The 57671-nt window shown below is 55.3% G+C and carries 41 protein-coding genes and 1 pseudogene (1 of these 42 running past the window's edge); 21 read left to right on the forward strand and 21 right to left on the reverse strand.

Annotated elements, in window-relative coordinates:
- The first annotated feature begins 298 nt into the window (after window positions 1-298).
- Window positions 299-1249, forward strand: a complete 951-nt coding sequence (locus BBB56_RS20395) for a glycoside hydrolase family 43 protein (RefSeq protein WP_123802754.1) — start codon at window positions 299-301, stop codon at window positions 1247-1249.
- Window positions 1250-1537: 288 nt separating this feature from the next.
- Window positions 1538-2119: a DJ-1/PfpI family protein gene (locus BBB56_RS20400; protein ID WP_123802755.1), complete on the forward strand. Its 582-nt coding sequence runs from the start codon at window positions 1538-1540 to the stop codon at window positions 2117-2119.
- A gap of 37 nt (window positions 2120-2156) precedes the next feature.
- On the opposite strand, the gene BBB56_RS20405 is transcribed toward BBB56_RS20400, so the two are convergent.
- Entirely contained in the window at window positions 2157-4184 is a 2028-nt protein-coding gene (locus BBB56_RS20405) for a choline transporter (protein ID WP_123802756.1), read from the reverse strand.
- Between the two features lie 234 nt (window positions 4185-4418).
- On the opposite strand from BBB56_RS20405, the gene betI reads away from it, so the two are divergent.
- From betI to betA, 3 genes are read left to right on the forward strand one after another with little or no spacing between them, the layout of a single operon-like run.
- Window positions 4419-5015: a transcriptional regulator BetI gene (gene betI / locus BBB56_RS20410; RefSeq protein ID WP_123802757.1), complete on the forward strand. Its 597-nt coding sequence runs from the start codon at window positions 4419-4421 to the stop codon at window positions 5013-5015.
- A gap of 13 nt (window positions 5016-5028) precedes the next feature.
- Window positions 5029-6501, forward strand: a complete 1473-nt coding sequence (gene betB / locus BBB56_RS20415) for a betaine-aldehyde dehydrogenase (RefSeq protein ID WP_123802758.1) — start codon at window positions 5029-5031, stop codon at window positions 6499-6501.
- Between the two features lie 27 nt (window positions 6502-6528).
- Window positions 6529-8208: a choline dehydrogenase gene (gene betA / locus BBB56_RS20420; RefSeq protein ID WP_123802759.1), complete on the forward strand. Its 1680-nt coding sequence runs from the start codon at window positions 6529-6531 to the stop codon at window positions 8206-8208.
- 32 nt (window positions 8209-8240) lie between these two features.
- Here the strand turns inward: betA and BBB56_RS20425 are convergent, their stop codons facing one another.
- From BBB56_RS20425 to BBB56_RS20435, 3 genes are read right to left on the reverse strand one after another with little or no spacing between them, the layout of a single operon-like run.
- Window positions 8241-9569 carry an NAD(P)/FAD-dependent oxidoreductase gene (locus BBB56_RS20425; RefSeq protein WP_123802760.1) on the reverse strand — a complete coding sequence of 443 codons (1329 nt, stop codon included), beginning with the start codon at window positions 9567-9569 and terminating at the stop codon, window positions 8241-8243.
- 27 nt (window positions 9570-9596) lie between these two features.
- Window positions 9597-10202: a cupin domain-containing protein gene (locus tag BBB56_RS20430; RefSeq protein WP_123802761.1), complete on the reverse strand. Its 606-nt coding sequence runs from the start codon at window positions 10200-10202 to the stop codon at window positions 9597-9599.
- 46 nt (window positions 10203-10248) lie between these two features.
- Window positions 10249-10968: an ABC transporter substrate-binding protein gene (locus tag BBB56_RS20435; RefSeq protein ID WP_370661871.1), complete on the reverse strand. Its 720-nt coding sequence runs from the start codon at window positions 10966-10968 to the stop codon at window positions 10249-10251.
- A gap of 335 nt (window positions 10969-11303) precedes the next feature.
- Between BBB56_RS20435 and BBB56_RS20440 the strand changes: the two genes are divergently transcribed.
- From BBB56_RS20440 to BBB56_RS20450, 3 genes are all read left to right on the forward strand, one after another.
- Window positions 11304-11954, forward strand: coding sequence for an amino acid ABC transporter permease (locus BBB56_RS20440; RefSeq protein WP_123802763.1), 651 nt, complete (start codon window positions 11304-11306; stop codon window positions 11952-11954).
- On the forward strand, window positions 11955-12722 hold the full coding sequence (locus BBB56_RS20445) for an amino acid ABC transporter ATP-binding protein (RefSeq protein ID WP_123802764.1): 768 nt from the start codon (window positions 11955-11957) through the stop codon (window positions 12720-12722).
- A gap of 419 nt (window positions 12723-13141) precedes the next feature.
- A complete protein-coding gene (locus tag BBB56_RS20450; RefSeq protein ID WP_123802765.1) occupies window positions 13142-16897 on the forward strand; it encodes an NAD(P)-binding protein in 3756 nt (1251 codons plus the stop codon).
- Window positions 16898-17436: 539 nt separating this feature from the next.
- On the opposite strand, the gene BBB56_RS20460 is transcribed toward BBB56_RS20450, so the two are convergent.
- Genes BBB56_RS20460 through BBB56_RS20485 form a run of 6 tightly spaced genes read right to left on the reverse strand, consistent with a single transcriptional unit; the run spans window position 17437 to window position 24953 of the window.
- A complete protein-coding gene (locus BBB56_RS20460) occupies window positions 17437-18870 on the reverse strand; it encodes an amino acid permease (protein WP_123802766.1) in 1434 nt (477 codons plus the stop codon).
- Between the two features lie 16 nt (window positions 18871-18886).
- Window positions 18887-19894: a succinylglutamate desuccinylase gene (gene astE, locus BBB56_RS20465; RefSeq protein WP_123802767.1), complete on the reverse strand. Its 1008-nt coding sequence runs from the start codon at window positions 19892-19894 to the stop codon at window positions 18887-18889.
- Window positions 19878-21221, reverse strand: a complete 1344-nt coding sequence (gene astB, locus BBB56_RS20470) for an N-succinylarginine dihydrolase (RefSeq protein WP_123802768.1) — start codon at window positions 21219-21221, stop codon at window positions 19878-19880. The genes astE and astB overlap by 17 nt, the downstream gene beginning before the upstream one ends.
- Window positions 21222-21234: 13 nt before the next feature.
- A complete protein-coding gene (astD, locus tag BBB56_RS20475) occupies window positions 21235-22701 on the reverse strand; it encodes a succinylglutamate-semialdehyde dehydrogenase (protein WP_123802769.1) in 1467 nt (488 codons plus the stop codon).
- On the reverse strand, window positions 22701-23732 hold the full coding sequence (gene astA, locus BBB56_RS20480; RefSeq protein ID WP_123802770.1) for an arginine N-succinyltransferase: 1032 nt from the start codon (window positions 23730-23732) through the stop codon (window positions 22701-22703). Before astA ends, astD begins: the two co-directional genes overlap by 1 nt.
- Before the next feature lie 15 nt (window positions 23733-23747).
- Window positions 23748-24953, reverse strand: coding sequence for a bifunctional succinylornithine transaminase/acetylornithine transaminase (locus tag BBB56_RS20485; protein ID WP_123802771.1), 1206 nt, complete (start codon window positions 24951-24953; stop codon window positions 23748-23750).
- Window positions 24954-25455: 502 nt separating this feature from the next.
- Here BBB56_RS20485 and BBB56_RS20490 point away from each other — a divergent pair.
- The 3 genes and pseudogenes from BBB56_RS20490 to BBB56_RS20500 all read left to right on the forward strand — a co-directional run bounded on the left by BBB56_RS20490 (window position 25456) and on the right by BBB56_RS20500 (window position 29809).
- Entirely contained in the window at window positions 25456-26730 is a 1275-nt protein-coding gene (locus tag BBB56_RS20490) for a Glu/Leu/Phe/Val family dehydrogenase (protein ID WP_123802772.1), read from the forward strand.
- Between the two features lie 132 nt (window positions 26731-26862).
- A pseudogene (locus BBB56_RS23845) lies at window positions 26863-27395 on the forward strand (DUF2913 family protein).
- 1166 nt (window positions 27396-28561) lie between these two features.
- Window positions 28562-29809, forward strand: coding sequence for an O-antigen ligase family protein (locus BBB56_RS20500; RefSeq protein WP_123802773.1), 1248 nt, complete (start codon window positions 28562-28564; stop codon window positions 29807-29809).
- Window positions 29810-29828: 19 nt separating this feature from the next.
- Here the strand turns inward: BBB56_RS20500 and BBB56_RS20505 are convergent, their stop codons facing one another.
- Window positions 29829-30761 carry a glycosyltransferase family 2 protein gene (locus BBB56_RS20505; RefSeq protein WP_123802774.1) on the reverse strand — a complete coding sequence of 311 codons (933 nt, stop codon included), beginning with the start codon at window positions 30759-30761 and terminating at the stop codon, window positions 29829-29831.
- 463 nt (window positions 30762-31224) lie between these two features.
- Here BBB56_RS20505 and BBB56_RS20510 point away from each other — a divergent pair, with 463 nt between their 5' ends.
- The gene (locus BBB56_RS20510) at window positions 31225-32325 is read left to right on the forward strand and encodes an NADH:flavin oxidoreductase/NADH oxidase (RefSeq protein ID WP_123802775.1); all 1101 of its coding nucleotides are present in this window, start codon (window positions 31225-31227) and stop codon (window positions 32323-32325) included.
- Between the two features lie 209 nt (window positions 32326-32534).
- Here the strand turns inward: BBB56_RS20510 and licT are convergent, their stop codons facing one another.
- The 3 genes from licT to BBB56_RS20525 all read right to left on the reverse strand — a co-directional run bounded on the left by licT (window position 32535) and on the right by BBB56_RS20525 (window position 35584).
- Window positions 32535-33407, reverse strand: coding sequence for a BglG family transcription antiterminator LicT (gene licT / locus BBB56_RS20515; RefSeq protein WP_123802801.1), 873 nt, complete (start codon window positions 33405-33407; stop codon window positions 32535-32537).
- A 49-nt stretch (window positions 33408-33456) separates the two neighbouring features.
- Complete coding sequence (locus tag BBB56_RS20520) at window positions 33457-34704, reverse strand: OprD family outer membrane porin (RefSeq protein WP_233593073.1); 1248 nt, start codon at window positions 34702-34704, stop codon at window positions 33457-33459.
- Window positions 34705-34849: 145 nt separating this feature from the next.
- The gene (locus BBB56_RS20525; protein ID WP_199756281.1) at window positions 34850-35584 is read right to left on the reverse strand and encodes a histidine phosphatase family protein; all 735 of its coding nucleotides are present in this window, start codon (window positions 35582-35584) and stop codon (window positions 34850-34852) included.
- 565 nt (window positions 35585-36149) lie between these two features.
- On the opposite strand from BBB56_RS20525, the gene BBB56_RS20530 reads away from it, so the two are divergent.
- Both BBB56_RS20530 and BBB56_RS20535 read left to right on the forward strand, forming a co-directional pair.
- Complete coding sequence (locus BBB56_RS20530; RefSeq protein ID WP_123802778.1) at window positions 36150-37991, forward strand: beta-glucoside-specific PTS transporter subunit IIABC; 1842 nt, start codon at window positions 36150-36152, stop codon at window positions 37989-37991.
- Between the two features lie 15 nt (window positions 37992-38006).
- Window positions 38007-39404 (forward strand): glycoside hydrolase family 1 protein, encoded by a 1398-nt coding sequence (locus tag BBB56_RS20535; RefSeq protein WP_123802779.1) that lies wholly within the window; start codon window positions 38007-38009, stop codon window positions 39402-39404.
- Between the two features lie 30 nt (window positions 39405-39434).
- Here the strand turns inward: BBB56_RS20535 and eptA are convergent, their stop codons facing one another.
- Together eptA and BBB56_RS20545 are read right to left on the reverse strand one after the other, a co-directional pair.
- A complete protein-coding gene (eptA, locus tag BBB56_RS20540) occupies window positions 39435-41069 on the reverse strand; it encodes a phosphoethanolamine transferase EptA (RefSeq protein ID WP_123802780.1) in 1635 nt (544 codons plus the stop codon).
- Window positions 41070-42367: 1298 nt separating this feature from the next.
- Entirely contained in the window at window positions 42368-43384 is a 1017-nt protein-coding gene (locus BBB56_RS20545) for a LacI family DNA-binding transcriptional regulator (RefSeq protein ID WP_123802781.1), read from the reverse strand.
- Window positions 43385-43640: 256 nt separating this feature from the next.
- Here BBB56_RS20545 and ascF point away from each other — a divergent pair, with 256 nt between their 5' ends.
- The 3 genes from ascF (at window position 43641) to BBB56_RS20560 (ending at window position 47806) form a co-directional block, all read left to right on the forward strand.
- Window positions 43641-45095 carry a PTS cellobiose/arbutin/salicin transporter subunit IIBC gene (ascF, locus tag BBB56_RS20550; protein ID WP_123802782.1) on the forward strand — a complete coding sequence of 485 codons (1455 nt, stop codon included), beginning with the start codon at window positions 43641-43643 and terminating at the stop codon, window positions 45093-45095.
- An 8-nt stretch (window positions 45096-45103) separates the two neighbouring features.
- Window positions 45104-46534 carry a 6-phospho-beta-glucosidase gene (locus tag BBB56_RS20555; RefSeq protein WP_123802783.1) on the forward strand — a complete coding sequence of 477 codons (1431 nt, stop codon included), beginning with the start codon at window positions 45104-45106 and terminating at the stop codon, window positions 46532-46534.
- A gap of 96 nt (window positions 46535-46630) precedes the next feature.
- Window positions 46631-47806 carry an esterase gene (locus tag BBB56_RS20560; RefSeq protein ID WP_123802784.1) on the forward strand — a complete coding sequence of 392 codons (1176 nt, stop codon included), beginning with the start codon at window positions 46631-46633 and terminating at the stop codon, window positions 47804-47806.
- On the opposite strand, the gene BBB56_RS20565 is transcribed toward BBB56_RS20560, so the two are convergent.
- The 5 genes from BBB56_RS20565 to opgC form a co-directional block, all read right to left on the reverse strand.
- On the reverse strand, window positions 47803-48240 hold the full coding sequence (locus BBB56_RS20565) for an ATP-binding protein (RefSeq protein WP_123802785.1): 438 nt from the start codon (window positions 48238-48240) through the stop codon (window positions 47803-47805). The genes BBB56_RS20560 and BBB56_RS20565 overlap by 4 nt on opposite strands.
- A 3-nt stretch (window positions 48241-48243) precedes the next feature.
- Window positions 48244-48588, reverse strand: a complete 345-nt coding sequence (locus BBB56_RS20570; protein ID WP_123802786.1) for an STAS domain-containing protein — start codon at window positions 48586-48588, stop codon at window positions 48244-48246.
- Window positions 48578-49804, reverse strand: coding sequence for a PP2C family protein-serine/threonine phosphatase (locus tag BBB56_RS20575; protein WP_123802787.1), 1227 nt, complete (start codon window positions 49802-49804; stop codon window positions 48578-48580). The genes BBB56_RS20570 and BBB56_RS20575 overlap by 11 nt, the downstream gene beginning before the upstream one ends.
- 7 nt (window positions 49805-49811) lie before the next feature.
- Window positions 49812-50660 carry a hypothetical protein gene (locus BBB56_RS20580; RefSeq protein ID WP_233593074.1) on the reverse strand — a complete coding sequence of 283 codons (849 nt, stop codon included), beginning with the start codon at window positions 50658-50660 and terminating at the stop codon, window positions 49812-49814.
- 83 nt (window positions 50661-50743) lie between these two features.
- Entirely contained in the window at window positions 50744-51958 is a 1215-nt protein-coding gene (opgC, locus tag BBB56_RS20585; protein WP_123802788.1) for an OpgC domain-containing protein, read from the reverse strand.
- A gap of 322 nt (window positions 51959-52280) precedes the next feature.
- Here opgC and BBB56_RS20590 point away from each other — a divergent pair, with 322 nt between their 5' ends.
- The 4 genes in view from BBB56_RS20590 to BBB56_RS20605 are tightly spaced (each overlapping or abutting the next) and all read left to right on the forward strand, a layout consistent with a single transcriptional unit that may run on beyond the window.
- Window positions 52281-54095: a glycosyltransferase gene (locus tag BBB56_RS20590; protein ID WP_123802789.1), complete on the forward strand. Its 1815-nt coding sequence runs from the start codon at window positions 52281-52283 to the stop codon at window positions 54093-54095.
- The gene (locus tag BBB56_RS20595; protein ID WP_123802790.1) at window positions 54092-55450 is read left to right on the forward strand and encodes a DUF3131 domain-containing protein; all 1359 of its coding nucleotides are present in this window, start codon (window positions 54092-54094) and stop codon (window positions 55448-55450) included. Before BBB56_RS20590 ends, BBB56_RS20595 begins: the two co-directional genes overlap by 4 nt.
- Complete coding sequence (locus tag BBB56_RS20600; RefSeq protein WP_123802791.1) at window positions 55447-56997, forward strand: DUF3131 domain-containing protein; 1551 nt, start codon at window positions 55447-55449, stop codon at window positions 56995-56997. Before BBB56_RS20595 ends, BBB56_RS20600 begins: the two co-directional genes overlap by 4 nt.
- Window positions 56982-57671: the start of a DUF3131 domain-containing protein gene (locus BBB56_RS20605; RefSeq protein ID WP_123802792.1), read on the forward strand. The gene runs 714 nt beyond the window's last position; 690 of the gene's 1404 nt are visible here — the first part of the coding sequence; it begins with the start codon at window positions 56982-56984; its stop codon lies beyond the right edge, outside the window. Before BBB56_RS20600 ends, BBB56_RS20605 begins: the two co-directional genes overlap by 16 nt.

A 57671-nucleotide genomic window follows, 5' to 3' on the forward strand; every position in this document is an offset into this window, starting at 1 on the left:
GGGGAAAGAGGAAGCAGGGAACAAGTCGGGGCGTCTCGCAAATACGCGGCAGATCTTTCATTTAACATAATCATGATTATGCGCACTTCAGTCAGCCATCCAGTAAGATGGGTCTTTGCCTGCCAGTATGCCATCCGTCACTCAGTAAGGCTATCGCGCCGGCCGCGCCGGTTGTGAGGCGTCCGTTCCTGCTCAATACTTTTTGCATATCAGGCAATCATTGCTGATGTCGTGCGGAGTCACGTTTCCTGTTCGCTCCAGCACGTCAGATAAAGCCGTCAACGGCTTTGGAGGGAACATGAAAAACTGGCCTAATCCTTTTATTAAAGAACGCGCCGACCCTTTTATTTTGCTGCATGAGCAGCGCTACTATTTTATGGGTTCGGTGCCTGACTATGACTGTCTGGAATTGCGCAGCGCCAGCACCTTACTGGGATTGCGTAAAGCGACGCCCATTGTCGTCTGGCGCAAGCCCGACAGCGGACCCTGTAGCGAGTTAATCTGGGCGCCTGAAATGCACCGCGTTGGCGATCGCTGGGTCATCTACTTTTCCGCTGCGCCGTCGCGCGAAATGGTCAATGACCTGTTTCAGCATCGTATGTTCGCTCTGATCTGTGATGGCGATAATCCGCTCACCGATCCCTGGCGCGAATGCCATCAAATCGCCACCCCACTGGACACCTTCTCTCTTGACGGCACCTACTGCTTTCACCAGGGCAGGCATTTTTACCTGTGGGCGCAGCAAATACCCGACATTGAGGGCAATACCTGTCTCCTGATGGCCGAGTTGAGCGAGCCCTGGACCCTTAAAGGCGAGCCATTGCTGCTCAGTCGGCCAGAATTAGCATGGGAAAAAGGCGGCGGCACCGGCGTCAATGAAGCGCCGACGACGCTGTTTCACGATGATCGCTTTTTTGTCGCCTATTCGGCTGCCGTAACGGATGAACACTACGCGATGGGACTGCTGTGGGCGGATAAAGATGCCGATCCGCTTAAAGCTGAGAACTGGATGAAAGTCGATCATGCGGTGCTGAGCACCAACGTTGAAAATCAGCAGTTTGGTCCTGGCCACAGCTGTTTTACCGCAGACGGTCAGGGGCGTGACGTGCTGATTTACCATACGCGCAATCATGCCGGAATGGCGGGCGATGCTAAATACGATCCCAGTCGTCATACCCGACTTAAATACTTCTCGTGGAGAGAGGACGGGATGCCTGATTTTGGGCAGCCGAAAGCGGAAAATCACTAATCAGCTCCTTCGCCTGACTAAGCGCCCGACCGTTTCGCCACTGTCAATCTGTCACCTGACAACCTTACTTCTGCATCAGGACAGGCATTCACAAAGGCTGCGGGCATTTTTCCGCGCCGGGTTCTGATTCAACCCGACGCGCCCTTTTCTGCTTCTCTTCTCGCAGTGAAAAACAGAGCACTGTTCAGTGCCGCATTGTCAACGGGCTGCCTGTGAGTGTATAAATGAAACGCTGTTTTAATTTCACAGAAAAGCCTGAGTCCCTACTGACAGATGCAAGGAGAGAACATGTCAAAGAAAGCCGCGCTGTTGCTGGCGCCTGGTTTCGAAGAAGCTGAAGCCTTTATTACGCTGGATATTCTCAGCCGTCTGGGCGTGGTGGTTACCACCATTGCCTGCCATCCTCAGAATCAGGTGATTAGCTATCACGGCGTGGTGACGCTGGCGGATGCGCTGCTTGAGGAGCACTCCTCCGCACTGTTTGACGCGGTGATTATTCCCGGCGGACCGGAGGGCACCATGAATCTGGCTGCCAGCCCGGCGGTCAGCGCGTTTATCCGCCGCCACGACGAAGCGGGCAAAATTATTGCTCCCGTCTGTTCTGCCGCCGCGCGCGTGCTGGCGGGAAATCAGCTGCTGAAAGGTCGCCGCTACACCTGCTCTGGCGAGTTGTGGATGCATTACAGCGACGGTGAGTATGTGATGGCGGATGTGGTCGAAGATGGCAATCTGCTTAGCGGCAGAGGACTGGGCGTCGCCTTCGATTTTGCCTTTCAGCTCGCGCTGCGGCTGACCGGTAACGCGGGGGCGGCGGATTTTCAGGCGGAACACATCTATTATGACCGCTGGCGCAGCGCTCGCCCGCAGTGAAAAAAGTAAGGCCAGCATGGCTGGCCTTACGGAGAGGTTAAACGCTGGGGAAAGTAATATTACTCCCCGGCGCTTCGCGATGCAGATGGATAAAGTTCAGGTGACGCTCATACTGATCGAGAATATCGATAATGACCTGCTCTTTGCTGTAATCCATTAAGTCATTACCCTGGCTGCCCTCCAGCAGGAAGGTCTCCAGGCGGTAATAGGTGGACTTCCCGCTGCGAGCGCGATAGGTAAAGCCAGGCACCGAATACTGCTGCGGCCAGACCTGATAGACAAAGTCCTGCTCCTCGCCCAGATGCACGCGCAGATCGATATAGCCTAGCGCGCTTTCCTCGGTTTCCAGGCGCTCCAGCGTAACGCCGCCCCCGCGTAGCTCCAGCTCTTTCGCGACCTCCTGCATAGCCGGAAAGATCACCGTATCCATCATCTGTTGGGTATAGCGCGTGCCCGGATAGTTCATCAGGCGTGACAGACGTTTTTTCCAGCTCAGACGATCGTTGCTGGCTGCCAGATAGGGCGCGGTATCGCGGCTGGCGCTGGCGCGACGGTAGTCTTCAACCTTCAGGGACTTATACAGCCCCGCCATAATAAAGAAGATCACGAAGCTGAACGGCAGCCCCATAATCACCGTCGCGTTCTGCAACGCGGAAATCCCGTTGGTCATCAGCATACCCAGCGTCAGCACCCCAATGGCCACAGACCAGAAGATACGCAGCCAGTTAGGCGCATCGCTGTTAATGTCTTTCAGTTTTGACGTGAAGTTGCCAAGCACCAGCGAGCCGGAGTCCGCCGAGGTGACGTAGAACAGCATACCGGTAATGGTGGCCACTGAAGCGCTCAGCTTAAAGGCGGGATACTGTTCCAGCAGCAGATAAAAGCCGCGTTCCGCATGGGCCATAACCTCATGGGCGAAACCGGCATTGCCGTGCAGGATCTCATAGAGCGCGGCGTTGCCGAACACCGACAGCCACAGCAGCGTGAAGGTAAAGGGAATAATCAGCGTGCCCAGCACGAACTCGCGGATGGTGCGGCCACGGGAGATACGCGCCAGGAACAGGCCAACAAATGGCGACCAGGCGACCCACCAGGCCCAGAAGAACAGGGTCCAGCTGTTCATCCACTGCGTCGGGCGGTCAAAGGCGAAGGTATTAAGCGTCATACCCATAAAGCGATTGATGTAATCGCCGACGTTAAGCACCAGCGCGTTAAGCAGAAAATCGGTTTTGCCAAAAAAGAGCACAAACAAAATCAGACCCAGCGCCAGCGCGACATTCAGCTCAGACAGAATACGAATGCCTTTGTCGACGCCGGAGGTGACCGAGATGGTGGCGATCACCACCGACAGCACGATCAGCGCGGTCTGCGCGCCCAGTCCTTCCGGAATATCGAACAGAACCTTCAGCCCGTAGTTAAGCTGCACCACGCCGATGCCCAGCGTGGTGGCGATACCAAAAATGGTGCCGACCACCGCGGCAATATCTACGGTATGACCGATCGGACCGTTGATGCGCTTGCCAAAAATGGGATAAAGCGCGGAGCGAATGGTCAGCGGCAAGTTATAGCGGTAGCTGAAGTAGCCCAGCGCAATGCCCATCAGCGCATACATCGACCAGCCGGTCAGACCGTAGTGGAACAGCGTCCAGACCATCGCCTGTCGCGCCGCTTCTAAGGTCTGTCCTGCGCCTTCCGGCGGCTGCATATACTGCGTTACCGGCTCGGCCACCGAGAAGAACATCAGGTCGATGCCGATGCCGGCAGCGAACAGCATGGCGGACCAGCTAAGCAAACTAAACTCCGGCTTCGACTGCTCCGGGCCGAGCTTGATAGCGCCAAAGCGCGAGCAGGCCATAAAGAGTACGAAGACGATATAGAGCGTGGCGGCAAGCATGTAATACCAGCCAAATGTTGACGAAACCCAGTTCACCGCCGTCTGAATCCAGGCGGCAGCCAGCTCGCTATAGAGAATCGTCACCAGTGAAAACGTCAGAATCAGTCCAGCTGAGGTGTAAAACACCACAGGATTGATTCTGTCTTTTTCACTTGCAGGTGGATTAGTCATCAATTACCTCTGGTTTTAATAAAATAATTCAAAGACTTATATTAAATTTCACGTGCGATGGTCGAATGTTTGCTCTCCTCCTCCTGAGGGTAAAGCGTAGCGGCCCACGGGTATCCTGCACGCTGCGCTCTGCAACAATCAAGGCACAACATCCTAACAAGTTTCTTTTTTATATTGAACGTTCAATCAATAAAAGTTCTAATAGTGGCATTGTTTATGGGCGGAGCGCTTGTTATGCCAAAGGTGGGAATGCAGCCGATACGACGTCGGCAGCTGATTGATGCGACCCTGAGCACCATTAACGACGTGGGCATTAACGATGCCACTATCGCGCAGATTGCGCGGCGCGCCGGGGTCTCGACCGGCATTATCAGCCATTACTTCAAAGACAAAAATGGATTACTTGAAGCCACCATGCGCGACGTTACGCGGCAGCTACGCGAAGCGGTCGCCGTCAGGCTGAAGCCGCTGGCGTCTGCCAGCACCGAGGCGCGACTCTGCGCCATCGTCGAAGGCAACTTTGACGAAACTCAGGTCCATAAGGCGGCCATGAAGGCCTGGCTTGATTTCTGGTCCAGCAGCATGCACCAGCCTCAGCTTAACCGGCTGGAGCGCGTCAGCAGTAGTCGGCTGTTCTCCTCGCTGGCTGCGGAGTTTCGCCGCGAACTGCCGCGCGAGGCGGCGCGAATGGCCGCCTACGGGCTGGCGGCGCTGATAGATGGCCTCTGGCTGCGCGCCGCGCTGGGCGGCAAGCCTTTCGACCTGCACATCGCCCGCACGCTTACCACGCAATACATCCGCCAGCAGTTAGCTGGCAACACGAATCCCTGATAAAGGAGGAACCATGTCCCGATTCGCAGAGCAACACCTCTACATTGATGGCGCTTATCTCCCTTCGGCCGCTGGCGACACCTTTGAAACCGTGAACCCGGCCAACGGCGAGGTGCTGGCAAAAGTGCATGAGGCCGGGCGTGAAGACGTTGATCGCGCCGTTGCCGCCGCGCGTAAAGGTCAGAAGATCTGGGCAGCGATGACTGCCATGCAGCGCTCGCGCATCCTGCGTCGCGCCGTCGATATCCTGCGTGAGCGTAATGATGAACTGGCCGCGCTGGAAACCCTGGATACCGGCAAGCCGCTGAGCGAGACCGCCAGCGTAGACATCGTTACTGGCGCAGACGTGCTGGAATACTATGCAGGCTTAATCCCCTCGCTGGAAGGCCAGCAGATCCCGCTGCGCGACACCTCATTTGTGTATACGCGCCGCGAACCGCTTGGCGTGGTCGCAGGCATCGGGGCATGGAACTACCCGATTCAGATTGCGCTGTGGAAATCCGCGCCGGCGCTGGCGGCAGGCAACGCCATGATCTTTAAGCCGAGCGAAGTCACCCCGCTCTCCGCGCTCAGGCTGGCGGAAATTTACAGCGAAGCCGGAGTGCCGGACGGCGTCTTTAACGTTCTGCCGGGCAGCGGCGCGGTTACCGGCCAGCTGCTTACCGAACATCCGGGCATCGATAAAGTCTCCTTCACCGGCGGCGTCGCCAGCGGCAAGAAAGTGATGGCCAACGCGGCGGGTTCGACGCTGAAAGAGGTGACGATGGAGCTGGGCGGTAAGTCGCCGCTGATCATCTTTGACGACGCCGATCTCGATCTGGCCGCTGACATCGCCATGATGGCGAATTTCTACAGCTCCGGTCAGGTCTGTACTAACGGCACGCGCGTGTTTATCCCGGCGACCCATAAAGCGGCGTTTGAGGAAAAAATCCTGGCGCGCGTCGGCCGCATCCGCGCAGGCGACCTGAACGATCCGCAGACCAACTTCGGACCGCTGGTGAGCTTTAGTCACCGCGATAACGTGATGCGCTATATCGATACCGGCGTAGCGGAAGGCGCGCGCCTGCTGTGCGGCGGCAAACGGATGCAGGGCGCGGGATTCGACAAAGGCGCCTGGGTTGAACCTACAGTATTTACCGACTGCCGGGATGAGATGACCATCGTGCGCGAGGAGATTTTTGGCCCGGTGATGTCGATCCTGACCTACGAAAGCGAAGACGAGGTCGTGCGCCGCGCTAACGCGACGGAGTATGGACTGGCGGCAGGCGTGGTGACGCAGGATCTGAATCGCGCGCACCGCGTGATCCATCAGATTGAAGCCGGGATTTGCTGGATTAATACCTGGGGCGAGTCGGCGGCGGAAATGCCGGTCGGCGGCTACAAGCACTCCGGCATCGGTCGCGAAAACGGCCTGATGACGCTGCAAAACTACACCCAGGTGAAATCGGTGCAGGTCGAGCTGGACCGTTTTCAGTCGGTATTTTAATTAATGAATAAACCTGAGGAGCGACTAATGGAATTTGATTACATCATTATCGGAGCCGGATCCGCAGGGAACGTTTTGGCCACCCGTCTTACCGAAGACAGCGACGTCAATGTTCTGCTGCTGGAAGCGGGCGGTCCTGATTACCGTATGGATTTTCGCACGCAGATGCCTGCGGCGCTGGCCTATCCTTTGCAGGGAAAACGTTATAACTGGGCGTATGAAACCGAGCCGGAACCCCATATGAATAACCGCCGCATGGAGTGTGGCCGCGGCAAGGGGCTGGGCGGATCATCGCTGATCAACGGCATGTGCTACATCCGCGCCAACGCGATGGATCTGGACGGCTGGGCCGAGGCTCCGGGGCTGGAATCCTGGCGCTATCTCAACTGCCTGCCCTACTATCGCAAAGCCGAAACGCGCGACATCGGACCCAACGACTACCACGGCGGTGAAGGCCCGGTCTGCGTCGCAACGCCTAAGGCTGATAATAATCCGCTGTTCGCCGCCATGATTGAAGCCGGCGTGCAGGCAGGCTATCCGCGCACTGACGATCTCAACGGCTATCAGCAAGAGGGCTTCGGCCCCATGGACCGTACCGTGACGCCGCAGGGACGCCGCTCCAGTACCGCGCGCGGCTACCTAGACCAGGCGAAAAACCGCCCTAACCTGAAAATCGTGACGCATGCCACCACCGATCGCATTCTGTTCGACGGTAAACGCGCCGTTGGCGTACAGTACCTGCTCGGCTCCAGCAACACGCAGCACAAAGTGCATGCGCGTCGCGAAGTGCTGCTGTGCGCGGGCGCTATCGCCTCGCCGCAGATTCTGCAACGATCCGGCGTGGGCGCGGCCAGTCTGCTGAAATCCTTCGACATCCCCGTGGTGCACGATCTGCCCGGCGTCGGCGAGAATTTGCAGGACCATCTGGAAATGTACCTGCAATATGAATGTAAAGAGCCGGTTTCGCTCTACCCTGCCCTGAAATGGTGGAATCAGCCGAAAATCGGCGCGGAGTGGATGTTTAACGGCACCGGCATCGGCGCCAGCAACCACTTTGAAGCGGGCGGCTTTATCCGCAGCCGTGAAGAGTTTGCCTGGCCTAACATTCAGTATCACTTTCTGCCGGTGGCGATTAACTACAACGGTTCGAACGCGGTTAACGCGCACGGTTTCCAGTGTCACGTCGGCTCCATGCGCTCGCCGAGCCGCGGCCATGTGCGCATCAAGTCGCGCGATCCGCGCCGTCATCCGGCCATTCTGTTCAACTATATGGCCAGCGAGCAGGACTGGCATGAGTTCCGCGACGCTATCCGGATCACACGCGATATTATCAACCAGCCGGCGCTGGATAAGTATCGCGGCCGTGAGATCAGCCCTGGCGTAGAGTGTGAAACCGACGAACAGCTGGACGAGTTTGTGCGTAACCATGCGGAAACCGCTTACCATCCGTGCGGCACCTGTAAAATGGGCAGCGATGAGATGGCGGTCGTGGATGCGGAAGGCCGCGTTCACGGCATGCAGGGACTGCGCGTGGTAGACGCGTCGATCATGCCGCTGATTATTACGGGCAACCTGAACGCGACCACCATTATGATCGGCGAGAAAATCGCCGACAATATCCGTGGCCGTCAGCCGCTGCCGGCGTCAACCGCGCCCTACTTTGTGGCGGGCGATACCCCGGTGCGCGGCAAAGCGCAACGCGCCTGATAAGTAAAAAGCCCGCTCAGGCGGGCTTTTTATTACATCATCTGCGGCTCACGAATCGCATTGCCTTTAGCGAAGCGGTCCAGCCGGTAAGGCGTAATATCGGTAAACGGCTGCTGGCGGGTGATTAACTGCGCGCACAGCAGCCCTGCACCGGGACCAATACCGAAACCGTGGCCGCTAAAGCCAGACGCGATAAACAGACCCGGCACGCTTTGCATCTCATCGATGACCGGCACCAGATCGGGCGTCGTATCAATCCAGCCGCCCCAGGCGTGATCGATTTTAATCCCCTCAAGCGCCGGGAACGCCTTCACCAGCGTGCGCAGCGCCTCATCCAGAATCTGCCGATCCGGTTTGGGATCGAGCACGCGAATTTTCTCAAAGGGCGAAACCGCATGGTTTGACCAGCCGCCTGCGGCCTCTGGTCCGTTAAAGAATGAGCCGTTGAGGCGAAGCTTGAGCTTTTTGGCGATTTTGCTGCGGTACATCGGATAAAACTTTGCTGCATAGCGGATATTCTGGGGAGCCAGATCGAGCTGGCCTCGTCCGGGAACGGCAACCGTGTAACTTCCGTCCAGGCGGCGACGGATGCAAAGCTCCGGCATACTCAGGCAGCCCTGAATCACCTCCGGCGCGACCGTGGTTTTAAACGCGGTGCCGAGAATATTGGCGCTGGGCAGCTCAATGCCATACTGCTTACAAAAACGCGAACTCCACGCGCCGCCGCAGCAGATCACCTGGCTGGCGCGCACGCGACCGCGCTCAGTCCAGACGCCAGAAACCCGACCGGCGCTGACATCCAGCCCGCGCACTGCGCAGCGCTGATGAATGGATGCGCCGAGCTTTTGCGCGCCAGCGGCGATCGCGGGCGCAGCCAGCGACGGCTCCGCTCGTCCGTCGGTCGGCGACCAGATACCGCCTACCCACTGCGCGCTATCGCCCAGCCGTTTATGCACTTCTTGCGCCGACAGCAGGTGGCTGACGAAACCGATCTGTTTCGCCTGCTTACCCCAGGTTTCCCAGCGCGCCACGTCCGCCTCGCTGTGCGTGCCGTAGAGAATGCCGCTGCGGCGAAAGCCGAGATCGCTGCCAATTTCACTACTCAGCTCTTCCCAGCGTTGCAGGCTGCGCATCGCCAGCGGCAGCTCATAGATGTCGCGGTTCTGCTGTCTGACCCAGCCCCAGTTACGCCCCGACTGCTCGCCGCCAATGACGCCTTTCTCGAACAGCGCCACCGAAACGCCCTGCTTCGCCAGCTCATAGGTGACGGAGGTGCCGATAATGCCGCCGCCAATCACAATCACATCAACCTGCTCAGGAAACGCCGGGCTGTCAGGGACAGCATTGATTTTTATGCGCATATAATAACCTTTTTTGCTTCAGCGCGTTCAGAGATGCTGTTCCGGCGGAACATGCATGATCCACAATACTCTGGCGTCGCTATCCGTATGGTTGAAAATGTTGTGCGGCAGATGGCTCCTGAACTGAAAGCTGTCGCCGGTCATCAGACGCGCGGTGTCGCCATTGATCTCCAGCGTCAGCTCGCCTGACAGAACAAGTCCCGCTTTCTCGCCCTTGCCGAGCAGCATCTCGTCAGAACGCACGCCCGGCGGAATATGGATCACCATAAACTGCATGTCATGATCGCCTGAAGGCGACAGCATCTCTTTGGCGATGCCGCGCTTGCCGACATTGAAGTGCGGCCTTGCTTCGCAGCGGCGCACATAGTGTTCCGCGCCGCCTGGCGTCATCTCGCGCTCTTCCAGAAACGCGGACAGCGGCACCTTCAGCACCAGACGCAACTGCTCCAGCACCCGTACGGTGGGATTGGTCAGGTTGCGTTCTATCTGGCTGATAGCGCCCGCTGAGACGTTCGCCAGCAGCGCCAGTTCGTTGATAGTGAGATGACGCGCCTTACGCAGCGTTTTCAGTCGCGACCCGATGTCCGTTTCGGCGGCACCCTCTTCCGCCCTGTTTTGCGATGCATTTTTCATCTTGTGCTTTTCCTTTGCCGTCGCGCCTGTTTACCGTGGCGATCAATCAGGGCATACCCCATTTATCTTTAATGGCTTGCAACGAGCCGTCCTGCTTCATGGCGGTCAGGGCGCTGTCAATTTCCGCCAGCAGCTTGTCATTGCCTTTTTTCACGCCAAACGCCATAGGAGAGACATGTTCCGGCTTATAGCCTTCCACCACGTGCATCCCTTTCAGCCCGCCCGCTTTTGCCTGGGCTTTCAGAATGGGGTAATCGTTCATGCCGGCCGCAATGCGGCCCAGCGAGAGATCCCGAGTCATATCCGCCGGGCTGTCATATACCTTTACCTCTTTAGCGATACCGCTTTGCATCAGGCTTTGCGTGTAATCCGTCCCGGCCATGGTGCCGACGATTTCGCCTTTAAGATCCTGCCAGGAATCATATTTTTTGCTGTTATCGTCACGCACCACCAGCCCTGCGCCAAAGGCCGTGACCGGCTGCGAGAAACCGATACGTTTCGCTCGTTCAGGGGTAGGCGTCATACCGGCGACGATCATATCGATCTTGCCGGCGATAACCGACTGAATCAGCGTGGAAAAAGGCACGGCGGTGAAATCCACGTCAAGATGCTGGCGTTTCGCCACCTCGGCCGCGACTTCGGGCATAAAGCCCTCGATTTTACCGCTCTGGGTATTCAGAAAGGTGGTGGGCGCGCTGGAAGGCGGTGAACCCGCCGTCAGCGCAGCGGCCTGCGCATCCATGCTAACCGTGGCGGCAATACTCATTGCTACACATAAACTAAGAAAAAGCTTGCGGCGGACAGCAGACATAACTCACTCCTGGTTCATCGGAAAAGGGCGGACGTCTTATTCACTATAATGAAATTAATGCTGCCGCTGTCAACGTTTTATTTTATGAAAATGTCGCACCTCACAGAATGCTGGAAAAGGCGTTGCTTTAACCACGACGCCCATCTATAGCTGATGCTTATGCGGGTAATAAGTAATTGCTATCTCGCTTGCAGGGGTATTTATTGACAGCGCTTAGCGAACAAAGATATTCATTATAATGAAACACGATAGCCCCGACATGCGTTGTGCTGAACGATCAGGAGCTTAAGATGGACTGGAGCAGCATTCATACCTACCTGCCCTTTTTACTTAAAGGGGCCGAAATGACGATCGCCATCACGCTAATATCGCTGGTGATCAGTACGCCGCTGGGACTGATATTTGCGGCGGCAAAGATGTGTCCGTGGAAAATTATTTCCTGGCCGGTGGCGGCAATTATTAATATTACGCGCGGCCTGCCCATGATAGTGGTGCTGTTTTATATCTACTTTGTCTTCCCGGATATTGGAATTACCCTGACCTCTTTTCAGGCCAGCGTCATTGGCATTGCCTTTTGTTTTTCTACCTATATCGCGGAAATATTTCGTGCAGGCATTGAATCCGTCGATCGCGGCCAGCTTGAAGCGGCGCGCTCGATGGGCATGGGGCTGGGCAAAGCGATGCGCCGCGTGATTCTGCCTCAGGCGTTTCACGTTGCGCTGCCGCCTTACAGCAATACGCTGGTGATGATGCTCAAAGATTCCGCGCTGGCCTCAACTATCGCCGTCACGGAGATGACCCGACAGGGCCAGCTGATCGCGGCCTCGACCTTTGATAACACTACGGTCTATACGCTGGTGGCGGTGCTCTACCTGCTGTTGTGTATGCCGCTGATGGCGATGACCAGGCGGCTGGAAAAACGCCAGATTAAAGGAGCCTGAATGATCGAAATCAATGAGGTGCATAAAAAATTTGGCCGGGTGGAAGTGTTGAAAGGCGTGAGCTTCACCGTCAGCGCCGGCGAAGTGGTTTGTCTTATCGGTCCCTCTGGTTCTGGTAAATCCACTATCCTGCGCTGTATTAACGGCCTTGAGACCTATGAAGGCGGCGACATTCGCGTGCTGGGTCAACGCGTGAACAGTCGCCACAAAAGCATCAACGATCTGCGCCGCCAGATTGGCATGGTATTCCAGCGCTTTAATCTGTTTCCACACCGCAGCGTGCTGGAAAACGTGATGGAAGGTCCCATCCATGTTAACGGCGAATCGCGCGCGGAAGCGGAAAAGCGCGCTAAATCGCTGCTGGAGCTGGTAGGACTGGCGGATAAGATCAATGCCTGGCCAACCCAGCTTTCCGGCGGACAGCAGCAGCGCGTGGCCATCGCACGCACGCTGGCGCTTCAGCCCAGGGCGATACTCTTCGACGAGCCGACCTCAGCGCTTGATCCGGAACTGGTGGGAGAAGTGCTCCAGGTGATGCGCACCCTGGCGCGTGAAGGGATGACGATGATTGTCGTCACTCACGAAATGCAGTTCGCCCGTGAAGTAGCCGATCGCGTCTGCTTTTTGCACAGCGGGCAGATTGTCGAACAGGGTCCGGCGCAGCAACTTCTGCTGCATCCGCAGGAAGCCCGCACGCAGGACTTTCTGCGCCGCGTGCTGGGCAGAAGCGACGTCGCCACCTGCGCCCGCTGTCGGGAGGCAGTTTAGCGACGCTTTTGTGACGCGTTGGTTAAAACCCGACGCGCCGCAAGCGCGGGCACGCAGAACCTTTAATCTCAGGATGTTAGACAGCCTTTACCCATCTACCGCTTGCCTCTTTTGCCGCTTTGCTTTTTTCTTTTTGCTTCAATTACTTGTGAGAAAACCGAGCAGGGTTATACTTCAGTCTACGGTGGTTGCTCACCGATACTAACAACTTAACGTCCTGTTTTACTGCTTACGGGGTAACGCTTTTCCAGCGTCCAGGCTCTGTTCAGTCGCCTGCCCGTCTTGTTTTCCTGACAGGGAAATCACATCAGCAACGCTGAGCTATTCAGCTCACTCCATCCTGATCACGACGCCGGGAAGATCGCTTCTTGTGCACCAGTGTGGATTTCCTTTTCCCGATTTTTTACAGGGGGGACGCGATGTTGCCTTTTTCTAGCTTCTGGCAGGCCGGATACGAAGGAGCCGACCACATTAATACTGCGGGTCAGCGCCTGGTGATGGATGCCCTGACCGATCATCAGACGCAGTTTCACAGCGATTACGCGGCGTTACAGCACTTCGGCATTCGCTCCGTGCGCGAAAGCATAGGCTGGCGGCAGGCGGAGGCAGACCCTGAACAGACCTTTGCGGTGCTGCGCGCCAAGATGCAGGCGGCGCATGAGCTGGGCATCCAGATTAACTGGACCTTCTGCCACTACGGCTGGCCAGAGGATATCGATCTTTTTTCGCCTGATTTTGTCTCGCGCTTCGCCGCCTTCTGCCAGCGTATCGCGACCTTCCTCGCGCCCTGGTATACCCGGCCGCCCGTCTATTCGCCCATGAATGAGATTTCATTTCTCAGCTGGGGACTCTCCGTCGGGCTGTTCGGCAACCACCGCGACGCCGATCCCGATGCGATCAAACGTCAGCTGGTGCGCGCGACACTGGCGGGCTGCGATGCCATCTGGCTGGCAGACCCGCGGGCGCGCTTTCTTCATTGCGATCCTGTTATCTATCTGGTTCCCGATGAAGAGAGCGATGCCAGTCGGCAGCTTACGGCGGATCTCAATGCCGCGCAGTTTCAGGCCTGGGACATGCTGAGCGGCGCGCGCGAACCGGAACTGGGCGGCGCGCCGCGCTACCTCGATATTATCGGCGCCAACTACTATCACGCCAATCAGTGGGAGGTTAACTCGAACCAGCGTCTGGCGTGGCATCTGGGCGATCGTCGCCGGAAGCCGCTGCACAAGATGCTGACAGAATTGCATCAGCGCTATCAGCGTCCTGTTTTGCTGGCGGAGACCAGCCATGTCGGCAGCGGCCGTCCGGCATGGATGGCGCATATCACCGCTCAGGTCGCTCAGGCGCAACTGGCGGGCTGCCAGATCCTGGGCGTCTGTATTTACCCTGTTATTGAAAGTCCTCTCTGGGAAGATCCCCTCCATTGGCCGCGAAGCGGACTCTGGGACGTCGCCCCTGATTTTACGCGTCTGTTACACCAGCCAACCGCCGCAGCACTGCGGCAATCACAACGTTCGCTTCACCGATTTCATGCTTTTCCGACACCGGCCAGCGGGCCACAGGAGCTTCGTATGAAACATTCTGTTTTGGTGGTTTTTAGTCATCTTCGCTGGGGTTTTGTCTTTCAACGTCCACAGCATTTAATGTCACGACTTGCGCAGCACTATCGCATCCTGTTTATCGAGGAGCCGGTTTATCAATCTGGCGAGGCGGGACTACGACAGCATTCGCCCGCGCCGAACGTTACCGTTATCGAACCGCATACCGATGTTGACGCGCCAGGCTTTCACGATAGTCAGATCGCCGTGCTGCAACCCTTGCTGGCGTCGCTGCTGGAGAAGGATGAGCAGCCGCTGGTGTGGTTTTATACGCCCATGGCGCTGCCGCTGCTGAACTGTTTTAATCCCGGCGCCATTATTTATGACTGCATGGACGAGCTTTCTGCTTTTCAGATGGCTCCGCGCCAGCTTCAGCAGCGTGAATCGGCCCTGCTGAGTCGCGCTGATGTGGTCTTTACGGGCGGTACCAGCCTGTATGAAGCCAAGAAACATCGCCACCAGAACGTGTTTTGTTTTCCCAGCAGCGTTGATGCCGCCCATTTTGAACAGGCGCTCGATCGCAGCAACGGTCATCCGCTACAGGACAATCTTCCCCGGCCAAGACTGGGCTATTACGGCGTTATTGATGAGCGTATGGACATCGCGCTTATTGCTGAGCTGGCCGACGCGCATCCCGACTGGCAGATCGTTATGGTCGGGCCTGTGGTAAAAATCGATCCAGCCGGTCTGCCGCAGCGCGCGAATCTGCACTGGTTCGGCCAGCAGCCTTATGAAGCGCTGCCGCACTTTTTAGCCGGCTGGGACCTCTGCCTGATGCCTTTCGCGCTTAACGCTTCCACGCGCTTTATCAGCCCGACCAAGGTGCTGGAATATATGGCCGCGCAGTTGCCGATCGTCAGCACCGCCGTGCCGGATGTCGTCCGTCATTTTACCGGCGTGGTGAGCATTGCGGATACGCCCCAGGGTTTTATCCATGCCTGTGAAGCGGCGTTACAGCTGAGTGAGGAACAGCGGCGTGAACAGGCGGCGCAGATGGCGGCGATCGTAGCCGACACCTCGTGGGATCACACCGCAGAGCAGATGCAGGCGCAGATCGCCGGGCTGCGCGATAGGGTGGTACAGCCGGTGGCTGCCGTTGACGTGGCTGAAACCAGCGAGCCGGTGCATGCCGTTTCGCTGCGTCCGGTAGAGTGCCTGATACTGGGGGCGGGTCCGACCGGATTAAGCGCGGGCTATCACTACGGCAAGGGCGCGGTGGTGCTGGAGAAAAATGCCGCGCCAGGCGGCTGGTGCCGTTCGATCGAGGATAAAGGGTTCACCTTTGATTACGCCGGCCACATTATGTTTTCCAACGACCCTTATGTGCTTCAGCTCTATGACAAACTGCTGGGCGATAACCTCCACTGGCAAACGCGCGAAGCTTGGGTTTACAGCCACGGTGTCTTTACGCGCTACCCTTTTCAGTCCGCGCTGCATGGACTACCGGCTGAAGTGATTGGCGAATGCGTGCTGGGAGCGATTGAAGCGCGTTACGGTGTCACCAATAGTCAGGATCCAGCGCCAATCAGCGCGGTAAGGCTGGCCGCCAACAGCACCTGTCGGGACTGCTGCGCCGATGGGGTGTTGGGCAACGAGGCGACGGGACCGGCCGGTGCGGATGAGCCGGAGGAAGATTTTGAGAATTTTATCTTTCGCACCTGGGGTAAAGGGATCGCGCGTCACTTTGCCGTTCCCTATAACCGCAAGTTGTGGAAAACGCCCCTGGCGGAAATGGAAACCTCCTGGCTCGGCGGTCGCGTTCCTCTGCCGGATCTGCAACAGATTATCTCCGGGGCGCTGGCGCCGCTGGCCAGGCCGGTGGGTCCAAATGCCCGCTTTGGCTATCCGAAACGCGGTGGCTTCCAGGCACTGATGAATGGTTTTCTGCCGCATCTGAACTGTGCGCTGGAAACCCGCGCTGAGATTGTCGAGGTCCAGCCGCAAACGCGCAGCGTTATCCTTAAAGACGGACGTCACTATCACTACGAGCAGCTGATCAGCACCCTGCCGCTGCCGGAGCTGGTGCGGCTGATGGGCACGCGCGCGCCCGAAGCGGTGCAAAAAGCCGCCTCGATGCTGCGTCACGTCTCGGTGCGCTGCGTCAACCTTGGCATTGGGCGGGCGAATCTGAGTGACAAGCACTGGATTTACTATCCAGGCGATACGCTGTTTCACCGTATTTTCCTTCAGGGGAACGCCAGTCCGGAGTGCAATCCGGAAGGCGGCTTTGGGCTGACCTGCGAGATTACTTATCGTGCCGATCAGCCTCTGCCCTGTGAGGGTGAGGCGCTGATTCAGCGCTGTATCGATGACTGCATCCGCGTCGGCATAATTCGCGAAGACGACGTTATCCTGACGGCAAATGAGGTCGATATGCCCTACGCCTATGTGGTTTACGATCATCACCGTAAGGCCAACGTGTCCCTGATCCGTAGCTGGCTGGCCGCGCAGGGTATCCACCTCTCCGGCCGCTACAGCGAATGGGAGTATTACAACTCCGACCATGCTTTCCTGGCAGGTAAGCGCGCGGCGGAATCGGTGAAAGCGCTACTGAACGAGCGCAAAACCACGGCGTAGCGACAAGGGTCGCCTGACAAACCGCAGGCGACCCTTTTTTCATCAAAACCCCCGGTTTTTCGGTTCTGGCTTGATATAACCAGGATTAGGCGTAATTAAAAGTCTGACATCCAGCGCCACCAGAACAGCGTACAGCTCCGCAGAGAGACCGGTATCGACACACCGTGTCCAGCAGGTTGTTGAGTACCAGCCTGCGCGGCGCGCCAGATGCATTAATGAACAATCACCAAACGGCCACAAGGGCGCGGCGTGAATTAAGTCGGCATGTTGTGACAACGACTGGCCTGACTCCCGGAAACGGCAAAATTATTGAAGATGGAGCTATCTGGCCTTCTGCGCCACAGCCTGGAAAAGTTACGCCCAGAATGAGGGCTGTTTGCCAGAATTGCGGCTTTTACGCAGCATGACTCAACGCAATTCCCCCCTTACATGCATTATTGTGAGTAATAAAAAAGGCCCACAGCGTGGACCTTGAATTAAGGTTAAATAAAACCGTTATCTTTTAACCCTTTGTCAGCAGCACACGGCTCGCCTCAGGGTCAGGATGTTCTGACGACGCTAAGCGTCTGCGCTTTTCGCATTTTCACTTTCCAGATGATCCATAACAACCCAAACCAGAATGGCATGGCGCAAAGCGCAGCCAGCGTATCGGGATCGAACACCATGATAACCACAGAGAAGACAAAAAATACCAGGCTGATCCAGCTCATCACTATACCGGCAGGCATTTTGAATACCGACGTTTCGTGCAGGTCCGGGCGTTTTTTTCTATACACCAGATAAGCCACCAGAATCATTCCCCAGCTGTAGATCACCAGAATTGCCGCCAGAGTCGAAACGATGGTGAACAGCGTCATGACGTTCGGCACCAGGAAGAGCAGCAGCGTGCCGCTCAGCATACAGAAACAGGAGAAAAACAGGCTACGTATCGGAATACGCGTCGAGCGCGACAATATACGGAACTGCCAGTGCGCATGTTTTTCTACTGACAGGCCGTAGAGCATACGCGTACTGGAGTAGACGCCGCTGTTGGCCGACGACATGGCTGACGTCAGGGCAACAAAGTTAATTATCGCTGCCGCCGCAGGCAGACCGGCTTTATCAAACAGCGTGACAAAGGGGCTGACGTCCGGCGAAATCGCCGCCCAGGAGGTTACGGCGATAATCACAATCATCGAAAGCATATAGAAAATAATGATGCGCAGCGGAATAGCGTTGATGGCTTTCGGCAGGATCTTCTCAGGATCGCGGGTTTCCGCCGTCATGGTGCCCAGTAGCTCAATACCGGTATAGGAGAAGATGGCGATCTGAAATCCGGCCAGAAACCCGGTCAGCCCGTGTGGAAGAAATACCGCCGGATCCGTCAGATGATGCAGCGAAGCGCGCACGCCATCCGGCGAGGTCCAGCCGGTCGCGACCATCCAGATGCCGGTAAAAATCAGCGCGACAATGGTCACGACTTTGATCAGCGCAAACCAGAACTCTGCTTCGCCGAACATCTTGACCGACAACAGGTTAAACATGCAGAGAATGCCCAGCGTGATCAGCGCCGGTATCCAGGCGGACATCTCAGGAAACCAGTATTGCATATAGCCGCCGCAGACCACCACGTCGGCGATACAGGTCACTACCCAGCTTAGCCAGTAAGACCAGCCAAGATAAAAACTGGCTTTCGGTCCAAGATAATCAGCGACGAAATCGGCAAAAGATCGATAGTCGAGCCGGGACAACAGCACTTCGCCCATTGCCCGCATCACCATATACATGAAAAAACCCACCAGCATATAGATGATAAGAATCGACGTGCCCGAAACGGCGATGTTCTTCCCTGCCCCCATAAACAATCCGGTCCCAATCGCGCCGCCCAGGGCGATCATCTGGATATGGCGCTCGCTCAGCCCACGCTCTAGCTGCTGCGCCGACGAGGATTTCGCTGACGACAGTGGCTGCCGTGCAGGTTCTTTAGCAGTCATGGCAACTCCTTCAGGGTTAAGATGAGAAACGCGCGGCGGCTGGTTTCAACAGCAGACCAGCCCGTAAACCGGGCGCGACCCTGGCATTGGGGAACAGGATCCAGGGCGCAGCATCTTCCACTCGCCAGATTTTGCCGTTCTCACTGGCGATCGCGTAGCCCGCTGGTAGCTGCGTGAAGTTCTCCACTGCCGCATCCAGGTTGAGCCTGAAACTACTGCTGGTTTTGATAATGCTCTCCGCCACCGTAAAAAAGCGCATCGGCGGCTGGGTTCGGGTCGGTAGCGGCGTTCCAGCCAGCAAGGCACGAATGGCAAGATCGGTGGCGGCAAAGCGGCTGAGCGTGTTGCTGCCGAAGGGAAGCGCTTTGCCAAGTTCCAGCGTGCAGCTTTGCGCACGGAAGGTTTCGCTGACAAAGTGGCTGAAGGTGCCCCCTGGCGCGGTGTGTTGTACCACGGCATCCAGATCGCAGGCGTCGAGCAAGACATAGAACTCTGCCTGATAGTCATGGTGGTGGCTGGGAATTAACGCGAACTGGGGAAAGCGCGAGCCGCGGATCGCGGTATGCATATCAAGGTGATAGCGCGGCAACACGCCTGCGGCATCAGCGCGCTGAAAAAAATCGCTGGTCACCTTTTCCAGCCGCGCCGCACGGCGGCTCTCATTGCCCGGCATCGCCTGACGATGACGCCCGCCGAACAGCCGGTTCATATCACTGTGCAAATAGCGTTTGCCTGCCCGCAATGCAGGCAGGTTGCCAAAGATCAGCAGTAGCGCCTGATTCAGCGGCTGCTGCCCGCTGCTCAGTGACGCCAGCAGCGCCGCCAGCATCTCGACAGGCGCGGTCTCGTTGCCGTGAATACCCGCTGACAGCACCAGCGCTGCGCTGGCCTGTCGGGGAATAAGCTGTAATACGCCCTCTTCCAGCCACGTCGCCTCAATCCCGGCCGGGAACGGCAGGTCACGCCGCCGGCAGTTCAGCAGATCGCTAAGGATATCCGCCTGTTTTTCAGCGCTGAAAGTCATAGATGCTCCCCAGCGTCAGGATTTGCGTCAGTTCGTCCAGCGCCTGGTGAACCTCACGCAGCAGCTGCGGATCGACCAAATCGTTGCTGTGCAGGCGATCGCGATAGTGCTTTTCTACCCAGCGCGTCAGCTGCTGGTAGCGCGCATCGGTCATCAGGCTGCCGCGGTTAACGGCTGCACGCTCGGCCTCATTCAGCACCACGCGCAGGCGAAGGCAGGCAGGCCCGCCGCCGTTGCGCATGCTTTCACGCAGATCGAACAGCTGCACCTCGTCAATTGGCGAAGCGGCCTGTTGCGTCAGCGTCTGCAAATAGCGCCAGACGTTGTCGCGCTGGCGACACTCTTCCGGTACCACAATCATCATCTTGCCGTTGGGCTTGCTCAGCAGCTGGCTGTTAAACAGATAGGAGGCAACGGCGTCCTCTAGCGTGACCTGATCCTGCGGCACTTCAACGTTACGGAAAGGCAGGCCCAGCGCATCGCTTTTTTCCCGCAGCTGGTTGAGCAATGCCGTCTGGTCAAGGAACGCCTGCTGGTGGTGAAACAGCACATGCCGATTGCTCACCGCAATTACATCGTTATGGAAAACGCCGCTGTCGATGGCGACCGGGTTCTGTTGGGCGAACAGCGTGAACTCCGGGTTGAGCTGATGCAGCCGCGCCACTGCTTCGCTCGCTTCACGCGTCTGGCGCGCCGGATAGCGCTGCGGCGCAGCACCGCCGCCGAACGCGCGCCGACCGTAGACAAACAGCTGAATGCCCTGGCTGACATAGTCAGCGCAAAAACGGTTATGGTTAGCCGCGCCCTCATCACCAAAGTCGCTCTGCTGCGGCAGCGCATCGTGGTGGCTAAAGTGCGCGTCATCGTTAAAGGTGGCGCGCAGGATGGCAGAAGTCACCGGCGCTTCAAGGGAGCGGTGCAGCTTATTGTTGAGGTTGGCCACGGTAAAATGCACCCGACCATCTGCGCTGTCTGCCGAGGGCGACACCGTCGCCGCATTCGCCGTCCACATTGAGGACGCCGAGCTCAGCGCTGAAAGCAGATGCGGCGAGGTCGCCGCCGCGCGCGCCAGCACCTGCGTATCGCTGCCGGTAAAGCCCAGCGCGCGCAGCGCGCCCACGTTGGGACGCGGCTGCGGCGGTAAGATCCCCTGTACAAAACCGCGATCGGCCAGCGCTTTCATCTTCTCTAAGCCCTGAAGGGCGGCTTTGCGCGGGTTCGACAGGCCATCACGGTTGTGCAGCGAGGCCTCATTGCCGACTGACAGACCGGCATAGTGATGCGTCGGGCCAACCAGCCCGTCAAAATTTGCTTCATAACCAGACATAGAAACCTCAGTATCAGAAAGGAAGGCCCGGAGAAGGCGTGGCAGGCAGGCTCAAAGAGTCGCTGGTTAGCGAAGCCATTGGCCAGGCGCAATAGTCAGCGGCGTAATAGGCCGAAGGCCGGTGGTTGCCGGACGCGCCGACGCCGCCAAACGGGGCTTTGCTCGACGCGCCGGTCAGCGGTTTATTCCAGTTGACAATGCCGGCCCGTGCCTCTTCAGTCAGCTGCTCAAACAGCGCCGCGTCCGGCGATACCAGTCCCACCGCCAGCCCGTAGCGCGTGCTGTTTGCCAGACGAATCGCCTCGTCGAAGTTCTCATAGCGCACAACGGTCAGCAGCGGTCCAAAATACTCTTCATCCGGCGTGGCAATGCCTGTGGCCTCAATAATGCCCGGCGTCAGGCGCGTTGACCGCGCGTCGGGCTGGTGCATTTTCAGCAGGCTGGTTGCGCCCAGTGCCAGCAGCTTCTGTTCGGCATCAAGCATCGCCTGCGCCGCATGGAGTGAGATCACCCCGCCCATAAACGGCTGCGGCTCAGCGTTCCACTGCCCGACGCGGATCTGCGCGCTGGCCTCCACCAGCCGCGCCAGCAGCGCATCACCTTCGGCCCCGGTTTTTACCAGCAGCCGTCTGGCGCAGGTGCAGCGTTGGCCGGCCGAGATAAAGGCAGACTGGATAATCAGCTGCACAGCCGCGTCGCGATCGCGATAGCCATCGACAATCAGCGCATTGTTGCCGCCCATCTCCAGCGCCAGCATTTTTTCCGGCTTCCCTGCGAGATAGCGGTGAAAATGAAAGCCCGCCGCCGCACTGCCGGTAAACAGCACGCCGTCGATTTGGCTGTTTTCCAGCAGCGCTTTGCCCGTCTCTTTGCCGCCCTGCACCAGACTCAGTACGCCGTCCGGCAGCCCGGCTTTGCGCCAGAGCTGGACAGTCAGTTCGGCTGTGGCAGGCGTCAGCTCGCTGGGCTTAAACACCAGCGTATTGCCGGCGATCAGTGCCGGGATAATATGACCGTTTGGCAGATGGCCGGGAAAATTATAGGGGCCGAAAACCGCCATGACGCCGTGCGGCTTGTGGCGCAGCTGAGCTTTGCCATCGGGCAGGGTAACTTCGCTGAAGCCGGTGCGCTGTAGCCAGGCTTCCTGCGAGATCGCCGCTTTGCCGATCATCGCCTGCACCTCAGTCCGGGTTTCCCACAGCGGCTTGCTGGTTTCCTGAGAGATCAGAGAGGCAAGCTGCTCTTTCTCATCGGTCAGGCAGGCGGCGAAACGGTCGATAATCGCTATGCGTTCGTTAACCGGCAGACGCGCCCAGCGCGGCAATGCGGCACGCGCCGCTGCGCAGGCCGCCTCAACGTCTGCCTCATCTGCGCTGTTCGCCTGCCATAAAATTTGCTGATCTTCGGGAGAATATTTCGTCAGCAGCGGACCATTGCCTGGGCGCCACTGGCCGTCGATAAAATGTGCTGTATGGCTCATTACGCGTTCTCTTCAGGATAGAGCGGAACCAGGCGCAGCCGGTCAGCATCGCTGATTTGCAGGCAGTTACGCTGGGCCTCGTTGAGTATGATGGAGCGACCGTCAGCGGCGGGTTGCGCCAGCACCGCACGGAAGTTTTCGAAATCGTCGCTGGCGATAATGCAGGGCGCGCTGGCTTCTGCCAGTACGCTGCCCGCAGCGCCTGCTGTAACGATGCGGCTGTCGCGGATGGCGCGGATCGCGTCGGTTTCACCCTCCAGTACCGGACCCGCATCGAAAATATCGACCGAGCCGCGCCAGCTGAACCCCTCTTTTTCCAGGATCGCCCGCGCCGGTGCCGTATGCGGATGCACTTCGCCAATGACGCGCTGCGCGGCAGCGGGCAGCAGCGAAATATAGATCGGCCACGACGGCATCAGTTCGGCGATAAAGGTTTTCATGCCGGTTCCGGTCAGGCGATCGGCCTCTGCAAACGGAATTTCAAAAAAGTGGTGGCCGAGCGCGTCCCAGAATGGCGATCGCCCTTGCTCATCAACCACGCCGCGCATTTCAGCGAACAGATGGGAAGAGAACAGGTGGCGATGGGCGGCGATAAACAGCAGCCGCGCTTTCGACAGCAGCAGGCCGTTACGGTTAACCTGGTAGTCGGGATCGAGAAACAGCGTGCAGAGTTCGCTGTGCCCGGTATGGTCATAGCTGAGATGCAGCAGTTCCTGATTCTTATAGACCTTGATTTCGCGCGAGGCGCGCACGCTGCGCTGAATGCGGAAGTTGTAAAAAGGCTCATTCAGCCCCACCGCCACCTCGATTGCGCTTACCCCTACCACGCGGCCGGTGAGCGGATCTTCCAGCACAAACAGGAATCCCTGCTGCGCACGCGGCAGGCGTCCCGCGACGGTTTCAATACTGTGGTGAATACGTGCTTGCAGCCGCGCCGCATCATGCGGCAGCGAGGTCATGCCCACTCCGGCGCGCGAGGCCAGACGCAGGATGTCTGGCAGATCCGTTTCTTTAACAGGACGAAACAGCATGGACTTTCTCCTGTATTAACGGGTCAGCCGGGCGATGGCGCGTTCAAGCCGCACAAAGGCTTCTTCCAGATCGCCGAAGGGGATGTTCAGGGCGGGCGCAAAGCGCAGCACATCTGGACCCGCAATCAGGGCAATCACACCCTCTTCCGCCGCCAGGTTAGTCAGCGTTTTCGCTTTGCCGCGCCAGGTGGATGACAGCTCGGCACCGATCAGCAGCCCGGCGCCCCGGATATCGCTAAAGACGCCATATTTCTCACCTAGCGCGCCCAGCCGTGCCGCGATCCAGCGGTGACGCTCAGCAACGCCCTGAAGCAGCGCATTATCCAGCTGCGCCAGCACGCTGTTCGCCACGGTTGCGGCCAGCGGATTGCCACCAAAGGTGGTGCCGTGCGTACCGGGCTGAAACGCATCGGCCCAGGCGTTGCGGGTCAGCATCGCGCCAATCGGGAAGCCGCCGCCCAGCCCTTTTGCGCTGGTTAAAGTATCGGGCTCAACACCATATTGCTGATACGCATAGAGTGAACCTGTCCGTCCGGCACCGGTCTGCACTTCATCAAAAATTAGCGTGGCCTGGTAGCGATCGCAAAGCTGACGCAGCCCTTGCAGAAAGGCCGGATCGGCTGGACGGACACCGCCTTCACCAATGATCGGTTCGACAATAATGGCGCAGGTGCGCTCAGAGATCTGCTCGCTCACTGCCTTCAGATCGTTGTAGGGCAGATGGATGATATCAGCAGGCAACGGGGCGTAATCGGCTGAGTATTTCGGCTGTCCGCCCACCGTAACGGTAAAGAGCGTGCGGCCGTGAAAGGCGTTCTGGAAGGCGATAATCTCGCTTTTCCCTTTGCCGTGCCGGTCAGAGGCATATTTACGTGCCAGCTTCAGCGCCGCTTCGTTGGCTTCCGCGCCGGAGTTACAGAAAAAAACCTTATCGGCAAAGGTCCTCTCAACCAGCGTTTTCGCCAGCTCGAGCACTGGCTCATTGGTGTAACCGTTCCCGATATGCCACAGCCTGTCGATCTGCGCCTTCAGCGCCTCGCCAAGATGCGGATTGGCATGTCCCAGCGCGTTCACCGCAATGCCGCCCGCCATATCCACATACTCTTTTCCTTGCTGATCCCAGACGCGGGATCCGCTTGCTTTGACGGGAATAAACGGTGCGGGAGAAAAACAGGGCACCATATATTTATCGAAATCGTCACGATTAAGACGAGCTGACATTGTCATTTCTCCTGAAATGAATAGGTAACTATCGCCTGCGCTATTTGGCGGCGAAATTAACTGGCCGGAAAAATAAATTTTCCGCTTTTTTAATTACGCATAAAGCTGACGTGCGAACCGGTTTTCCCGGTGGCAGATTATTAAAAAACTGGCTCATCTGGCCTGAGTGAGATTCATGTTGATCGCAGCGTGTAACAAAGTCAACACACCAAATCTTCATTCTATTCACTTTATGACGACTATCAAAGATCTGAAAAATTTGATAAAAAAATAGTTTATGCACTTATACCGCATAAGATTTGCATAAAAATGCACTGCATGGAGGTTTCTTTTTATGCTTATTTATTCACATGCTCTAATGCCAGACAGGTCTGAATGACAGGTTTCTTAGCGGGTCATTAATACAAAAAAAGAAAATTAATGTTAGCTTTACTGCCGTTAAGAAAATAACGCCTCAGCTTATTGTCCCTACACATTTAATGAGTCTTTGATAAGGTTCTTTATGGAAAAGTTATCTTACGCGTCAGCAAGTGAAACCTCGGCCTGGACAACCTATCTACGCCAAATAGATCGCGTGGCACCTTATTTAGGTGAGCTGGCACGCTGGACTGACACGCTGCGCCATCCTAAACGCGCCCTGATTGTGGATATTCCACTGCAAATGGATGACGGAACGATTCGTCACTTTGAAGGCTACCGCGTTCAGCACAATCTCTCGCGCGGTCCCGGCAAAGGCGGGATCCGCTACCATCCTGACGTGGATCTCAATGAGGTGATGGCGCTGTCAGCCTGGATGACCATCAAATGCGCAGCGGTCAATTTGCCCTATGGCGGTGCCAAAGGCGGGATCCGCGTCGATCCTTTTGCGCTCTCAGAAGGCGAACTGGAACGCCTGACGCGACGCTATACCAGCGAAATCGGCATCGTGATTGGTCCGCAGAAAGATATTCCTGCGCCAGACGTCGGCACCAACGGCAAAGTGATGGCCTGGATTATGGATACCTACTCTATGAACCACGGCACCACGGTAACAGGCGTCGTCACCGGCAAACCGGTCCATCTCGGCGGTTCGCTCGGCCGTGAAAAAGCCACGGGACGCGGCGTCTTTATTACCGGCCGGGAAGTCGCGCGCCGCGCCGGTATTGAGATCGAAGGCAGCCGGATAGCTGTTCAGGGCTTTGGCAACGTTGGCAGCGAAGCCGCGCGCCTGTTCGCGGAAGCGGGCGCGCGCGTCGTGGCGATTCAGGATCACAGCGCCACGCTGTTTAACGAAGGCGGCATCGATCTGGCTGCGCTAAGCGCCTGGCAAACCCAGCACCGCAAAATTGCAGGCTTTACCGGCGCACGGGAGATCAGCAGCGAGGAGTTCTGGGATGTGCAGATGGACGTCCTCATCCCTGCCGCGCTTGAAGGGCAAATCACCCTTGAGCGAGCCAAAAATCTGCACTGCCGGCTGGTACTGGAAGGGGCAAACGGCCCGACCTACCCAGAAGCGGACGATATGCTGGCCGAAAGAGGGATTATTGTGGTGCCGGATGTGGTGTGCAATGCGGGCGGCGTCACCGTCAGCTACTTCGAATGGGTTCAGGATATGGCGAGCTTCTTCTGGAGCGAAGAGGAAATTAATCAGCGCATGGACAGGATTATGACGGAAGCGATGGTTCATGTCTGGGAGAAGGCCAGCGAAAAAGCCTGCTCCCTGCGCACCGCTGCCTATATTGTTGCCTGCGAACGTATTTTGATGGCGCGACAGGATCGTGGTATCTATCCGGGCTAATTTGTTCTGCCTGATATCTGGAGCGCGATGTACAGGTATCAGGCTTCATAAGGTCGTCGTTACACCTTGCTGCTTGCTGGTGCCCGTTTTAACTTTTAAAGTTTTCTGACAAGCTATTCAGGTTATCTTCGATTGCAGCCTTTTCCGTCTCGCCACGAGGTTCTCATCACGGCAGTTTACACAGCTGCTACGGCCAGGCTGGCTTCTGCTCAGAAGCAGCGTCGCTTCTATCATGATGTCGCTCACGATAGTGACTGGTTGCTGAAACAGGGTCGCCAGTATGGCGTCAAAGCGCAGCTGACCAGCAAGCTGAACTATCGCAGTCCTGTTTCGGCACGCTTACTGAACAGAATGCTCTCGGTCGCCTTACCTTTGTCATGGAAGCCGCAAAAGATATGGGCTGGATTTACCGTTTGCTCACTGACAGGGAGTGGTCGGGACGTCATGCAATAAACCTGAACTCCAGTGTGAACGGCATCTGTGTCTCGCAAACAGTCTGGCCACCGCGTTTGGCGCTGAAAGCCGTCAGGTAAAACCACTGCTGTCGCGCCTCACAGGGAACGTGGCTGCCATGGCTCTTTGACCGCTGTGGATGGAAGCTTGTTGCAGATCGCAATAATGTTTTCAAAAACCTTTTCACGCAAGCCACTGAAAAAAATAGATAAATCAATCCATGCGCAGAAACGGACGTGCTGGATAATATGTCAAACCGCTCAGTAAAACGGCAGTTACTGATTACAGTGGATAGTCTTTTACGAAGAGATCGGCTACTAAGGAACAGCATAACGCATCCGTCTTACGTTACGGCGTAACTTTCTGAGAAGTATGGGTGTGTATATTATAGTCAGACGCGCTACGATCCCTGTAAGCAGAATTGCTCAGCATGCAGACAGGCCGACGCTGCTGACATAAAAACCGTTGATAATCTCCCAGCCAGCGGCCGCCGCGCCGCATCTTACCTAATCGCGAATATAAGATTATCAAAGAACGGTTATGATCATACAAAACTGTCAAACCTAAACCCTATCGCTTCTTTCAGGGATTTTCGCAGCGACCGCCTCTGCTTATCACCTGAAACCGGGCAAGTCTTAACCCAAAACGCACTGGCGACGCTACGTGAATTCTGGTTGGGTAACCCGCTGCTTTTTTTCTCAGAATTCACGTAGCGCTGCCCGTTTTATGTACAGTCTTTCTCATCCTGAACAGGATCCATGCCAAAAAGATCCTTCGCGGGATCCTGACTTCATATAACTGGCATTATATAAAGCCAGAAGGAGTGTAAAAAGGGTCTGGTGAGCAATAAACAGGCAGCGCTACGCGAATTCTGCAACATAACCCCCCTGCTTGCGCGTCAGATTTTACGTAGCGCGATCATTCTGCCTGACGCTTTTTGCCGGTGATAAACGCAGATTCTGAACAGAAAAGCAGCAGTACGGCGCTGGCGATGTTGTACCCTCAATACCGCCAGACAGACGCTGAAAGCTGACGCTCGCCTGCCCGGCGATGTCCAGCAAACAGAGGCGAAAAAACAGGCGCATCTTAGTTTAAGCAAAGGTCTGTTTTTCACGCCGCAACGCTGGTTCACATCAACGCGTCACAGAATGTCTTCGTCTGTTTTAGGGGCTATTTAGTCTGGGTTTTAATAAGCAAAAAACACGCAGTGTAGAATTATCACGGGATGTGCTTCCGTTTTCACAAGGCAAAGTAGCTTTCCGTTACGCGTAAATACGATGTCTAACAGAGCGTTTAGCCAGGAGTAAGCGTTGAGGCGAGCGCTGTTTGGTTGTCTGTAACAGATTAATTGAGTGGGCAAGGTTCGGGTGAGTAAAGCATGGTTTTAGCGAAGGTAAATTATCAAACTTTCAGGGAGCCTCTGGCGTATATCACCTTCGGCTTAATTTCGCTGGCGCTGCCGTCGTCCTTTATTTATGAGAAAGCATCAAGAGTGCTCTTTTACTGGAGCGCATACTTTTCGGTTGCCGGACTGCTCATGGAGTGGTTATCCGGTAAAAAAGTTCTTTTCAATGATAAAAAGGCGGTTAGCTTTTTGTTGCTGGGAGCGCTTTACTACAGCTGGTCTTTATATGCTGACTATGCCTCGCCTTCCGCTGATGAGCTTTTTTTTACGGCAGGAAAAAGGTGTTTATTAGTATTTATCATTATCTCCAGTTGCACTCACCTGGTCAGATTGGGGTATATTAGCGAGATTGCGGTTAAGCGCCTGAGTTACGCTTCGCTGGGGAGCGCATTTATCGTTGCCAGCGGGTTTGCTCTCTTCCAGTCGTTTATTTCTGACGAGCGGGTGATAATGGGAATCAACCGCGCTACCATGTCTGCCTATACCTATTCCATGCTGTCGCTAACCCTTCTGGCTCTCTTGTCAAAAAGAAAAATGACCAGGCCTGCGGCGTTATGTTTTTTAACTATCGGGATCCTTTCTCTGTATGTGATTACGCTTACCCAAACGCGTTCGGCTATGGTTATTCATTTTTGCTTTATTCTCTTCTTTTTTTTATCCCTGTTTAAGGCGTTAAAAAGTAAAAATATTATTCTGTTTTTCTTAGCGTCCCTGTGCGTTCCTGTTGCTCTGTCTCATCAGGTGATACAGAACAGAATAGATACTACCTTCGAAGAGTATGTTAATTATACAAAGGGCAATGACCAGACATCGCTGGGATCGCGCTTTACGCTCTGGAAGATGGGCGTAATGGCGTTTGAGCACGCGCCCCTGGGTGAAACGCAGTATGAGCGCAACAATTTTATCGATGCTTATCTTAAGCAACATGGTAACCCAGAATCCTGGGCGAAGATTTATATTAAGGTCCATCTTCACAATGAGTTCATTCAGTTTGCATCGCTATTTGGCATCGTCGGCCTGGGCGTGCTGGCAGCTTTTTTCTGGGTTTTCATACTGTCAGAAATAAAAATATACCGACAGATAACACCCATTGCAGTAATGGGCTTTACCACGTTGTTATATGGTATGACCGATGTGTTAATGACCTCACTGGAATATATTCTGATATTTTCCGTGCTGACGGTGTTAGTCAGCACGCAGGTTAAACAGGGCGAAAATTAACGTCGTATGTTTTTGCTTATCAGACTTTTCCTGCAAGTTTAAGTCTGATGAGTTTCTTTTTAAAACTAAGCCTTACCAGCGGATGGAACAGGAAATGAAGCAGAGAAACCTGCCTGATGCTGTTTTTAACTTTATTAATATCCTCTGTGGCTTCGATTTCTTTCTCGTACTTATGTAAGATATTTATCCAGTGGCATGAGATAAGAGGAATATAGCGTTTACCAAAATTGACGACCATCTGCTCTGTCGCTGCAATTAACAGACTAATTTTTTCAGGCGTAACTTGTTCTGACAGGCTACCTTTGCGCTTATGGTAAAGATAGTGGCTGGATGCAGAGTAGGAAATAACGGTAGAGAGGTTAAGCAGCAGTGGAAAGGTCCAGGCGTCTTCGTAGCAAATAAATTCCGGGAATGAGATCTTCTCAAGAAATTTTCTGCTAAAAAACTGACCAATAAAGTGAGCCTGGAGATTTTTATGTGTCAGGAACTTTTTGATAACGTTATCCTGCGTCAGCTTGCAGGCTTTTACGCCTTGCCAGATAAATTTTTTATCCTGATCATCATAAAGCTCATTAAGCGGCGAAAGATGAATATCAGGTTGGCAGGCGCCCAGATAACCGGCGATGTCTTTTAACGACCCGGCCAGAACCTCATCGTCTCCATCAATCATCGTGATATATTGACCAGAACATTTGCTGAGCGCAAAGTTTCTGACCTTACCAATATTTTTAAAGTTAACGTCATATGTTTTTACATTAGCACGCAGTGAGGAAAATGTCGCTACGATCTCTCCCGTTCTGTCTGTGGAACTGTCGTTAACGATAATAACTTCTTGTAAGTAAAATGTATCTCCACAGGCAGATTCAATACTTGACAATGTTTTTCCCAGATAGGGTTCGCAATTGTGTGCAGTAACAATAATGCTAAGTGTGGCATAGGGTTTTAATGCCATGGATAACCTTGTTATTTGGTGTCGTGGAAAATGAAATCATTATATTAAGATCGGTAACTTAAACCGTTATGTTTACCTTTCGTTCAAAGAAAAGGTATTTTTTTATGAGTAGAGAATAGGCTGACGTTGAGATTATCGGGTTGATCTTAGTCAATGCGATTAGGATTTAAATTAACAGTAGAGAAATAGATGGACTTCATCTGGCAGCCGTTGAGTTTTTATTTTGTCAGTTGCGGCTATCAGAATCAAATCAGGCGGTAATATTTCCCACATTTTTACAGAGAAATTTCTTGAAAAGAAGCGTTGCGAATGGGTGGCAATAAGCGTAACCAGTCAGGTCTGATGACCTTTACGGGAAAAGAAACAGGCTGTTCACGTGCTATGTTGATTGGGAGGCAATGAACTTTCTGTAGTCGATTACACTTTCTATTCGAGGCAGCCATTACAAGGAAACGAGGTATTCATGAGTCAACTTTTTAGCGCAACGCAGATTGGCAAGCTCGCACTGGAAAACCGTATCGTTATCGCACCGATGTGCCAGTATTCCGCAAGCGAAGGTAAAGCCACCGCATGGCACCGTATTCATCTTGGACAGCTGGCGCTTTCTGGCGCGGGTTTGCTGATTATCGAGGCTACGGCCGTTGAGGCTATTGGCCGCATTACGCCGGGCGATCTGGGGCTGTGGGATGATGAAACCGAAACGGCCCTTCGCAGCGTGCTGGAAGATGTCCGCGCATATTCACCTGTCCCGATTGGTATCCAGTTGGGTCATGCCGGACGCAAAGCTTCCTGTGCCGCGCCCTGGCAAGGCGGCCATCAGCTTGCGCTCGAACAGGGCGGCTGGGAGACGGTAGCGCCTTCAGCGGCAGCGTTTCACGAGAATGAGCGCCCGCCGGTGGCGCTGGATCGCGACGATTTAGCCCGTATCAAACAGGCGTTTGTTGAGAGTGCGAAGCGCGCAGAAGGTCTGGGTATTGAACTGATCGAGATTCACGCCGCGCATGGCTATCTGCTGCATCAGTTCCTGTCGCCGCTCAGCAATCATCGTGAGGATGAGTACGGCGGTTCGCTGGAAAATCGTATGCGTTTCCCGCTGGAAATTTTCCACGCTGTGCGGGAAGCCGTTTCTGAGTCGGTTGCGGTTGGCGTACGCCTCTCCGCGACAGACTGGGTCGAGGGCGGCTGGGACAATTCACAGTCAATTGAATTCAGCAAGCAGCTTGAGGCGGCTGGCTGTGATTATGTGCATGTCTCAAGCGGAGGGCTTTCACCGCAACAGTCTATTTCTGTAGGTCCAGGTTATCAGCTTCCCTTCGCGCGTGATATTCGCAAAGAAGTTAATATTCCGGTCATTGCCGTGGGGCTGATCACCGAACCAAAACATGCTGAATCGGTGTTGCAGGAAGGCACAGCCGATCTGGTAGCGCTGGCGCGTGCGGTACTTTACGATCCGCGCTGGCCGTGGCATGCGGCGGCTGAGCTGGGGGCACAGGCCAGCGCGCCGCCGCAGTATCTGCGTTCCGAGCCACATGGGCTAAAAGGCACCCTCAAGGCAAATCACTAACCATCCAGCTTTGACCCTTCATGTTGCGCCAGACTGCTGGCGCAACGTCCCATTATTTCAGCCTTAAGGTTTTACTAAGCCTGCGAAGGTTAAACTCTTCTCATACCAGGAGGAGAGTACGATGAAAAATATCATTCCTCGCAGCCGCGACGAATATCTGACCCTGTTAATTTCAGCTGCTGCCATTTGTGGTTATCTGCTTATCTGGTTCAGAGGCTAGACGGACAGCTTCCGTTCAATCCTGCTCTTTCCGCTGAGCATTTCCTGACGCGTTCGATGTGAATGCTCAGGAACATAAGTTCTTCCCTGGTCAGCTCACACTGGTAGTGGTTGTGCAGATGCCGTGCGACGGTTTCTGCACATTGCCAGGCCATAGCATAATTGTCCTGAATGGCTTCCGACAGCGAGTTTTCCTCATCAGACACCACCGTTCGCGTCAGCATCCGCTGCGCAAAAAATTTCAGGTGGGTAACAAAACGCTGATAGCTCAGCGATGATTGATCATACTCCAGCGCCAGCTCATCTCTGACAAGCTGTAAGATCTCCTGCATGACGCGCGAAATATGCGCTATGTCCGACATCTCGCCACTGAGCTGCGCCGTAACAAGGTGTAGCGCGATAAAGCCCGCTTCATCTCTCTCCAGGCGAATGCCCAGCCGCTGATAAATGATCTCCCTCGCCTGCTGCCCCAGCGCGTATTCACGCGGGTATAGCCGTTTAGTTTCTTCCAGCAGCGCGTTTTTGATGGCCAGCCCCTTTTGCTGGCGTTCAATCGCATAGTGGCAGTGGTCGGTGAGCGTCAGGTAGATGCTTTCATCAAGCTTGCCCAGCGTGCGCGTAGCCTCCTGAATGATGAGATCGCAGGCTGTCATCACAGCGAGCGGGATTTGACTGAGCAGTTCTGCAAGATGACGGGTTAACTCATCGCTCTGACGCGCAAAGATCTTCTCTATCCGGGTCGGGTCGAGTCTATCCCCAGGTCTTTTTTTAAAACCGATGCCGCAACCCATGACCACTTCTTCGCGCTGGGCATTATTGATGACCACGACGACGTTGTTGTTAATGACCTTTGTAATTACCATGCGTCCCTCGCAGAGACCCCTTTTCGCGCCAGAGTAATCCTGCCTGACGTCAAAAGATTTTAAATTTGTATTCCACGATGATTTCAGACGAGAGCGTATGGGTTCGGTCATAGCGCCCATTGTGTAATACCGGCGTTTTCCCCTGCGCTTTGTAAGACCAGCCCGGACCCGCTATCGCCCACAGGGTAAGATCCCTGACAGGCATCCAGCGGGTAAAAGCGCTGATCTCACCGGTTCTGACGTGATTTTTCCTGTAGCTGAACTGAGCAATATTGCCCGTAAGCCCCACGCTCAGGTCTGGCGTCAGGGCATAATCGGAAAGGTTCGATAAAACTAACTCGCCATCGCGCATATAGTCATCGCCCGCATACGCCATTGAGATAAAGTTTCCGAAGGATTGTTTACTCATATGGCGCGGAAAGAAGCCCACCTCATCTTTTTTGCGGGCCTCGGTGTAAGCTACCCCCCATTTACTGCTCCAGCGCTCGCCTTTCCAGGTCGCATCAGCCGCGACGTGCCAGGCGTTATTATCAAAGTCGCGTTTGCTGGCAGGCATCGAGCTATAGGCGTCGAGCGCATGGGTGCGGTAAATTTGCGAACCGAAGCTGAGGCGCTCAGAAGGCGTCCACTGAGCAAGAACGAGCTGTCGTCTCAGATACTGATGGCTTTCACCATAGCCATACAGAATATTCAGCGTCTCGTTTTTCCACTGAACATCGCCGGTGGCGATATGGTTAATATAGTTTCCCGCGTTGGTCTGAAAGCGCATTGTGTCCGGCGAGTTGCGCGCCATTGAGCGCTCGACATAGGCTCCGCGCAGCGTTAATGCATTATATTGCATAGCGCCGGTCCAGCCGAGATAGGTGGTCGGCGACAGACGTGTTGAGGAGGTAATGACGCCGGTTTTTTTAATTTTTTGCCAGCCCCAGCGTGCGTTAACCGTAGCATCAGCCGGGTGTAACTTTAGCTTGATATTACGCTGGCCGAATTTTGTATAACCGTGCGCGCTGCTTTTTTGATTTGCGGCGCCGTGACTATAAAGTACGCCGCGCGAATTAAAGTAATCGCTTGCCCCCAACTTTGCCACGCCATAATAATCCGCGTCCACACCAATGATATCAGCCAGGTAGCCGGACTGATAATCCAGCGCAACTCCCTGCCCCCAGGCATTGTGAACACGTTTAGGGTTGGCGTTTTCTTCCTTAAGGTATTTCCAGTAATTTTTAAACAGTAATGTCATGCTGCTCTGGCTAAAAAAAGGGGATGTAAAACAGCATGACGAATCCGGCGCAGAGATTACAGGCTGTTGCTCTACAGCCTGACTCGCACCGCTAAAGGCTATTAACAGCGAGAAGGCGGATCCTTTGTAAACGCGCATGGCTTTTCCCTGATGTCGGCGAATTTAAAATGAAAATGTTATTAGTATGTATTTTGATGTCTGATTATTGGGGGGCTATATAGCGCAGCGTACCCACTTCAGTAACGTTAAATTTTCCGTCGCTGAAAATAATCTTTACTACTGCGCCATTGGCAATCGGTTTATTTTTATCTGGATTATCTGTCATATCAGCGATCATCATCTGCATCGCGGTGCCAGAGGAGACCACCAGGATATTATGCTTGCCCTGTTTAACCGCATCATCCGTAATGGTTCTCAGCGCAGCCTGCGTGCGTTTTTTTATCTGTGCGGCATTTTCCGCAAGACCCTTTTCATCCGCGCTGGCAATAGCATCAATAATGTCCTCTGCGGGTAGCGCGGCCGTTTTCATCGCCTGATAAAGCGCATCGCTGTCTTTGAGACAGAGTTTCTTTGCCGCCGCCGCTGCCATATTGCTGTTATAATCGCCCTCGAACCCGCCGAAGAAGGCCTCTCTCAGCTCAGTTAACTCTTTAAGACGATAATCTTTTACTCCTGCATGCTTTAACATCACCGTCATGGTTTCACGATGTCGCCCGGCGTCGCTGACGTAAAAATCGTCAAATCTCATCTGTTTTAGATTGTCACCTAATAAGCCTGCTACCCGGATACCCTCCTCTGTTAACGGCGAATCTATCCATCCCTGGACGCGGTCGAAAGTATTGAGCAGCGTTTTACCGTGGCGCACAAAGTAGATGTTTACGTTGTTATTTTCCGACGCGGGTGTCTCAGCGGCATAACAACCGCCAGGGATTAACATGATTAACAAAGTGGCTACACACATGATTAATTTCATTGTTTTCTCCTTCCTGGAAACGATAAAGCCCGCACCGCCATTAAAGCGCTGGCGCAATCGCATTAATGCGCTGATGCGGGTTTTGCCTGTAGAAGAACAGTCACAATTCAGAGCGACAGGGAATATTAAGCCAGTAGGGTTGTCAATAACATTATCTTTTTCTTCCAGATAATTGTGAGCTGCCTCGGAATCGCCATCAATAAATTGTTTAATAGGAATGGCTGTTAAATATTAATTAATTTCACGATGGTGAGAAGAATGGCTGGCAATCGACGAGGTGATTTAGAGATGTTTTTAGTGCGCGGAGGATGCAGTAACAGACAGGTTTAATTTATCGATCGGGATCGCATTCTGGCATCGTTTTTCTTCTGGACAGGGTATTTCCCGACTGCTAATTTCTTATCGAATCAGGATTGTTACCCAGTGGGCAAAACCTGACAGGCCTGTCGGCAGCAAGACTGCGACAGGCCTGTCAGGTTTTTTTGTTTTCATTAAGCGGGTTATTTTAACCTGTGGTTCAGGACGAAAAATGAAATACAAAGCATTGTCTCAGGACATTCTCAGACACGTCGGTGGAAGAGAAAACATCATCAGCCTTGTGCATTGTGCGACACGTTTGCGTTTTAACCTTAAAAGTATGGATAAAGCTGATGCTGAGGCATTAAAAAATAATCCCGGCGTGATTATGGTTGTTAACAGCGGCGGGCAGTTTCAGGTGGTAGTGGGACAGCATGTGCACGAGGTTTACGAGACCCTGTGCCAGCAAGCGGGACTCAATGACAACAGGCCGTTATCGCCCGCGCTTTCAGATAAAAAAAACAGTTTGCTGGCGAGATTTATTGATATTGTCTCGGCCATCTTTACCCCCTTTCTGGGCGTCATGGCTGCCTGCGGTATTTTGAAAGGCATTCTGGCGATCTGTCTGGCGAGTGGTTTGCTGAGCGAAGGCAGCATGACCTATCGCATCTGGTACGCGGCTGCGGATGCGCTGTTTAACTTTTTACCGATTATTCTTGGCTACACCGCAGGGAAAAAATTTGGCGGTAACCCGTTTTTGACGCTGATTGTCGGCGCTGCGCTGGTGCATCCGCTTATGCTGGACGCCTTTAATGCATCCGCGACGGGAGACACTGCCACTTTTCTTGGCCTGCCCGTCGTATTGATCAATTACGCGTCGTCGGTCATTCCCGTTATTTTCGCCGCCTGGTTTTGCTGCTGGCTTGAACGCCAGTGCGATAAAATCTTTCCCGCCGCCGTAAAAACCTTTTTTACCCCGTTGGTGTGCCTGTTCGTCACGGTGCCGCTGACATTTTTAGCGATAGGTCCGCTGGCGACCTCGCTTGGCGAGCTGCTGGCGCAGGGATTCCAGATCCTCTATCGCGCCGCGCCCTGGCTGGCTGGCGGTCTTCTTGGCGCGATATGGCAGATATGCGTTATTTTTGGCCTGCACTGGGCGCTTGTCCCGCTGATGATGAACAACCTGGCGGTGCTGGGGCACGACCCGATGTTGGTTATTTTGCTCCCCGCCGTATTTGGTCAGGTTGGCGCGACGCTGGGGATATTTATCAAAACTCGCGACGCCCGGCTAAAAACCCTGGCCGGTTCCAGCGTGGTTGCAGGCGTTTTTGGCATTACCGAACCGGCGGTTTATGGCGTTACGCTCCCTAATCGTCTTGCCTTTACCTTCGGTTGTATTGGCGGATGTCTCGGCGGAGCTGTCGTTGCGTTAAGCCAGAGTCAGGTCTACTCCTTCGGACTGGCCAGTATTTTTACCCTGGCGCAGATTATCCCTTCTACAGGCGTCGATCTTTCCGTATGGGGTGCGCTGGCGGGAACGGCTCTCGCTTTTATCCTTGCCTGCCTGCTGACGCTCGCGCTGGCGTCAGTGCCTAAAGGCAGCCGAGAGGAAGCCGGCGCGGAAGAGATACTTGCGCCGCTCAGTGGCGTGATCGTCGAGTTGCCGCCGGTTGCCGACGAAGACGCCGGTCATGAATTATCCGCTCAGGGAGTGGCGATTGTTCCCGCTGAAGGTAAAATCGTCGCCCCCTTTGATGGCGAAGTCACGTCGCTATCAGCGACCCGGCAGGTTATCGGTTTGATCAGCGCCAGCGGCACCGAAGTATGCATTCGCGTTGGCATTGATACCCTGAAACTGCCGCATCACTCTGTTAACGCCCAGGTAAAAACGGGTGACAGGTTTAAAACGGGTGATCTGCTCCTCTCTTTCGATCGCGAAGCGCTTATCCAGTCTGGATATGATTTAACCACCTCTGTAGTGACAGACCACAGCGCGGCGTTCAGGGAAATCAGGCCCGTTTATTCCTCCCCATCCATTCATTCAGGCGAGCGCTTGTTTCTGGTTCAGCGCTAATAAAAGGAGAAGTCGATGAATACCGTATTTCCGGAAGGGTTTTTATGGGGTGGCGCGCTTGCGGCCAACCAGGTTGAAGGCGCCTGGCAGGAGGATGGCAAAGGATTAACCACTTCCGATATGCAGCCTGAAGGCATATTTGGCAAGGTGGTGAGACGAAAGCCCGGCGACTTCTGTATTAAGGATAAGGCCATAGATTTTTATCATCGTTATCCAGAAGATATTTCTCTTTTCGCTGAGATGGGTTTTACCTGTTTACGCGTCTCCATTGCCTGGGCACGCCTGTTTCCACAGGGCGATGAGCCTGAGCCAAACGAGGCGGGTCTTGCCTGGTACGATAAGCTTTTTGACGAACTGGCTGCACACCATATTCAGCCGCTGGTTACGCTCTCGCATTATGAGATGCCGTGGGGACTGGTCGAAAAATATGGCGGATGGGCCAGCCGTGAGGTTATTTCCTGCTTTGAGCGCTATGCGCGAACGGTATTTCAACATTATGCGCATAAAGTGAAACTCTGGCTGACCTTCAACGAAATCAACATGTCCCTGCATGCTCCGCTGACCGGTGTGGGACTCCAGGGCAACCCAGGCAAGACCGAAATTTATCAGGCGATTCATCATCAGCTGGTGGCGAGCAGTCTGGCGGTGAAAGCCTGCCACGAGCTTGTTCCTGATGGGCGCATAGGGAATATGTTATTGGGCGGATTAATCTACCCGCTCTCCTGCAAGCCCACGGACGTTTTCGCCGCGCTGCGGGAAAATCAAAACTGGCAGTTTTTCGGCGATGTGCAGTGTCGGGGAGCCTATCCCGGATATATGAAACGCTATTTCCGCGACAATAATATTAAGCTGCAAATTGAACCCAGCGACCTGACCGCCTTGAGCCACACCGTAGACTTTGTTTCACTAAGCTATTACATGTCTGGATGCGCGACGGCCGAGCCAGAATTAGTTGAAAAGCTACGCGGCAATATACTTGATATGATCCCTAATCCTCATTTGCAAAGCTCTGAATGGGGATGGCAAATCGATCCCGTCGGATTGCGCACGCTGCTGAATATGCTCTGGGATCGTTATCAAAAACCGCTGTTTGTGGTTGAGAATGGGCTGGGCGCCAGTGAAAAACCCGACGCTGATGGCAAGATTAATGATGACTACCGCATAAACTATATCAACGATCATTTAGTGCAGGCGTGGGAAGCGATTAATGATGGCGTCGAGCTGATGGGATATACCTACTGGGGACCCATCGACCTTATTAGCGCCTCAAAAGCGGAAGTGAAAAAGCGCTATGGGTTTATCTATGTGGATTTGCAGCAGGATGGGTCAGGCTCCTTGCGTCGCAGTCGCAAAAAGAGCTTTTACTGGTATCAGCAGATTATTAAAAGCAACGGCGCCGCGCTGAAACGCTAAGAAAGGCCCTGCATCCGCAGGGCCGCTCTGTTAACGCTTACGGCACGATGTCAGAATATCATCTTCGCTTTTATAAACTTTTGACTGAGTGCCGGTCAGACCCAGCATGGTTGAGAACAAATTGTCCTGCGAGAAGTCATCTTTCGCCGCCAGACTATCGAGGCAACCTTTATTGATGCCGTAGCGTGACTGATAATCCGGGGAGAGCCAGATTAGCATCGGCACATGTTTCTGCACCTCAGGCGCAATGGCATACGGCATACCGTGTAAATAGGTGCCGTTTTCACCCAGTGATTCGCCGTGATCGGAAAGGTAAACCAGGCTGGTGGTAAATTTATCCTGGTGCGCCTGCAACAGTTTAATGGCTTTATCAACGATGAAATCGACATATAACAGGGTATTGTCATACGTATTTACCAGCTGCTGCTGGGAACAGTCCTGGATCTGATTAGTATCGCAGGTCGGTGTAAAGCGGCGGAACTGAGGCGGATAGCGATTAAAGTAAGTCGGACCGTGACTGCCGATAGTATGTAAAACAATCACGCCGTTGCCCTGAAGCTGTTGAATATACTCCTCCAGCCCATGGAACAGTACCTCATCGTAGCACTCCCCTTTAATACACATGCCCGACAGGTTCAGGCTGGTCATATCCTGATGCGGCACGCGGTCGCAGGCTCCTTTGCACCCGCCGTCATTTTCATTCCACAGGACCTTAATACCGGCACGCTGGATCACATCCAGCAGCCCTTCCTGATGACCGGCAAGCTCATCGTCATAGTGGACGCGCGGCATGCCTGAAAACATACAGGGAACGGATACTGCTGTTGCCGTACCGCAGGAGGCCGTATGCGGGAAATAGGTGACCTGATCTTTAGCCAGGAGCGGGTTGGTATCACGCCCATAGCCTGATAAAGAAAAGTTTGCCGCGCGCGACGTTTCCCCCACGATCAAAATCGTGAGATTTTTTTTGCCGCTTTGCATGGCGGGCGCAAGCTTTGCATCTTCGCCAATTTTTACCAGCGGCAGATTTGCGGTCACGTCATGTTTATACCAGGAGAGCGTCGCAGCAATGGAATTTGAGGGGCTGAGCGACTTCACCAGCTCTTTCTGGTTACGAAACAGCGAGGCGTAATCTTTATAAAACAGCGAGGCCACCAGCAAGATACAGACCACAGACGCTGCGATGCTGACAATACGATAAACCGCGCTTTTCCAGAACGGCGCAGGCGAACGTACGCGGATCCAGAAAGCCACGCCTGCCATCACGAGGCCCGAAAGCAGTAGCGTGACGACCAGCTTCGGCGTCATCAGGGCATAACTCTCTGATGGCGTCGTATCAAGAATATTTACCAGCATCGAGCGGTCGATAATGATGCCGAAATTCCAGATGAAATATTGTGCGGCAGCGGAAACCAGAATAAAGAGCGCGATAGTCAGGCGATCAAGCCAAAGAAACGAGGCGAGCGTGACCACGATATTAATGACTGAAATCGCCACCAGCGGCATCGAGAGAAAAACCAGCCAGTTACGCAGGTTATCCAGCGGCATGGCGACGATCACCTGATGGTAAAAGGCCAGATTAAGAAATACGGCGATATAAGTCGAAAACAGCAACAGAAAAGAGAGCCGACTCATCGTCGGTCTTTTATTGAATGGGAAAAACATGCTTGCAGTCCATCTGTTAACAGGAGTGCACATAATGCCGCTTTAACTTTAGGGAAACCTTAAGCTGCGGCTGTCACAGCCCCTGCCGACCATTAAACAGGCAAAGTACGTGGGACCTCGTGGCTGGATGCCTCAGAGGACAAGAGAATCACGCTGGGCTAACGGCTTTCGAGGCTAAGGTGTGCGCGTGTTACCTCGCCGCGAGAGGTGCCTTTGCAATCCATGCCCGGTAGGTAAAAGAGACCCTTTCAGTGGCCTGGTATTGAAACCTGTCATGCAGGCAGGCTCACGCAAGAAATCCCTTGAAATGCGATAAAAATTGACGCCTGGTCCAGGCTTATGGCGGATGCTGAAGGCAAACGACCCGCGCAAATATGAACATGCCGGGCGCGGCGTAAAAGCAACTGCCGCCATTCCTCAGTAAGGCACCTGAACTTTTCGCGCTGGCCAGTCCTGGTTCTGTTTGCTGAAATTGATCTGAATGAAATTTCCCCTGCAACTCCCTGCTTCAGACAGTCGCTAAAACAGGCTGATATACAGACAGAGAAAAAATTTCGGCCACCCTAAAAATAATAAATACAGGCGCAGATTAATTTTATCTTTTACAGTCATTACAGAGAATTTGATGCTGTAATAGTTTGTTAAAGCGCAGGCGTATAAGCTGGTATAAGCGTGACAGCCAGCCCGAATTTGTAATTTACAAAAAATAAACTTTCGTGCCATACATGGTCTCTTCGTTTATGTTATTACTCTGGGAGAGCGGAAATTCCGCATTTAATCTTTCACTGAGATTAATTTTATGTAATATTTATGGCGTTAATCATTAATGCTGAATAAGGATGGCTGACGTGGAAAGGGAATTAACGCTTAAGGTCGTTTCATTACTGATTGTTGTTATTTTGTTGCGGCTTATATTCAGAAGAAAAACGAAGAGAAATGATAATGATCCGGCCATTACTGCCGCCGATGAAAGAGAGCGCTATACATGGCGCCATATAACACGGCTTATAAAAGTTTTACGGTTTTCAGTAAGCTTTTATCTGTTATGGATCGCTTTAAAGATAATCTCTTCTTAAAACTATCAGATCGTCAGTTAAAAATGCAGCGCGTCCCCTGCTGCTCCGCGAAGTCAGCAGCTGGTACCAGAGAGTTCTGCTGCATCGATTTGCCGCCCTGAGATCCTGAACTGACGTACTTTTGTCACACTGCGGGCAGTTTGTTCAGAGCAGATATCTCAGGCTTGCAGGCCGGCATTATGCTTTACCGGCTCAGGCTCAGCCGCACAGGCTGAACCTGGGCTAGCGCGCCCAGGGACCTGAAGAGACCGATTCGCGCAGCATCAGGCTGGCGGCAAAGACGTCGGCGTTCTGCCAGTCACCGCCGTCAAGCATAGCCAGCAGCCGCGCAATCGCCTCCTGAACCATCTCGGTCACCGGGATTTTGACGCTGGAGAGCGCGGGAACGGTGAATGGCGCAAGCGGTATATCATCAAATCCCAGCACCGACACCTGCGCGGGCACGGCGATGTTCGCGGTGTGTAAATACCTGATGGCCCCCAGCGCCATTTCATCGTTGCTGGCGACCAGAGCGCTAAAGCCGCAGCCGCTGGCGAGCAGAAACTCCGCCGCCTGCGCGCCGCTCTCGGCGTGCCAGTTGCCTTCGGCAATCAGGGCGTCGCGCAGGGCGATACCCTGCTCTTCCAGCGCCGCTTTATAACCGGCGAGGCGCTCTCTTCCGGTAGGCGAATCCAGGGAGCCGGTAATAAAAGCAATGTCGCGATGCCCCAGATCGATGAGCGCCTTCACCGCCATCGCGGCGATCTGTTTTTGATCGGCATAGATGCCGTAGCTGTGGTGCTGGCGTAAGCGTCGATTTACCACCAGCACCGGCTGCTTATGCTGAGCGATAATCTCATCCATCTCATCGACGGTAAGAAAACGCGGATAGATGATAATGCCGTCACAGCGCAGATCGAGCAGAAAGTCTATCGCGGCCCGCTCCTGCGCCGCGCTGTGCTTGCCGTCGGCCAGAATCAGCTGGCGACCCTGCTGCTCCAGCATTCGGGCGGAATGCGACATCAGCTCAGAAAAGTAGTTGCCGCTGTAAAGGGTATTGGTGACGACCAGACCGATGGTCTGGGTGGATTTCACCGACAGGTTGCGCGCCAGCAGATTAGGCCGGAAATCTGTTTCGGTTACCGCCCGCATGACTTTGTCGCGCGTTTCCTGACTGACATAGCCATTCCCCGACAACACTCTGGAAACTGTGGCCTTAGACACGCCCGCTCTTTTTGCGACCTCAAGTATGGTGGCCATAACTTTTCCCTTTTCCCTCAATCCGCTGTGCAGTCTACCCAACCTGACACAGGCTATTTTACGCATTGCTGCACGAAGTGACTTTAATCACAGTTTAAAAAATATCCACCTCAGCCCTCTTGTTATCAATTTTGCAACTGTTCATGATTTTGTGAAACCGGTTTCCTATGACGTTCTGTTTCACTCTCTGGCGCTCTGTCCCTACAACAGCATGCCGCCAGCTACACCCTGGTTATAACAACAGAGACATAAAACGATGCCTAATCCCTATGCAGAAGTCTCTCGCGCTATCGTGCAGTCGCTGGGCGGCATGCGCAACATCGAGACCGTCACTCACTGCATGACGCGTCTGCGTTTTGTGGTGAAAGACCGCGCGCAGATTGATCGCGCCGCCCTGAAAGCCATTCCCGGCGTTATGGGTGTGGTCGACAACGATACCCAGTGTCAGGTCATTATTGGCAATAACGTCGGCAAGGCGTATCAGGCGGTGCTGGAACTTGGCACCCCTGACGCGCAGAGCGGCGTCACGGTAAAACGCAAAATCACGCTGAGACGTATCGGCGCAGGCATTCTTGACGCGCTGGTGGGCACGATGTCACCGCTGATCCCGGCCATTATCGGCGGGTCGATGGTGAAACTGCTGGCAATGGTGCTGGAGATGAGCGGCGTCCTGGCGAAAGGCTCCTCGACGCTGACCATCCTGACGCTGATCGGTGACGGCGCATTCTTCTTCTTGCCGGTGATGGTGGCCGCCTCGGCTGCGCTGAAGTTTAAAACCAATATGTCGCTGGCGATTGCTATCGCTGGGGTGCTGGTGCATCCCGGCTTTGTCGAACTGATGGCGAAAGCGGCGCAGGGACAGGCGGTAGATTTCGCCTCCATTCCTGTCACGCCGGTGAAATACACCTATACGGTGATCCCTGCGCTGGTGATGACCTGGCTGCTGTCGCATATTGAGCACATCATCGACCGTATCACCCCTGCGGTAACGAAAAATTTCCTGAAACCTATGCTGATCGTGCTGGTCGCCGCGCCGATTGCCATCGTGCTGATTGGTCCGCTGGGGATCTGGATCGGCAGCGGCATCTCTGCGCTGGTCTACACCGTCCACGGCTATCTCGGCTGGCTGTCGGTGGCGATTATGGGCGCCATCTGGCCGCTGCTGGTGATGACCGGCATGCATCGCGTGTTCACCCCAACCATTATCCAGACCATCGCGGAAACGGGCAAAGAAGGCATGGTAATGCCGTCAGAAATCGGCGCGAACCTGTCGCTTGGCGGCTCCTCGCTGGCCGTTGCCTTCAAAACTAAAAACCGCGAGCTGCGCCAGACCGCGCTGGCCGCGGCGGCCTCCGCCATCGTCGCCGGGATTTCGGAACCGGCCCTGTACGGCGTGGCGGTACGGCTTAAACGTCCGCTGGTCGCCTGTTTGATCAGCGGCTTTATCTGCGGCGCCGTAGCCGGTATAGGCGGTCTGGCCAGCCACTCAATGGCGTCGCCGGGTCTGTTTACCAGCGTTCAGTTTTTCGATCCCGCCAACCCGATGAGCATTGTCTGGGTGGTGGCGGTTATGGCGCTTTCCGTGGTGCTCTCTTTTATCCTGACGCTGATTTTGGGCTTTGAAGACATCCCGGAAAACGTGACGCAAGCCAGCGTCTCATCGACGCCAGCGGAAGCGATCAAGCCAGTTAAGGCAGCTATTCATCATTGAGGTCATTTATGTCGCAACAGACATTTCCAGCAGGTTTTTTATGGGGTGGCGCGTTAGCCGCAAATCAGGCGGAAGGCGGGTATCGTGAAGGAGGTAAAGGGCTGACCACGGTGGATATGATCCCGCACGGCGCGGCGCGTATGGCGGTAAAGCTGGGATTAGAGAAGCGTTTAACGCTGCGCGATGACGAATACTATCCCAGCCATCAGGCGATCGACTTTTATCATCGCTACAAAGAGGATATTGCCCTGATGGCGGAAATGGGATTCAAGGTATTTCGTACCTCGATCGCCTGGAGCCGCCTCTATCCGCAGGGTGATGAGCAGGAGCCAAACGCCCAGGGCGTTGCTTTTTATCGCAGCCTGTTCGAAGAGTGTAAAAAGTACGGTATCGAACCGCTGGTCACCCTCTGTCATTTCGACGTGCCGATGCATCTGGTGGTGGAGTATGGCTCGTGGCGCAGCCGGAAGATGGTCGATTTTTTTACTCGCTATGCACGCGCCTGTTTTGAGGCGTTTGACGGGCTGGTGAAGTACTGGCTGACCTTTAACGAAATCAACATCCTGCTGCACAGCCCGTTTTCCGGTGCGGGTCTGGTATTTGAAGAGGGCGAAAACCGCGAGCAGGTTAAGTACCAGGCGGCGCATCACGAACTGGTGGCCAGCGCGCTGGCAACGCGCATCGCGCATCAGGTGAATCCGGCTAATCAGGTGGGCTGTATGCTGGCGGGCGGCAATTTTTATCCCTGGTCATGCAAGCCGGAAGATGTCTGGGCCGCGCTGGAAAAGGATCGCGAAAATCTGTTTTTTATCGATGTACAGGCCAGAGGCGCCTACCCTTCCTATGCGGCGCGGCTGTTCCGTGAAAAAGGCGTCGTTATCCACATGGAGAGCGAAGATGCCGGGATCCTGAAAAACAGCGTCGATTTTGTCTCCTTTAGCTACTATGCGTCGCGCTGCGCCTCGGCGGAGATGAATGAGCAGAACAGCAGCGCCGCCAACGTCGTAAAATCCCTGACTAACCCCCACCTTAAACGCAGCGACTGGGGCTGGGGTATCGATCCCCTGGGGCTGCGCATTACGATGAATATGATGTATGACCGCTATCAGAAGCCGCTGTTTCTGGTGGAGAACGGACTGGGCGCGCAGGATAAGGTGGAGGCGGATGGCAGCATCAACGACGACTACCGCATCAGCTATCTGCGCGAGCATATTCAGGCGATGGCGCAGGCGATTGACGATGGGGTGCCGGTGATAGGCTACACCACCTGGGGCTGTATCGATCTGGTTGCCGCCTCAACCGGCGAAATGAGTAAGCGCTATGGTTTGGTCTACGTGGATCGGGACGATCTGGGACGCGGCACGCTGGCGCGAACGCGCAAGAAATCCTTCTGGTGGTATAAGAAAGTGATCGCCAGTAACGGGCGCGATCTCAGCTAAGGCGAAAAGGCAAAGGCAGCAAAATTCACGCGTGGCAGACCATTTTTTTCAGCTTATGCCACACTTAACAGACCCGCATTCTGTTAAGGAAATCTGATGAATTTTCGCTGCCGTCTTCTCTGCCTGAGTCTGGCGATATGGAGTCATTCTCTGCTGGCGATCCCGCTTCCGCAGCGCCCTCCCGATACGCTTCCGCCGGAGCAATATATCAGCCGTGTCAATGACAACCGCACCATAACGTGGCAGCTCTGGGCGCCTGCGGCCAAAGCCGTCGAAGTGGTCACTGGCGCGACTCCGGACCGCTATGTTTCGCAACCAATGAGCAAAAATGAGCAAGGGATCTGGTCCCTGACCAGCGAGCCTCTCCAGCCCGGCTTATATGAATACTTTTTTAACGTCGATGGCTTTCGCAGCATCGACACCGGCGGCGCTCAGCCGAAACCGCAGCGTCAGGTCAATACCAGCTTAATTCTGGTGCCGGGGAGCGTGCTGGACGATCGCAATGTGCCACACGGCGAGATCCATACGCTGAGCTGGCATTCGCCGTCGCTGAGTCGCGAGCGCCAGGTCTCTGTCTGGGTGCCGCCCGGCACGCGCGACGACTCGGCTCCGCTGCCGGTGCTCTACTACTATCACGGTTTCGGCGATACCGGTCTCTCCGTACTGACGCAGGGTCGCGTGCCGCAAATCATGGATAATCTGCTGGCTGAGGGAAAGATTGTGCCGATGCTGGTGGTAATGCCCGATACCGAAACCGATGCGGCTGAGGCGATACCGGAGCATTTCGCGCCTGCCAGCCGGCGTGAAACCTTTTACCCGCGCAACGCGCAAGCCGCGGACAAAGAGCTGATGCAGGAGATTATGCCGCTGATCGCCAGCCGCTATCGCATCCGCAGCGATGCAGACAGCCAGGCGCTGGCGGGTCTGTCCCAGGGCGGTTATCAGGCGCTGGTCAGCGGCATGCGCCATCTCGATAAGTTCGCCTGGCTGGGCATATTCAGCGGCGTGACCACTGAAACGGTGCCAGATTTTCGCGTTGCGGCGCAGCTGAAAAAGCCCGCCGCGATCAATCGCCAGCTAAAACTCCTGACGCTGGTCAGCGGCGAAGAGGACATTATTACCGGTCGGGATATGACCGGCTTTAAGGCGCAGCTTGATCAGCGCGGCATCCGCAGCGACTGGCATAGCTACCCGAAGCTGGGGCATGAGATGGATGTCTGGCGTCCAGCCTATATCGACTTTGTGCAAAAGCTGTTTCAACCAGAGAATTAGGGCAGCGCCTTTATCAGGGTCAGCTGATTTTCGTCTTCTCCCTGGCGATAGCTGACCCGATCCACACCAGAGAAAATAAGCTGCATTCCGCGCCCCCCTTCGCTCAGGCTGGCCAGATCCAGCGGCGCATCCGGGTCGATAACCGGCGGCTGGCGCTTATCTTCAGGCAGCGGCACGCCGCAGTCATACAGATTCACCGTTACCGTGCGGCTATCATGGCTGAAATCCACGCGATAATGCGCAGAGGCATCGTCGTGATAGCCGTGACGAATAATGTTGCTCGCCGCCTCGCACAGAGCCAGATCGAGCGGATAGATCCAGGTCTCATTCACCTGCAACGCCGCCAGGAACTGGCGCAGCGCGATACCGAGCGTCGTCAGGCTGTTAATGGTCGCGGGCAAGCGTAGCTGTTTCTCATGATGGGATTGAGACATAGATCAGGTTCCTTCTTCAATGGCAGCAAGCGCCTCGTTGCGGTCGCCGCAAAGGGTGAATACCCGGTCCATACGGGTCAGCGCAAACATCGCTTTGATATTCGCGTTGAGTGAGCAGAGTACCAGCTGCCCTTTGCCGCTCAGCGATTTCAGCAGAGAAATCAGCGCGCCCAGACAGCTACTGTCGATAAAATCCACGCGGGAAAAGTCGAGAACGAGGCGAGTCTCACCCTGCTGGATAAGCGCGGCGACCGCCTCTTTAAAACGCAGCGCGACCGACGCGTCGAGACGCCGGGCAACGGGCGTAATCAGCAGTGCGTTTTCAATTTTTTCCGTTTCAAGTTTCATTATGCTTCTCCCGCCTTAAGTCTTGCTGGCGCTCAATCACCAGTAAGGAAATATCGTCCGCCGCTGATGCGGCTGCGCCGCGCCACTGACTGAGCGACTGTTCTACCGCCTCCAGCAGCGCCGACAAAGAATGGTGATGGAGCGAGGCCAGCAGGGTTTCCAGTCGCGCGGCGCCAAACTGATGGCCCTCGGCGTTTTCGCACTCGCTGATGCCGTCGCTGTAAAGACAGAGACGCTCGCCCGGCGCAAGATGAAAGGCCGTCTCATCCCAGTCAAGATGATCGAGCAGGCCCACCGGCGGACCGCCCTCGCCAACCTCTCGTACCTCGCCCGTCGCGCTCACAATCACAGGGGTCGGATGGCCTGCCTGACAAAGACGCCCCTCGCCGCTGTGCCGATCGATAACGCCGTACACCATGGTGAAATAGCTGGTGACTTCCGGATGCTGCGCGCAAAAACGCTTATTCAGGATGCGCACTACCTGCGCTGGCGGCGTAATGTCGGCGCCGTTGAACAAAAAGGGATCGACCGTGCGGCCATGTAAGAACTGGCGTGCAACCGCCACGGACATCATTGCCGCCGTCACGCCGTGTCCGGCCACGTCGACGCAGTAAAATCCTGCCGCCTCGTCATTGAGCGGAAAGAGGTGAAACAGATCGCCGGACACCCAGGCAGAGGGCATAAACAGCCAGTCGGCAAAATAGTCGCCCTGACGCAGGTGGTGCGGCGGCAGAATGCTGCGCTGCAAAGTCGCCGCCGCCTGCAAATCCTGTTCAATTTGCCGCAGCGCCTCGCTGAGACGACGATTTTTGCTGGCGAGCGTCGCCTCCAGCTGCAAAATGCGCTCGCCCGCATGCAGCCGCGCCTGAAGTTCCACCTGATTCACCGGTTTGGGTAAAAAGTCATCGGCCCCGGCGGCGAAGCCGACACGCAGATCCTCCACGCTGTCGCGCGCGGTCAGCACGATCACGTAGATGTAGCGATCCTCTACCCGCTGGCGGATCTCGCTACACAGCGTCAGGCCATCCATGACCGGCATCTCCCAGTCGCTAATCACCAGACTAATAGCTTCCTGCGCCAGCAGCGTCAGCGCCTGTTCGCCATTCTCGGCTTCGAACACCTGATAGCCCCACTGCCGCAGCAGCCCAGCCAGCAGCCTGCGATAAAGCAAGGCGTCGTCGACGATGAGTACCGATCGCGGCTGACATTCGCTCATAGAAACCTCAGAAAGGAAGAAACCAGATCAGCGAAATCGTGCCTTCACGAAATTTCGCGTTGCTGCTGCTTCGGCCAGGAAAGCGCGTGCCGCTGTAGTTGCTGTACTGAACAGAGAACGAGCCTGGCGTATAGCCGGCGTAGCCGAAACTGTAGCTGTAGTCGCCGTTCCAGGGCTGCTGCTGCTCGGAGTGCGGATACCAGAAGGCAGTCGCGCGGATAAAAAAGTGCTGTTTAAAGGTGTAGCCGCAGCCGCCTAGCCCTACCTGTTTATTGGAGCGCAGATCGTTGTCTGCCAGCGAGTAGTAGCGCGGCACCCAGCTGACGCCGACCTGGCAGGTCAGCGCGTCGCCTTTGTTGATCAGCAAATGATTTTCCAGCGCCTTCGGTAGCGAAAATTTATAAGCGAAGGTAAAGGCGCCCTGTTCGAAATAGGTAAAGCGCGTATTGCCTGAAGGAAACAGCCGGTTATCGCCGTAATTGCTGTACACCAGGCTAAAGGTATTGGGATGCCAGTCGTCATAGCCGAAGCTGTAGCGAAAATCGGTATTGTATTTATCAAAATCGGTAATAGGCGCCCGCAGCGTAACGTTGGCAAACCAGAAGCTGTAAGGGGAATATTGCAGGCTGAGGTTAAGCAGCTGATTGATTTTCTTTTTCCGCTGCGCCGATTCCGAGCCGTTCGGGATGGTCAGCCACTGCTCTTTCAGCCCGCTGGTGAAGCTCAGCGCGCCGGAAAATTTATCTTTATTGCCGGAAAAAAGCCGTCCCCAGCGGCTGGTGAACACCCCGGCCTGAATCGGCTCGCTCTGCGCCGCCACCGTTTCGTTGTCGGCGTTGGCGGCAACGGCGGGCATTGTCGCCGCTGCAACTAAAGCAGACATCAGCGCGCCTGCGCCTCTGGCCGTAAGGCCGGGGTGAACCATGTCGCGCTCCTCGCTCAGTTAGGAATAAAACGACCGCCAATCTCTTTTTTCGCCATCCACCACAGCACGCCCAGCGCCGCGAGATGAATGAAGGTGTTGCGTATCCACGCCTGATGCCAGAGGTCAAAATGCACGAACTGGCTGACCGCCATCACCACAAATACATGCAGGATAAAGGTGTAAAGCGAGTGCTGGCCCAGCGGAATAAGGAACCAGCCCAGGGCGCGTTCGATGGGCCGCCAGCAGAACGTCAGCAGCAGATACACCAGCAGCATCAGGCTGAAATCGTTCAGTACGCGACAGGGACCGAGCGCGTTTTTGCTGGCGAGGTGGTAGTAAAACCAGTTGAAATCCGCAGGCGGAATGACGTGCAGCAGCAGGAACGAGGGCATAAAGGGATTCGTATGGTTCTGCGCGATAAACATCATGACGAGGGCGTAAATCACCATGATTCCCATCACGATATAGCCCCCTGGCGTGCGAGCCAGCGACATCAGTTCATCCTTGTACCAGCCGCAGCACATGCCCAGCACATAGATGAACTGCCAGGCCAACAGCGGGAAGGCAAACTCAAACTCGGCAACGGTGAGACGCGTCGGCCACAGGTGGTAGCTGACGTAACCCGCCAGCGACGCCAGCACCAGCCAGCCGACGCGCCGCGCTTTCAGCAGCGCCAGAAACAGCGGGCTGATCAGCAGCAGACAGATATAGAGACCCAGAATCTGCGTCTGATGCGGCCCGATTTGCAGATAGAGAATGATGTTAAACCAGGTCTCTTTGATTTGCGGCGTGGTGGGAAACAGCGCCCAGATCGTGCCGGAATAGCGATCGACGAAATGGGTGACTTCAAAGGTATTGATAAACGGCAGCCGCGACAGCAGCAGCATGATAAAGATGATGGCCAGGTTGACCAGATAGATTTTTCCGGCCCGTCGCCATAAGGTCCAGCCGACCGTCAGCAGCACCTCTTTTTGCAGGCGCTGGCGGTTAAGCATACCCAGCATAAATCCCGACAGAATGACGAAACCTTCCGCGCCTGTGGTCAGGCCGAACCGTTCCCAGGTAAAGATATTCACCAGTGAAAGCAACTCGGTATGCGCCACGACCATCATCACCAGCGCAATGCCGCGCAGCATATCGATGCGCAAATCGCGTCTTCCAGGCACGGCATAACGCCACGCGCGCCAGTTGACGCTTGCCGTCTCAGGCTGATACGCCAAATCTGCCATAAATCATTACCATGTATGATGAATAAAATTTTAATAGTTAAATTATGTGGATCTATACACTGTAAGCAGAAGTTTAGCTCTGTTGCGGTTTAAGTCACGCTGAAATGAAAAAATAGTTAAAAAGCTTGTAAATTACTGTAATGCAATACTATACAGATAGTGGAGACGGTTGGGTAGATTTCATGATGACCACACACTCCTGATAAAAACAGCAGCAAACATAATAAATTATCATCAGATTGTATTTTTCAAGCTAATGATTTGCGCATTCATCAGGTGAAAAAATAACCAACAGACGCTTCCGCTATCGACACGAGACGCCATGGATTATTACTTTTCACGCTTTGAACATCGCCGCCCGCCTGAACCGCTGAATACGCCGACCTGGGTGATGAAGCTCTGGCAGGTACTGGCCGTCGCCGGGCTGATTCTCGGCGCCAACTATATTCGCTGGCGCTGGATGGAGTCGCTTAATATGGATGCGCTCTGGTACGCCGTTCCGCTGGCGCTGGCGGAGACCCTCGCCTGGGTGGGGACGCTGCTGTTCACTATCAATATCTGGCAGGTCAAGGACCCGCCGCGTCCCTCCCCGCCTGAAGAGATCAACCAGTGCCTGCAAGAGCAGGATCGCACCGACGTACGGCCGCCGAAGGTCGATCTTTTTATCGCCACCTACTCCGAAGATCCGGAACTGGTACGCCTCTCTATCAGGGATGCGCTGAAGCTGACCTATCCCACGCCGCTCACGCTTGAGATACACGTTCTGGATGACGGCCGCCGACCGGAGATGCGCGCGGTCTGCGAGCAGGAGGGAGTGAATTATATTACCCGCGAAAACAATATCGGCTTTAAAGCGGGCAATATCCGCAACGGCATGGAGCAGACCGACGGTGATTTTATGGTGATCTGCGATGCCGACACGCGCGTCTTTCCTACCCTGCTGGCGCATACGCTAGGCTATTTCCGCGATCCCGACGTCGCCTGGGTGCAGACACCGCAGTGGTTTTACGACCTGCCCGAAGGGGAGCGCTTTTCTGACTGGCTGCGTCGCCGCATGGGTCTGCCTGGCTATCTGTCAGGCCGGGTCATCGAGGGGATCTTTGGCCGTTTAACCGTGGGCAGCGACCCCTTCTTCAACGATCCGCGCATGTTCTATGACGTGATCCTGCGCCGTCGCAACTGGGCCAACGCCGCCTTTTGCTGCGGCGCGGCGTCGGTTCACCGGCGTGAAGCGGTGATGCAGGCCGCGCTGCGCAGCTACGTTTTCAGCGTGGAAGAGGAAATTTCGCGTCACACGCGCGATATACGGGACGAAGAGATGCGCGCCACGCTGAGCCGGGCCATGCGTCCGCATGTGATTGCGGATACCGAGCTGACGCCCTATAAGTTCCACGTTTCCGAGGATATTTACACCTCTATCGTGCTGCACGGCGACAGCGGACGGCGCTGGCGCTCGGTGATGCATCCCGGTATCGAATCAAAAATGCTGTCGCCGCAGGACCTGCTTACCTGGATGATCCAGCGTTTTAAATACGCGGCTGGCTCGCTGGACATTCTGTTTCATGACAAAATTTTTAGCCGTCGCCGCTTTTCCCTTAGCCTGGGCCAGACGCTGATGTACGGCACCACCTTCTGGTCCTACCTTGCCTGTATCTGGAACACGGTTTTCCTGATTTCGCCGCTGATTTATCTGTTTACCGGAATTCCGCCGGTTTCAGCCTACTCAACGCCCTTTTATCTGCACTTTTTACCCTTCTTTATTGTGTCAGAGCTGGCGTTTATGTTCGGCACCTGGGGGATTTCCGCCTGGGACGGGCGTTCATCCTATCTGGCCTTTTTTTCCGTTAACCTGCGCGCGCTGAATACCGTGCTGCGTGGCGAAAAAGTGAAATTTCACGTTACGCCGAAAGAGCGCCAGTCGGGACGTTTTCTCTATCTGGTGAAGCCGCAGCTGGCCATTGTGGCCTTGACGCTCCTCGGTCTGATTTGGGGCGGTATCCAGGTGGCGCGCGGCAACGTTGACGACCCCTCAGGCTATGTCATCAACATCTTCTGGGGCGCGGTCAATATCGCCGCCATGATGCCTATGATTATGGCGGCGATGTGGACGCCGCCCGCCACGCAGGAGGCGGAATGAGCCTGAAATCGGGCATTTACAGCGCGCGCAGCTATCTCACCATTTTGATTGGCTTTTTGATTGGCTTCGCCATTGTGCTGTGGGTCGAGCGGCAGATGCCGACGCGGGTGGAAACCACCGACGGCATTGTGCTCAGCAAATCCTTTCCGCCGCTGCCGCAGCAGCGCGACCTCACCTTTGATGAAGCCGTCTGGGCGCGGATCGCCTGGCAATACTTCGTCAATAACACGCAGGCGAACGGACTGGTGAACGCCGAGGCGAACAAGCCCTGGTTTAGCCTGTGGAGCACCGGCAGCTATCTGCTGGCGGCTATCGCAGCGAAACAGCTCGCCATCATCTCCGATGCGGAGTTTGACGATCGCATCGCCTCCGCCCTGGATGCGCTTGGCACGCTGCCGCTGAAGCCTGACGGTCTGCCCGCGGCTTTTTATCAGGCGGAACTGCTGGAGCCGCTGCCTTCTGCGAGTCAGAACGCCGGTTCGGCCATTGATATGGGGCGTTTGCTGATGCCCTTGCAGATATTGCTGTGGCGCTATCCCCAGCATGCCGCGGCGGTCAGCCGGCTGCTGTCGCGCTGGCAGCTTGACGCTCTGCTGCAAAGCAGCGGGCCGCAGGGGGCCAGCCTGCCGGTTAACCGCTGGGTGATTCGCTCCGACGATCCGCGCGGCACCTACGGCTATCGTCTCTATGCGGGCAGCGTGCTGCGGCTGATCAATGCCGCAGCCGGTCTGGCCGTCAGTCAGCCGCCGGATGGCCTGAAGCTGGTGGAAATCGACGGACACGCGGTGCCTGACGAAGGGCTGCGTACGCCCTGGGGCAAACAACCGTCCCTGATTAGCATGCCCTATCTGCTGACCGGGCTGGAGCAGGGATTTGACGCGCGCAGCGGTGAAATCACCTGGCGCATCATGCAGATCGTGCAGAATCGCACCGGCACCCCCGCCGGCGCAGGCCAGATCAACAGCGACTACGCCGAGCAGACGCCTGATTTCGTCGGCGCGCTGCCAGGCAGTCAGCCGCTGCCCATACAGAACCTCAATGACGACGCCAGCGGCACGCTCGCCAGCCGCGCGCTGACCTCGACCCGTTCCGCCTTCGCCTGGTACGCCCTGTTCCGCAACCGCTGGAGCGAGGCGCTGCGCCGGGAGATGCTGCCGATGATCGAGCCTGGAAAGGGCTGGAAAGCGGGTTTTAACGCCGACGGTTCCGTGAACGCGGACATTGACGCCGATACCAATGCGATGGTGCTGGAGAGTCTCTCCTATATCGCCCACGGACAGCTGCTCTGTCTGGGCTGTCTCGCCACCCCTTTACCCGCTAAGCCGCCGCAGCAACAAGGAGTAACATCGAAATGAGATTTTTATGGCTTCGCCAGTCTGGCTTCGCTGCCCTGCTGGCTACGCTGGTGCTTCTGTCGCCCGCGCTTCAGGCGGCGATTAGCCTGCCCGCGTCAGACTATAAGGTGCGTCACGGCGAACTGACCGAGCGCGAAATGGCGGTGGCGAGAAACGCCTGGTCCTATTTTGTCGCTAACTACCAGCCCAGCACCGGACTGGTGAATGCGGTTAATAAATATCCTTCCACCACCATGTGGGACAGCGCCTCCTATCTGGCGGCCCTGACGGCGGCGCGCGAGCTGGGCATTATCGATAAGGCGGAGTTTGATCGACGCCTGTTGCAGTTCCTGGCGACGCTCAACAAGCTGGTGCTGTTTCAGAATCAGGTGCCCAATAAGGCCTACAACACCATTACCGGCCAGAAGGTGGACTACCTGAATAAGCCCGGCGAGATTGGCTTCTCCGCCATAGATATTGGCCGCATGCTGCTCTGGCTGAAGATCCTGAAAGAGCGCTACCCGGAGTACGGCAACAGCATTGATAACGTGGTGCTGGGCTGGGACTTTACCCACGTCGTGGACGACTGCGGTACGCTGCACGGCGCTTATCTCGACGGCAAAAAGCAGCCTCAGTATGTTCAGGAAGGGCGTCTGGGTTATGAAGAGTATGCCGCGGCGGGCTATCAGCTGTGGGGGTTTACCACCTGTCAGGCAAGCCGCCCGGAGCCTTATGCGCTGGCGGATATTTACTGCGTGCTGGTGCCGTACGACTCGCGCGACCCGCGCATGACCAGCCAGCATAACTATGTCGTTACCGAATCCTATCTGCTGCACGGGCTGGAGATGGGCTGGGATAACGCCGATGACCGTGATAATGACTCAGGCGATTTCAGCCACCCGTGGATGAAAAACTTCGCCGACCGCGTGTATCAGGCGCAGGAAAACCGCTACATGATTACCGGAACGCTCACGGCGCGTTCGGAACACCAGCTCGATAAATCTCCCTACTTCGTTTACGACACCGTCTATAGCGATGGCTATAACTGGAATACCATTACCGACAAAGGCCAGTACGTGCCTAATGTCGCCGCGGTGTCGCTGAAGGCCGCGCTCGGCATGTGGGTGCTGTGGAACTCGCCCTACACCGATCGCCTGTTCGATACCATCGAAAACGCCGATGAAAAAGACAAAGGCTACTACGAAGGTCTGTATGAAAACGGCGACGGGCCGATCAAAGAGTTCACCGCCAACAACAACGGCATCATGCTGGAAGCGCTGCTGTTCAAGAAGGAAGGCAAGCTGCTGCGCTTTAACAGCAACGATCCGCGTAAACCCAGCTATGCGCCCTCCATGTGGGAAAAACGGCTGGTTGATATTTTCGAACCCAACAACACGCCGCGTAATCGTCCGTTCCTGAACGTAACGCCAGGCATTAAAAACTGGTGCGAACAGAGCGGCACCGCCGTGCGCAGCGCGCCTTCGTGCCAGGCCTGTAAATGCGCGCGCTGTGATAGTCAGGCGCCCGTTAAGTTACCGCCGGTGGCGACCTCATGCCTAAAACAGTAATTCGCACAGGTTTGGCGCTGCTGCTGGCGCTGGCGCTCATCGCCGGTTTGCTGGCGCGTAATCAGGCCGCAGGCTGGCGCTGGCTGGTGAACGGCGGCTGGCACACCACCGCGCGGCTGGGCGCGCTTTCCGATCAGGAGCGGCGCTGGGCGACCATAGCCTGGCGCTACTTTGAAAATAATACCCAGCCGCAAACCGGGCTGGTTAACGGCAGCGATAAACGCCCCGTTGTCAGCCTGTGGCAGATGGGCGACACGCTGATTGCCCTGACGGCGGCGCGTCAGCTCGATCTTATAGATGACGAGGTTTTCGATCGTCGCCTGACCACCCTCCTCGGCACCCTGAATCGCCTGCCGCTCACCTCGGCCAGCGTGCCCAACCTGCTCTACAGCGCCACCAGCGTGACGATGGTGGGCTACGCCAATAAGCCGCAGGTGCTGGGCTGGTCGGCAAAAGATATGGCGCGGCTAATGATGGCGCTGCGCATCGTAGCGGCGTTTCATCCGCAGTACAGCGAATATCTGGAGCGGGTGATCCTGCGCTGGGATTTCTGTCGGGTAGTGGATGCGAAAGGACAGCTCTATGCCGGTCAGATGCGCAATCAGACGCTGACGCCGCAGGCCGAGGGACGTCTGGGCGACAGCGAATACAGCGCAGCGGGATTTGGTCTCTGG

The organism is Candidatus Pantoea deserta (assembly GCF_003813865.1).
Lineage (GTDB): Bacteria > Pseudomonadota > Gammaproteobacteria > Enterobacterales > Enterobacteriaceae > Pantoea > Pantoea deserta.

Coding starts and splice junctions, on each gene's coding strand:
- BBB56_RS20395 (WP_123802754.1), top strand. CDS start 299: ATGAAAAACTGGCCTAATCCTTTTATTAAAGAACGCGCCGACCCTTTT.
- BBB56_RS20400 (WP_123802755.1), top strand. CDS start 1,538: ATGTCAAAGAAAGCCGCGCTGTTGCTGGCGCCTGGTTTCGAAGAAGCT.
- BBB56_RS20405 (WP_123802756.1), bottom strand. CDS start 4,184: ATGACTAATCCACCTGCAAGTGAAAAAGACAGAATCAATCCTGTGGTG.
- betI (WP_123802757.1), top strand. CDS start 4,419: ATGCCAAAGGTGGGAATGCAGCCGATACGACGTCGGCAGCTGATTGAT.
- betB (WP_123802758.1), top strand. CDS start 5,029: ATGTCCCGATTCGCAGAGCAACACCTCTACATTGATGGCGCTTATCTC.
- betA (WP_123802759.1), top strand. CDS start 6,529: ATGGAATTTGATTACATCATTATCGGAGCCGGATCCGCAGGGAACGTT.
- BBB56_RS20425 (WP_123802760.1), bottom strand. CDS start 9,569: ATGCGCATAAAAATCAATGCTGTCCCTGACAGCCCGGCGTTTCCTGAG.
- BBB56_RS20430 (WP_123802761.1), bottom strand. CDS start 10,202: ATGAAAAATGCATCGCAAAACAGGGCGGAAGAGGGTGCCGCCGAAACG.
- BBB56_RS20435 (WP_370661871.1), bottom strand. CDS start 10,968: ATGAGTATTGCCGCCACGGTTAGCATGGATGCGCAGGCCGCTGCGCTG.
- BBB56_RS20440 (WP_123802763.1), top strand. CDS start 11,304: ATGGACTGGAGCAGCATTCATACCTACCTGCCCTTTTTACTTAAAGGG.
- BBB56_RS20445 (WP_123802764.1), top strand. CDS start 11,955: ATGATCGAAATCAATGAGGTGCATAAAAAATTTGGCCGGGTGGAAGTG.
- BBB56_RS20450 (WP_123802765.1), top strand. CDS start 13,142: ATGTTGCCTTTTTCTAGCTTCTGGCAGGCCGGATACGAAGGAGCCGAC.
- BBB56_RS20460 (WP_123802766.1), bottom strand. CDS start 18,870: ATGACTGCTAAAGAACCTGCACGGCAGCCACTGTCGTCAGCGAAATCC.
- astE (WP_123802767.1), bottom strand. CDS start 19,894: ATGACTTTCAGCGCTGAAAAACAGGCGGATATCCTTAGCGATCTGCTG.
- astB (WP_123802768.1), bottom strand. CDS start 21,221: ATGTCTGGTTATGAAGCAAATTTTGACGGGCTGGTTGGCCCGACGCAT.
- astD (WP_123802769.1), bottom strand. CDS start 22,701: ATGAGCCATACAGCACATTTTATCGACGGCCAGTGGCGCCCAGGCAAT.
- astA (WP_123802770.1), bottom strand. CDS start 23,732: ATGCTGTTTCGTCCTGTTAAAGAAACGGATCTGCCAGACATCCTGCGT.
- BBB56_RS20485 (WP_123802771.1), bottom strand. CDS start 24,953: ATGTCAGCTCGTCTTAATCGTGACGATTTCGATAAATATATGGTGCCC.
- BBB56_RS20490 (WP_123802772.1), top strand. CDS start 25,456: ATGGAAAAGTTATCTTACGCGTCAGCAAGTGAAACCTCGGCCTGGACA.
- BBB56_RS20500 (WP_123802773.1), top strand. CDS start 28,562: ATGGTTTTAGCGAAGGTAAATTATCAAACTTTCAGGGAGCCTCTGGCG.
- BBB56_RS20505 (WP_123802774.1), bottom strand. CDS start 30,761: ATGGCATTAAAACCCTATGCCACACTTAGCATTATTGTTACTGCACAC.
- BBB56_RS20510 (WP_123802775.1), top strand. CDS start 31,225: ATGAGTCAACTTTTTAGCGCAACGCAGATTGGCAAGCTCGCACTGGAA.
- licT (WP_123802801.1), bottom strand. CDS start 33,407: ATGGTAATTACAAAGGTCATTAACAACAACGTCGTCGTGGTCATCAAT.
- BBB56_RS20525 (WP_199756281.1), bottom strand. CDS start 35,584: ATGTTAATCCCTGGCGGTTGTTATGCCGCTGAGACACCCGCGTCGGAA.
- BBB56_RS20530 (WP_123802778.1), top strand. CDS start 36,150: ATGAAATACAAAGCATTGTCTCAGGACATTCTCAGACACGTCGGTGGA.
- BBB56_RS20535 (WP_123802779.1), top strand. CDS start 38,007: ATGAATACCGTATTTCCGGAAGGGTTTTTATGGGGTGGCGCGCTTGCG.
- eptA (WP_123802780.1), bottom strand. CDS start 41,069: ATGTTTTTCCCATTCAATAAAAGACCGACGATGAGTCGGCTCTCTTTT.
- BBB56_RS20545 (WP_123802781.1), bottom strand. CDS start 43,384: ATGGCCACCATACTTGAGGTCGCAAAAAGAGCGGGCGTGTCTAAGGCC.
- ascF (WP_123802782.1), top strand. CDS start 43,641: ATGCCTAATCCCTATGCAGAAGTCTCTCGCGCTATCGTGCAGTCGCTG.
- BBB56_RS20555 (WP_123802783.1), top strand. CDS start 45,104: ATGTCGCAACAGACATTTCCAGCAGGTTTTTTATGGGGTGGCGCGTTA.
- BBB56_RS20560 (WP_123802784.1), top strand. CDS start 46,631: ATGAATTTTCGCTGCCGTCTTCTCTGCCTGAGTCTGGCGATATGGAGT.
- BBB56_RS20565 (WP_123802785.1), bottom strand. CDS start 48,240: ATGTCTCAATCCCATCATGAGAAACAGCTACGCTTGCCCGCGACCATT.
- BBB56_RS20570 (WP_123802786.1), bottom strand. CDS start 48,588: ATGAAACTTGAAACGGAAAAAATTGAAAACGCACTGCTGATTACGCCC.
- BBB56_RS20575 (WP_123802787.1), bottom strand. CDS start 49,804: ATGAGCGAATGTCAGCCGCGATCGGTACTCATCGTCGACGACGCCTTG.
- BBB56_RS20580 (WP_233593074.1), bottom strand. CDS start 50,660: ATGCCCGCCGTTGCCGCCAACGCCGACAACGAAACGGTGGCGGCGCAG.
- opgC (WP_123802788.1), bottom strand. CDS start 51,958: ATGGCAGATTTGGCGTATCAGCCTGAGACGGCAAGCGTCAACTGGCGC.
- BBB56_RS20590 (WP_123802789.1), top strand. CDS start 52,281: ATGGATTATTACTTTTCACGCTTTGAACATCGCCGCCCGCCTGAACCG.
- BBB56_RS20595 (WP_123802790.1), top strand. CDS start 54,092: ATGAGCCTGAAATCGGGCATTTACAGCGCGCGCAGCTATCTCACCATT.
- BBB56_RS20600 (WP_123802791.1), top strand. CDS start 55,447: ATGAGATTTTTATGGCTTCGCCAGTCTGGCTTCGCTGCCCTGCTGGCT.